We start from the raw sequence: 55,595 nt of genomic DNA, 5'->3' as shown, positions 1-55,595 counted from the left end.
ACTCGCCACGGCTAAAGCGCCGACACAACACTTTGTAATTGCGCTCAAACGTCATTAACACATCCTTTTCGAGCCCAGTCGCAAACATCCAACTGCCTGTCTCGCGCACCGCTAAGCGCACCACATCATGGCTCCACGTATGCTTGTCAGGGTGATGGTAATGGCGCGCAGCCTCCTTAAACGCCGCTTCCAACTTGGGCAGCCCTAAATCACAGGCCGTCGGTTGGCACCACAAAGCAAACTGGCGCGGTGTCGGCCAAAACTGCCTATCGCCCTGCTCGCGTCTCGCGCGATTTAGCCCCGCTTGCACTTGTTCGCGGCTCGCAATCCCTTGCGCAGCCAAAGTTTTAAGCCACTCGCCTTTGTGGGTCGCTTCGTCCTCAGGCCGTGGCGCACTCACCGGAAACAACACCCGCAACTTGCTAAACACGCTGTCCACAATCGCCATGTCCATTGCCGTCGGCTCAGGTTGTGTCACCCGCGCGCCCTGCCCAACCAGCGGCTGGCGGATTAAGGTCTGCAGTGATTTCATGCTCGTATTTTGCTTGGCAGTCATATCAAGGGGTCCTCAGGGTCATACACCGCATAGCTCCAATCCACTTGCCCAACGGCGGCGGCCATCGGTCTTGGCAACGGCGTGAGCCAATGGCGTTCGCGGATAAACTTGGTAATGCCCAACACAAACTGGCCGTTAGCGCTAAAGCCCCAACTGGCATCCAGCGCCGCAGCATCCTTCAACCAGCTCACCGCCAACACACAATCGGCGTCGGTCAGCTTTTCACCCTTCCACACTTTCCACGCAGCCGAATCCGACCCGCCTTTGCGATGGGCTGGGTACGCTTTGAAAAACGCATTGAAAACCGACTTAGCACTCGTTGCTGGACAACTATCTTTTAAAGATTCCTTGATAGGTTCAAAAGAGTGATAGATTCCGGTGCTATCTGGTGGCACAGGGGGTGTGCTATCTGGTGGCATACCTATGCTATCTGGTGGCACCCCTTCGGTGCTATCTGCTAGCACAGGGGGTGCTACCTCGTAGCAGATTGAAATCGTGTAAATATTGGTTAAATTTCCCTTAGGTCCCTTACGATTTTTAATCGTCACAAAACCCATATCAACCAAGGCCGCAATATGCTTTCTCACTGTGCTATGACCAATCTCGCACTGGTCAGCAATATGCTGATGGCTCGGCCAACACTCACCATTATCGTTCGCGTTGTCGGCCAGCTTAATCAACACCAGCTTACGCAGTGGATTACCCACCTTGGCCTTCATCGCTTTTACCATCAATTCCATACTCATAAGCCACCGCCTAACTGCGCGACAGCCAGCACAAAATTGACGAAATCATCATGTATACGTAACATGTAATCGCCTCTCTTAGGTATTAAGCCCGCGCTCAGTCGCCAAACTTTAGCGGGCTTTCTTATTTCAACTTCAACCCTTTATGTTTTGTCACGTCATCAATACTCAGCCATCCAAGTGATAAATATCCCGCGCCAAATTAGTCCGTAACTGGCTATAAATATCGCGCCGCTTGATATGCTTCGCCTGATTAACGGGGTCAATCCGCGTCACCTCAATCGAACGCTCGGCGCGCATTTCTTCCATCTGCAAGTAACCCAAAAACCAATCCACGCACACCCGCGGTAACATCAAGGTGCCTTCATCACCTAAAATCACCCGACTCACCACTTTGTTGGCGATCTCCACTAAGCTAACGTTATCTAACGCCTCTAACTCGGGTTGCGCACGCAACAGCTCAACAATGCGGCCAACCTGCGCACGGCTAAAATTATCCAACGTGCTAAAACCGTAAAAAGTCGCTAACTCACGCCATAAATCAACTTTGCACATGGGTAAGATGTTTTTACTCAAGGCTGCCGCCTGCATCATCAGCACGTTAGCCTGAGCAACCAATAACGCTACTTTTGGATCGGCCGCTTCTTCCTCTCGCCGCATAGAATCCGCAAGCTCTGGCGTAACAGGCTCATCATCACGATTCGCAACATAGCCATGCACCGAACACACGGCGGCGCCCTCTAAACAACAAATCAAACATTCAGGATCAAACATATCGCCCCCTTGCATGCCTTAAGCCGTGGTATCAAGACCGACAATTGACCCAAAGCCCATCGTTACGTAACATGCTGTTGCCTAACTTAGGTATTAAGCCCGCTGCCTCCACAGCTCTAGCGGGCTTTCTTATCTTTACTGCTAATCAACATGCCAATCACTTCTCGGCCGCGAATTGCGCCGCCTTGCCACCGTGACTAGCTAAATACGGATACGCCAGCTCTAACGCCGCCATGCTCGCTTGCGTAGTCGCCGCCGACTCTTTTAACTCGCGGTGCGCCGCCACTAACTGCTCGCGCTTGGGCTCATAGCCCAAATGGATCACCGCCACTTGCGCCTCGGCGTTCTCTTTGGTGAGCGATGCAGCCATATCGGCCACATGCAACACATGGCCATCATTCATGCGGTCGGCAATGACCGTCACCCCAGTGCAACCAAACACATCGTTGAGATACTGCACCCGCAAATGCTCAGGCAGCGCCGCCACCAGTGCTTGCTCAACATGAAACAAGCGATCCGCCTGTGGATGCTGGCCCTCGTACTGGCCGAGCCAACGGAACAGCTTTTGGGCATTAATCCGCGCATCGTTGTGCACGTCTTGACTGCTCGCAAAGCTAATGCCCTCCGCCGCTAACACCTCGCTTAGCCCAAGGCGCTCTACCGCCGCAACAAAATCAATCGCCAGCGCAAAGCGTGTCATCTTGGGTAACTCCAACACTCGATGAATCGTTTTCATCAACAAATTCAAGCGGCTATCTTTTTTACGTGAATGGGTTTTCATGTGTTCTGTCCTCCTTCAACCTACAGTGAACCTAAGCCACACTTACAGGCTTAGGATTATCTAAAACAACGACGGGATTAACTTTGAGTGCGCCATCAGTTAGGCGCTCGATTTGATACGCGCGGAGTTCGGGAACGTCATCACCCCATTGACTAATTGCAGAAGGTTTGATGTTCAAAACCTGAGCGAGCTTGGTTTGAGAACCATAAAATTTGACGGCATCATCTTTTGTCATGGGTTGATCTCCACACTGGGCAAATAAGTTTTCTTACACAATAGAAAGAAAGGAAACTTATGTCAACAAAAGATAAGATCACTTACATGAAAACACTCGGTCAGCGCATACGCGAAAAGCGTAAAGAATTAGGTATCACCCAAAAAGCACTTGGTGCTTTAGTTGGGGTTTCTGCTGTTGCAGTAACTCAGTGGGAAAAAGATGAGACAGCCCCAAAGGGCGCAAATTTATTTGCTTTAGCGAAATCATTGAAATGTGATCTCAGCTGGCTTCTAAATGGGCAAATCGCTGTGAAACCTGAATCTAATGCAGAATGGGCTGGCGGTTTTGACCTATGGGACAACGATAGTCCACTAGGCGATGATGAAGTTGAAATCCCCTTTTACGTGGATATCGAACTCTCGGCTGGTGAAGGCATTGTAGAAGGTGTTGAGTACAAAGGCCCTAAGCTACGCTTTGCCAAAAGCAGCCTTAAGCGTCAAGGCGTAAACACAGATCATGCGGCCTGTGTCAAAGTGAATGGCAACAGTATGGAACCTGTATTACCCCACGGCTCAACGGTGGGTGTTGATACCTCAGCCACTGAGATCATTGACGGTAAAATGTATGCCATTAACCACGATGGCATGATGCGCGTCAAAATGCTCTACAAACTCCCCGGTGGTGGCCTGCGTCTACGCAGCTACAACACGGATGAGTGGCCAGACGAGCACATCAATAACGAACAACTTAAAAACATTAAAGTGATCGGCAAGGTGTTTTGGTATTCAGTCTTGATATGACAGTGGTGCAAAAGCGACAGCATCACGAAAATAGCTTTTCCAACATTTTTTGAGTATAAGCCTATTCAACAATTACCCTTATTAGCCAGATTCGGATTAACTATTCTATAAGCAATACCTCTTTGGGCTACAAAATAATCAACGCTCGACATAACTAGTCACAATGGGACTTAACAGAAGCATATATGTGTATGAATCCGTTCTTTGGAGATTTGATTCATTCTAGGGTAAAAAGCCCCGTTGGAAGGAAGATACGGGGCGAAATCGGTCTGTTTTGTGGCCAGCGTGGGTCAGTCTGGTGTAGAGTGATTAAAAAATGGAAGATAAGTAAACAACAAAAAGGAAATTTATAGTTAACGCCCAGATTAACAACTGGTTTGAAGAGTAGCAAAAAAGTTCTGCTACATGCGTTTCATATCAGTTAAGTTCAGTTGTAATTCTTTTATTTTTAATTAGTATTCTAAAGTATGGGCATTTCCCATTGATAGATAAATCTTTTCCATCATCCCCTTTTCTAAATTTTATAATCTCAAACTGCTCAGGATTAAATTTATGAAGGAATGTTATTGGTACACCCATAGCCCCTTCATAATCAGCTGGTATGTCTTTTGTCTTATTTACATTAATTCCATCGTAATTGTCATATTTTGAATACTGATCTTCGTTACCATAATATTTATTTTTAAGTTGAATATCTTCATGCCTTTTAAGAGTATCCAAATTAGTAAGCCACAAACAATTATTGGGAGAGACAACTCTATTGCCTGACTCATCAATTCTAGCCTCTGTACCATAAAGTTCATAATGCTCAGGAACAATAAACCCAGAAACTCCTCTACCAAGATTTATTCCTAGCCAAGCCTTATTTTCCTTGATTAGCTTGAATATCTCTTTATATGTTATCGCATTTACATTTCCAATTATCAGGAATTTTTTATCATACTTTACAAGCTGTTCTACATACTCTCTAAAAAGAGAAAACGGCGGATTTGTAACTACAATATCTGCTTTTTTTATAAGTTCTATACTTTCAGGGCTACGGAAATCACCATCCCCCATAAAATTGATAACTCTTGGACTATTTATCTCTTTTTTATCTTCAGTTGTATTTTCGTATTCATAGAAAAAACCCTTTCCTTTGGTTTCTTCCTTAAATAATTCTCCTGTTTGCTCCTGATAGCAAGATGTTATTAACTTTTTTATTCCTAAGCTTTCAAAGTTATTGGAAAAATATTTAAAGAAATTGCTAACTTTGGGATCGTCGCAATTACAAAAAACAACTTTATCTTTGAAGTGAGCCTTATAGTGTTTTAATTCACTTTCAATATCGCAAAGCTGTGTATAAAACTCATCGCTTTTGGACTTCTTTGCATTTTGCAAAAGCTTATTTGATGCATTTCTTGCCATTGGAAACCTATCTATATATTATCGATACACAAAAGACTTTTATTTGGTTGTAATCTGTGTAAAAAGATCGCGACCCAATGCTTTTAGTGAACTCTTGGAAACTTCTAGCATTATCTCAAACATTTCATTTCTATCCCACTTTTCTCCCACGCCCTGAGTGTAGATAGAAGCAGCCTGAAGCATAATTGTTCTGTCTTTATGCTTGACAAACTTATTCACACATAAATTTTTATTTATCGGCATACCATAATTAGCAGACGTCAACCTATCAAGCCTATTTAACATACCTGAATTATATTCAAGATTCACAACCCGTCCATCAGGTCTTATTATTGAAATAGTTTTAGTTAGGAAATTTGAACCTTCTAAAAATAACACATATGGAAAGTGGATTTCAGCCAACATAAAATTTGCTATTTCTGATATGTTTTTATGAGACCTTTCTATAGCATTACCGGCAGCCATTAGATCTTGGTTTATTTTTGTTCCGACTAATATTCCTTGCCTAATGTTTTCAACATCTTTACCTTGGTGTTTAGCTTCTGTAACAAGAACAACTCTCCATTCATCGTTATCATCTTTAACTTCAATTATCCCACCATCAGGCTTAATACTTGAATTTAAAACAAATAGAGTTTTACCTAATTCAGGATCAACTTTTCTCAAGGATTCATTTATTTCATCTTTCTTTATGCTTGTTCTATATCGAAAATTTATTTTAGGATACTCTATCTTAAGCGATTCCATTACTAACTTAGATATTTCTCCGACTGTAACATCGTGCGATTTAGCATCATCCCCGAAAATTCCAACAACACCTTGAGATAACTTATGTTGGTTTGTTAATCTATTTGATTGATTTTTAATAGCCATTTTTTACTTTCCATTATAAATGTCTTGAATTAATTAAGTGCTCACTCTGTATAATTTCTTAGTATTTATGCGCTATTAAAATAGGGCTTTGTTACTTAAAATCATTTTACAAAATCTAACTAGAGAGTGCAGGTTTCAGACAAACAGCTGCTGTACCAATTTGTATATTCAAGTCTTTTGCTGTTTATGGCACATTTTTGGTGATTATATGTTTAGACAACAACGCCTTTACATAGCATAAATAGCTTGAGCATTTTCTTAGTTCGCATACGCGTTTACCTCATTTTATACCAGTAAAACTCAATTTTATAACTTATTGTATTGTAAAGAACTTATCAGATTTTGATCTAATACACCATTCAGTGAAATGCTCATGCGTATTTTACCAAACCTGTACTCCAAGCTCAAATTTACATAATAAATTGATTTTAAATGAATTTATACTCTGACTATTGAGATATTGCTCGCACAAATTAACTTATTTTAATATAAATTTATACCAATACACTCTCTGTCACTCATGATGAATAAATAAAAGCAGGGTGAATAGATGAGAATTTGCAGGCAACTAATTCGTCAGTTTTCGATTCACTAAACTAGTGCTAAGAAGCTTTTGGGCATAAAAGAGCAATCGGTCTTACTCATTAAAAATAGCCTTATCTAGGTACCACCATAAACCCTCCTTAGTTCAATCGCTTACCCTTCATTATCACTCGTTCAAAAAACCATCAAAACAAAATACTCAAAATAAGTTAACTTTTCATTTGACGACAAAGATAAGTTAACTTATCTTTTACCCTGTACCCACTACCGAGGACAAGGAAATGATTCTAGCGAAAGTTCACACCACACCTAAGCAACGCGATGAGTTTCGTCTACTGGTGGCAATACGTTTTGCCTGCTTGATGGCGCTGGCCAAGGGCCACGCAGACCCAATGGATTGCCCACGGGTGCAAGTCCGATGCGCCGAACTGGTCAAGCATTTTGCCTATCACCACCCAAGCGCTGCGTTTTACCGCCAGTTCATTCGTCACACGGGCGAACTCGGGCTCAACTTCTGCCTGCGCTTTACCGAGCCCCAACAAGGCTTGTACGGCAAGGTGATGGTGTGGCGTAACGAACAGGCGGCCACTAACGTGCATCCGCTGCAACTCACCCAAGCGGAGCAACCAACATGAACGGCATCAACACCGCGTTTTTGCTTATGGCCCAGTTCAACAAAGTGATAGTGCCACTGGATCAAATCAGCAAAGAGTATTTTGGCCTCGAACCGCGTACCGCGGCCAACTATGCCAAAGCCGGCCGCTTGCCCTTAGCCGCCTTTCGCACCAGTAACAGCAACAAAGCGCCTTGGATGGTCAATGTCACCGACCTTGCCGAATACCTCGACAAGCAACGCGACGCCGCCAAGCAAGATCAAATCAACTTAGCGTAATCAGCGGCTCAGTGGGGAGGTATCTATGTTTTTTGTTTACGGCGTGTCCATGACCTTAGCGAAAAATCAAGCGGCCAAAAAGTGCAGCACCTCAGTAGGCGCGCACCCTAACCGCCGTCAACTGAGCCCCGACGAGTACCAAGCTAAGTTGAATGATATGGCGCAGCACTTGTTTGAAACCATGAAGCCACAACGCCTGTCGCATTCGTTATCGACGCCCGCGCTGTGCCAGCAATATATCGTGTTAGCCATGACCCAAGAAGCCCACCGCGATGTGCATATTCGCTATCACAAGCTTTCGGACAAGGTGAACCCCAAAACCAAGAAACCCATCATCAATCTGGTGGTGTTTAACGGCGAAGCCGCAGCTTAGCCCTGCTGATTCAAAAGGAAGGAATAGCGTATGAACCACTTACTCCCCGGCTTTGAATCAAAGCAGCGCATTGCGTTATTGCTGTCGCTCACACGCATTAGTTCGCCCGAGGTGATTGCCGCGTTAACGCTGCATTACACCAGCGCCCTGCCCGCCGAACGTGCGGCGGCTCGCCACGGTATTGAACTGTCGAACTTTATGCGCGGGCAAAAGAAATTGGAGCAAATCGCCGCCAAGGTCGAGGCCATTAAAGCCATCGACTGGGCCAAGCTGCAATTAACTCATTTGCAATCGAACCCTTTGCAACCTAAGCAGGTGGCCTAAATGACTCAATCAGCGGCGTTTCGCCATCTGCTAAATCATTACCGCAGCCATAAGTTAAGCCTGTTACTCAAGGCCAAAACGGGCGACAGCATCAAAATCGCGCTGGCACTGGGCGCGTTAGATTGCCTGTACTGGCAAGCATTGGGCAACGGCTTAACCAACTTAGCCAAGGGCATTAGCCGCACCATAGTGTATTCGTACCGATATCACCCAATGCGACTGCCCTGCCATCCGCCAGTCAGCCAAACAAGCGGTAACCAAAACAAGGAGGCGGCATGAATACGTTTAGCACCAAAGATGGCGTGGTCACGCTATCTAAGCCCTACTCCACCTTGATGTGCGATCAGCAACAAATCGAAGTGAAGTACACCCCAAACAATTACCACGGCTGGGGCATTTGTAAGTCTTTTAACGCCATCGAGTGCAGCGACTTCGGCCAAGCCGACGCCGAAGTATTCGCACTCAACGCAGAATCAAAACTCAGGATAAAAGGAGAAGCAGCATGAACCCGATACAAGCAGCAACTGTAGAACGTGAAGAAGGTTATTGGACCCATCCCGATTTGCCCGAGTGGGATGAAGGGGTAACACGCGCAGAGTGTGAAGCATGGGCGGCCGAAAACGGTGGCGAGTTTGTGGCGATTTGGTTTGAACTCGATGCGCCTGAAGATCAGATCGAGCGCTACTTTGACGAGGGCGACACCGATATCAGTGACTGGCACCCCGTTTGCGACAAGGCCGGCTCATTCTTGCTGAGTATTCACGACACCGAAGATGGCCCCGTCGCACTGTTCTTTGCGCCGAAGGGCAAGGAGGCGGCATGAAGTTACCACAAGCGCTGTCTATGGCCGCGACTCATAAACTGACAGTGTTACTACCAATTTAAATGGGATTTTTCCTTATTGTTCGAAGCACCAAAGGGCCTTACTCAAAACCATCGATCAATGCTGAATTGATGAATAAATATCAGATTAACGGTTTTGATATGTTTGAGTGCAATGTAGTCGAGGTCAATTTAAAAGGTAGGAAAGTAATCAAGGAGGTCCAAGAGAAATGGCTTTAGTGGGCGGTCACCGAGTCGGATATCAATAACCCCCCATTAGCTAGTGATGTGAGAGAAACGCTGAACCCCAGAAATACAAAAGGCACCTAAACGGTGCCTTAATTTTAACTACTGCGATTACGCAGCTTTTGCTTTACGACGTCCATGTATCTCAGGACCTTTGAATCTGTTCGCATCATCTAAATGCTTAGGGGCGGCATTTTTTAAGCCTTTTAAAGCCAAGCCTAATCGGCCATAGACTTTATCAACTGATAATGTTGCTTTCAAAGCAGAGGCTTCGCTTTGTTTCATAGCCATACTCCTCACAACGACATTATTATAAGTATTAACGATAATTTAAATAAAACCGTGCTATCGCACACAAACTCTTAAAACTGGGTATGTTTTAAAAAGTAGCACCCTTTCGATATCATAACAAGACAGAGTGGGCGCCCATTATACGCACATAACCACTACTATCAATCATTTTCACTAAACTCTGTAATACTTGCCTTCAGTCTATCTATCGATATAGTTTGTAACATAGAATTATTAACTTTGTAAGGTGCTGAAAATCCATAACTTTGATATTTTTTCTCTAAGTCTTGATTCAGTGCATCCACAAAATCTAAACTATTGCCTTCAAAAGCTGTTAAGAACAGGTAAGCTGATACAAGAGTAAAGTAAATCATCCTGCCTTGCAGTGGGTGGTTTAGATCATCTCTGACAAATGACTCCATCATATGAATTGACAGTCTACCTTCTTCTAATTCATACAATCCCATAGCTATACCGTCAGGGATATGCCCTCCTGTAATCTTGAAGCAAAAACTAATGCAATTTTCTTCATTACCAATGCTGTTTAGCGCCCAAGGCCATTCTAAATCACCAAATCCACGGGATAGCATTTTATAATCATCATCAGTAATTTCACCAACCATTAAACCAAGCTCTTGATCATCCAAGAAAAACTGAATAGAGTTGATTACAGCCATTTTTGCTTGATCAAAATTCATCTAAAATTAGTCACGCCTAGCACATTGATAATATTTCTATTTTTATACCATTCTTTAAATCTAAATGTACTAATTATTTAATGGTTTTATGCAAAATTTCACATCTAAAGTCAGAGCACAGTCAATAGGGAGAGCTGCTAACCATTCAACACCATCAAGTGCCACAACTTCGACCATGACGATATTGAAGTATTCGCACTCAACGCAGAATCAAAACTCAGGATAAAAGAAGGAGCAGCACGGCAACGCGGTAAGTTTATGGCTTTGTGATATTCACTCTACGACTAAGTGAATAACTGACCGACTGTTTTCATTGGAATAAACATTCTTACACGACCGTTGATTTCACAAAGAACCTCGAAACCATACTTGGCGTAAAATGATTCAGCTTGGCCAGTTAAGCAATCGACAACAATGGCATAAGCTCGCATGTGAGCGTTAATTTCCCAAAGATATTCTAGCGCTTTGATTAAACTAGCTTTACCTAGCCCACTGCCATGAAACTCTTTATGGACGGCAAGTTGAGCAAGCAGAAAGACCGGAATGGGATAGCGTGGTAACTTTTTACCCATGGCTTGCGGCAAGGTATCACGGCAAATTGAACTTGGTGCGATAGTATAAAATGAACAAATTGGGTATTTTTGATTGGGTAATGGCGTAGCAGCAGGTAAAACCATTGTACGGCTAATACCTGCTTGCATGTGTTTCGCTGCTTGAGTTTGGATAAAATCGTTTAACTCTGCTTCGCCACAGTCAAATGATGCTCTATCGTGTTGTGATTTATCCAATTCTTTAAAAGTCTTGGAATAACTCACTTAAACTCACCACGTTTAGTAAATGCTGCCGCTTCAAGCAATGCCTTGTTCGGGGCCTTAGCCTCATCACAAGCCATTATGAATTGGTCGAATACATCAGCTTTAACAGTAATGCTTTCGTGCTCAGCAATCACCTGAGTTGAATCTTCGTCCATTAAGCGAACAACGTATTCAGTTAAACTTTTTAACCCGAGCAAAGCCGATGCTTTCTCAGCCTTAGCTTTGATCTCTTCATCCAAACGGATATCAAGTCTTGCAGTCGCCATAAAACCTCCTATCGTACGGAGTGAATCCGTAATGGATTGGAGTATAAAGTTTAAACAACCACAGCGCAACTTGTACGGATACAGTACGGATTAGATTGTTAGATTTGTGGTGGTAATGCCGCCAGCAAACGCCCTTTTGGAACGGAGCGCAGCGTAAAGAGGTTAGACTTGGTTAGCATTGTTAGGGCTTGCATTTTCATTTACTTAAAATGTGGTCCGATACTATAAGAAAAGCACGGCCCAATTCATTGAGTTTAAATTCCAGCCTATAAGCTGCTACTTCACCACCTTCCGTATAAGGGTAGATTGCATCTGGGTCTTTTGGATAATAAATACCATTGTCTTCATCGACTGCACGGCTCAGTGTATCACGCCAATCTTCTTCATAGTTGTCACAATTTTGCTCATAAAATTGTTCATCAACTACAGGGTGGCACCAAGGAAACAGTGCAATAGCTAACTCACGAACATTAAAACCTGTATGGATTTGAAACCATTCTTTATCTAAGATTTCTTCTCCGTCTTTGTTGTAGATATATACCTCTACCTTTGTACGTCCCAATGATTTATTGACCCACTCCTCCAACTCCAGCGAGACCTTCCCCCCGTCTGCGATATGCCTCATAAGGGGCTCGTCAATGGTTAGCTTCCTAAACCGCTGTTGTTCTGGAGTACCTTCAAATAGTACTGCCAGTTCATTAATCGAACTTTTATTAAATATATTTGACTTGGGTATCTCTACCTTCCAGCCTTTACCTGTTCTTGTAACTTTTTCTTCGGTTATAACCTGCCAAAAGGTTTGATTGATTCCCGGAAGGTAAGCAACTAATACGACCGGTAATGAATGCCCTGTCCAGTAATCAAGATGTGTAATTTTGCCGTAATACGTGAAAGAGTTTTCTTTTTCCTTAAAATGACTTTGTCCTGTTTTTATTTGCAGCGCGAGTAATTTTCCGTCAGGATTTCCTTCTTGCACTCGTTCTAGGTGAGCGTCTATTCCCATATCCATTATGGGTTGTTCGCGAAACACCCAGCCAAGTTCATTTAAAACAATGCGTTCAACCTCATTAACACCAAGTCGCTCTGTAGGTTCATAGCGCGGCATATTTTCTCTAACCCCTAACGTTTTATTAGTGCGCATGCGCGTTTACCCCATGATACCAGTAAAAACGCGCATAACTATTTTGGTTTCAATCAATGAAATATGATCAAATCGAATAATTCTGTATAAATAACAGCATCTAAGTGCATGCCATCATCATATTGATGAAAAATACGTACTACTGGTGACAACGTTATCACCACAAGATAGGAAATGATTTAGGTCAAACGAAGTCACGAGGCTGACATACGACATTAAAACGAGTCAGCACTATTTTAACTCTTCTTTAAGCTGTTCTATTTGCCGATCGATAGATGACACCAGCGTGTCGGCCTCTTGGGCTGCAGCGACTTGTTCCTGTGCTAAGCTTTGCTGCCAGGTTGCACCGGCTAGGTTGTTATTCGCATACTGCCGACTTTCACGTAAGTTACGTAAGCGCTGGTCACGCGCCGCAATCACCCGCTTGCGGTCAGCCTCAAGCCGAGTGATCTCTCGGGCAATGCGTTGTTTTTCGATATAGGTACTGATTTCTTTTTTCTTATCAGAAGTTGCGTTTGAACTAACGCTTGATTGAGAAATACTGTCACTGCTTTTAATAAAGCTACCGACGCCACTTAAATCAACTGGCTGACTGTTTTCATCGCAAGGATCGGCCTGATATTTTCCATCAGCACATTTATAGACTTCGGCAAAGGCCGAAAAAGTAGGACCGACCGTTAACACCTGCGCGAGTATTATTAAAGATTTTCTATCCATAGATCACCTCAATGTTTATTGAGCAATCATATCACCAGCGGGGAACCATGAAACAACTTTTTAAAATCGGTGATCCTATAGTGAACCACACCTTTAACCACCTTATATAAATCAAATGGTTAAATTAAAATCTTACCTATCCAGCATGGGCGCAATGGAAAAGGTGCGGTCGAGCAGTAGGCCATCATTAAGATTATTTTTCAACACGTTACTATCGACTCAAGTAATTAAAATTTGCCAGTAAGTTATCGCTTAGAAGGGTAAAGAACCTTAATTTAAGCCGCAGATTACCAATAAACCTTAAGCTTAAAAATGGAAAAACAGTAAACGAGTTAACGTTTACTGTTTTATTGCCCCTCAGAGCTAGCTGGATTATATCCTAAACAGCCCGCTTTGGGGAGATTAAGCTGGTATTGAAGCCTGTCTCTGAGCCAAAACTATAGCTCGCTCCAACGTCTGAGCAAGTTATGGTAAATCCCCGTCAGATTAAATAACTCTTGTTCTGCAGCCTGCTGAGCTGTGAGTGTTTGAATCGATTGATCTAGTTGAAATAGCAAGCGGCGCTGACCTTCATCACGAACCATACTTTGCAGCCACATAAAGGCGGCGGTACGCTCGCCCGACAGAACTGGCGTGACCTGATGCAAGCTGCTCGATGGATACAGCACTAATGAACCCGCTGATAATTTTATGCTTTGTTGGCCGTAGGTATCTTGGATAACTAATTCGCCGCCCTGATAGCTTTCTGGTTCGCTGAGAAATAAAGTCGCTGACAAATCGGTACGGATCATCCCATCAGGAGTCGAGCGGATAGCATTATCTATGTGATACCCAAAGGTTTCACCGCCTTGATATCGATTAAACAAAGGCGGATAAAACTGTAATGGTAATGCGGCAGATACAAATTGTGGGTGTGCCAACAGCCTGTCCATAATCTGCTGACCTAGCGCGACGGCTACTGGGTCGTCCTTATCTAATTGCTGATTGCGCTTACGAGTTGTCGCCATCGCGCCGGAGGTTTGATTACCGTCTATCCAGCAACGCGCATCTAACTGTTCGCGTAAGTGACTCACTTCTTGTTTTGAGAAAACATTAGGAATTTCAATCAGCATCTCTGGGTTCCATAGGGCAAAAAACACGGCATGACTTATACCGTTTATAAAACATAAAAGGCAGCCCGAGGGCTGCCGTCACATTAACTAATGACTGACATTAAAAATGCATATCGGCACTGAGCATGACCAAACGTCCGGGCGCCATGTTAGCAAAATGCGCAGTGTAGGCTTTATCGTAATAACGCTCGTCCATTAGGTTTTGCACATTCAAGCGCAGGGTCAGAAAGTCATTCATCTTGTAAGATGAAACCACATCAAAACGCCAGTATGAAGGAATCGATAAGGTATTGGCGGTATTACCATAAACCTGACCCATATAGTAGGCGCCAGTTCCGACATTTAACTGCTCAGTAATGTCATAAGTCGTAAATAAACTGATGCTATTTTTGGCCGTATTAGGGAAACGATTGCCATCGAAAGCGGCATTAAATCCATTACTTTCTAGACTAGCATCAAGATAGGTGTATCCACCAAATCCATGCCAATGCTCAGTGATATCACCTGAAAAACCAATTTCGAAGCCCTTCACTTTCTGCTCACCGACGTTTTCTTGCGGTGAATTGCGATCAGCAGAAGTCGCAACGCGAGCGTTGTTTTTCTCGATTTGGAATACTGAACCATTTAGCGATAAACGGCCACTAAAGAGATCCCACTTAGTACCTAGCTCGTAACTTTCAGTATCTTCAGGCTTTAAATCTTCATTGTTACTACCAAGACGATCTGAACCATCGCCATTAGATGTTCCTGGCGGATTCGAAGATGTGCCCCACGCCGCATAGATACTGCCGTTGACCGCAGGTTTATACAGCACTGATAGTTGGTAGTTTAAAAAATCATCGTCATTGGATAGTGACGAAGTCGAGTTCTGTGCAGCAGTGCTGTAATCATCCCAGCGCACGCCGCCGTTAATCATCCAAGACTCATTCAACTCTATGGTATTAAAGGCATAAACTGAGCGAGTGTCCGTTTCAGTCACAGTGGCATCAGTCCCTAGCGTCACGCTGCCGACCCAAGGGTCGTGAGGATTAGGCTTCGATAACAAAGTACAATTGTAATTAGCCAGTAGTGCATCATTACAACCCGCATTACGACCATTACCCGTATCGACCGTATAACTTAAGTTACTGGTGCGCTCGTTGCTAAATTCAGTGCCAATCGCAAAGCGGTTGGTGAATCCAGCCAGTTTAGCCTCACCCGCCAGTTGTAATTGGGTCGCGAGCGTTTTAGTGACTGAATGGCGTGATTTAGTGTTACGCCATACATAACCATTGGCGACATTGCCTGTCGTGTCATCGGGGTTGGTCACAATGTAATAATTGGTATTACGGCTATACACTGAGGTCGACGTAAATTGCATGTCATTGTTGAAGTCATGGCTTATCAGCACTGAAGCTGTGTCGTCATTATTATCGCGAAAATCCCGCGACAATAAGCCATAGAAGTTATTGGGATCAACATCGGCAGGCTTACCTGTCGCTTGATCATAGGGGATCCCATAGTCAGGTATGTCATGGTTTTCAAAATGATAGTATTCCAACGTCACCTTAGTGGGTGTCGTCAAGCCAAATGTCACCGAGGGTGCAATGCCCCAACGATTACCAGAGACTTCATCACGACCTGGTGTATTGGCATCGTGCGCCATTAGATTCACCCGCACGGCAGCTTCATCTGCAATCACATGGTTAACGTCAAGGCTGGCGCGTTTTAAAGCATCAGTACCAATCGCAACATCCGCATTAATAAAATCTTCGGCTTGGGCTTTTTTAGTCACGATATTGATACTACCGCCAACTGCACCACGGCCGTTATAAACAGAACTCGGCCCCTTTAGCACCTCAATTTGTTCGATGTTAAAAGTCTCACGGCTCTGGGAGCCCACATCCCGCATACCGTTAATAAACGTTGAAGATTGAGCGTCATAACCACGAATAAACGGCCTGTCACCATAGGGGTTACCACCTTCACCCGTACCAAGCGTAATACCAGGTGTTGCACGCAGAGCATCAGTAAAACTTTGTGCCCCCATGTCTTTGATCAGATCTTGATTAATCACAGTGACCGTTTTAGCGCTATTGAGCAGATCATCAGTAAATTTACCGGATTGTACTTTGCGCGTGTTGTAGCCCAAATATTCGCCGTTAACCTCAATATGTTCGACTTTCTTACCAGCGACTTGTGCCTGCTCCGCTGCTATCGCAGGGGTAGCTGATACAGCCATACCTATAGTTAATGAACCTAAAACATGGGCGCCGAGTGCGACTCGGCCATTGCGGCGTTTTGCAAATTTCATTAAAAGCATTCCTGTTGCGGACTAAACCCTGTAACAGATGTCCCCCACCTGTTAATCGCCCGCTAATATATGTAAAATCATTTATGTGATCAATAACTATTATTATTTACATTCAAGTTTAATGTAAATCACAGTTTCAGCTTTTATCATCGTTAAATGCTACAGGCATCATTTGAGCTAAATTTATGGTTAAAATTTCATAATTATTTGTAAATAAAGAAATTTAACATTAAAACTTTAAACGTCTACTGAAATGACCGTGATCCTCAATTTGCAGTATAATAACCAGCACTATCAGCCTTTAGATTGAAATCCATCTTCTAACCTGAGTGGATATCATGTAAAAATGTGCTGTTGCAGTATCGTTTTAAGCATTTTCATGGAAAGCTCTTTACGCTAAATAACAAGAAAATAGTGAAATTAACCTCACATTTCCATTTGTGTCATCTAAGCTGAAGAGTGTGATCAAGATTGCTGTCAATAAGCAACTTTTCTAATAGCCTTAAGCCATGCCATTACTCCATGGTTTAGGCTCAAAAGAGGACAAACTTAGGCATGAACGTTAATTTTATTAATCCTTTCCTCCAATCTCTGCTCAATGTCATCTCAACTATGGCGAGCATGGATTTGACGCCGGGCAAACCTCAAATCAAATCAGATAACTTAGCGAAGGGGGATGTGTCAGGCCTTATTGGACTCGTTGGCCCTCAAACAAAAGGATCACTATCGATTACCTTCGAACAAAAGCTAGTTTTGCAGATAATGCAGAATATGCTGGGCGAAAACCCGGGTAAAATTAACGAGGAAGTGACTGACCTAGTGGGTGAAATCACCAACATGGTGACTGGAGGCGCAAAAAATCTATTGGGTCAGAAAGGCTATGAGTTTGAAATGGCCACCCCTATGGTCGTGTCAGGAAAAGGCCATACCATTTCCCATAAAGCCAATGGCACTAAGATTATCATGCCTTTTACCAGCCCACATGGGACTGCTTATATCGAAATATGCTTTGAAAACTAAAAGCTTAAAATGTACCAAGCCAACATGGCTCAAATTACATTAACGCTCCTGTCGCTCTGGATCTTATGTTTCATTTGCTTATTTAAAGCTAGATAACAAAGATCAGAACGGCTGGATTACCAGCACCTGAATATACTTTTACCATTCATTTCACTGTCTCATTAGTGTCTAATGACCACTTCAATTCGCGCGGCTCTATCCGTAAACATATCGAGTCATCCAGCCTGCACATCAAATCAGTACTTAACTGAAATGCGCTTATCTAAGCCCTACTCGCTCAGCACACATACACTGCAAAAATGACTAACCTATGACGGTTTTATTCACTGCAATCAGTAGATGCAAACATAGTGCTGATGATTAACCACGAGACTTCATCTTATACTTTCTACAAATAAAAAACGGTGTTTAACACACCGTTTTTATGATTCTGCATTTCAAGCTGAAGACACTCAAGCTAACGAGGTTCATTTCACCAGGCTAGTCTCATGAGACCAAGCACGCGAGATTAAGCTCATGAGAGTAAACTCACGCGATGAAGTTAACAAAGCTAAGCTAAACAAACCGCAACCCTTGGGGTGAGCTTAGTGACTAATTCATAAGCGATAGTACCAATATGCTCAGCGACTTCTTCTACGGGTAATGCTTTACCCCACAACAAAGCGCTATCGCCAACCTTATCCTGCGCATCTTGGCCTAAGTCGACAGTCAACATGTCCATAGAGACGCGACCAACTATGGGTACGCGACGACCATTGACCCACACAGGTGTACCTTCCGGTGCATTACGGGGATAACCATCACCATAACCAATTGCGACAACACCCAAACGGGTATCTTGCTTCGCGGTCCAGAAACAACCATAACCCACTGGCTGATTGGCTTTATGATCCCGCACCGCAATCAACTGTGATACCAGTTCCATCGCAGGTACTAGTCCGTGATTCGCACCGCAATCTCCCGTGACAGGTGACACACCATAGAGTGCGATTCCCGGACGGATCCAATCGCCTTGGCTTTGCGGCCAATACAAGGCACCGGCGGAGTTGGCTAAGGTTCTAAATCCGGGTAAGCCAGCCGTTAAGGAATTAAAAGCCGCCATCTGCACTGAGGTATAAGTGTTATCTGGCTCATCTGCGCAGGCAAAATGCGTCATCAAATGAATCGGTTTTGCCACATTGGAACAGGCCATTAATCGGTCGTAAACCGTTGAGAATTGCTCGGGCGTAAAGCCTAAGCGATGCATACCTGAATCCACTTTCAGCCAAACAGTCACAGGTTTAGGCAGCACGGTTTGCTCTAACATCTCAAGCTGAGAGCTATGATGCACCACAGTGTCGATATCATGCCCGACGAGTAACGGGAGATCGGTGGCGCGGAAAAAACCTTCCAGCAATAACAAACGCGCTGTCACGCCGCCCGCTCGTAATTCTAAGGCTTCATCCAATCGTGCTAAGCCAAAGCCATCGGCACTGACTAAACAATTAGCGACATTCAATAATCCATGACCATAGCCGTTCGCTTTAACGACGGCCATTACGCGACTCGCTGGTGCCTGTTGACGCAACGCAGCGAGATTGGTTTGCAGTGCACTACTGCTAATTTCTGCACGGGGAAAAGGGTTCAAAATTTACCTTGCTCACTCAGGAAATAAAAAGTCACGGATATAAAAAATACATCAGCACAGCACGTCTTCTGCATACGCAAATTTACTATTTTCAAACATGAATTTAGTCTTCTTCAAACTGAGGTCCGGCATAATTATCGAAGCGCGAAAACTGCCCTTGGAAGGTGAGTCGCACCCGACCAATCGGGCCGTTACGTTGCTTACCAATAATGATTTCGGCCGTACCTTTATCTTGAGAATCGTTGTTATACACTTCATCGCGATAAATAAACATGATGAGATCCGCATCTTGCTCGATAGCGCCCGATTCACGCAAATCCGAGTTTACCGGGCGTTTATCGGCCCTTTGCTCGAGCGAGCGGTTAAGCTGTGACAGAGCAATAATCGGAATTTCCAACTCTTTAGCTAATGCCTTGAGCGAGCGTGAAATCTCAGAAATCTCTAAGGTACGGTTATCTTTCAAGGCGGGCACCTGCATTAACTGCAGGTAATCTATCATGATCATCGACAGGCCGCCGTATTCACGAGCGATACGACGCGCGCGGCTACGAACTTCAGTTGGCGTTAAGCCCGAACCATCATCGATATACATTTTGCCTTGCTCGAGCATAATCCCCATGGTCGATGAAACCCGCGCCCAATCCTCATCATCGAGTTGGCCAGTACGGATTTTGGTTTGATCGACGCGGCCCAAGGAGGCCAACATACGCATCATAATCTGTTCTGACGGCATCTCGAGACTGAAGATAAGCACAGGTTTGTCTTCATTCATTGCGGCTTGTTCGCACAAGTTCATCGCGAAGGTGGTTTTACCCATAGAAGGACGCGCCGCAACGATAATCAAGTCACCGGACTGGAAACCAGCGGTCATCTTATCCAGATCGTTAAAGCCGCTCGATACCCCTGTCACACCGTTGTGGGGGTTATTGTAAAGCTGCTCAATCTTATCGACGGTTTTTTCTAGAATGGTTTTAATGCCTTCGGGACCTTCATTGGCATTGGTGCGCATCTCAGCGATCTTAAAGACTTTACTCTCAGCAAGGTCGAGTAATTCACCCGAGTCGCGGCCTTCTGGGTTGTAACCCGCATCGGCAATTTCGTGCGCGACGCGGATCATGTCACGTACTACGGCACGTTCACGGACGATTTCAGCGTAGGATAAAATGTTGCCCGCACTTGGGGTATTTTTCGCAATCTCACCTAAATAGGCAAAACCACCGGCATCTTCTAATTGATTTTCAACTTCGAGCTGTTCAGAAACCGTGATCAAATCGATCGGCTGCCCCAAATCGACCAATCTGTGCATGGCAGAGAAGATCATCTTGTGTGAACGGGAGTAAAAGTCATCTTTTACGACGGCCTCAGCTACCCTGTCCCACGCTTCGGCATCTAACATCAAGCCGCCTAATACCGATTGTTCAGCCTCAATTGAATGCGGTGGCAGCTTGAGTCCATCAAGCTGCAAATCTCTTGGCTTACTTTTAGGCTTAAAAGCACCTTGTTGTGACATTAACGCTCCCGATTTCCAACAACTTAACAAAATATGATATAAAACCCGCGTCAAGCAAACAGGATGTTTACACTCGCCTGTTATCTCATTCCAACGGACACTCTAATAATCAATAAGGAAAGAACATGCGTATTGCATTGGTTGCGGCCTTAGTAATGACATCCGGCATAGCAACTGCCGACGAAGGACAATGGCAACCTTATCAAATGCCTTCTATTGCAGACAAACTCAGTGAACGCGGAATCGATATTCCTGCAGAAAAACTGGCCGATCTTACAAGTTATCCCATGAACGCCGTTGTAGGGCTGGGCTATTGTACCGCCAGTTTTGTCTCCCCCCAAGGGCTAGTTGTGACAAACCACCATTGTGCCTTCAAGGCGATACAATATAACACTAAGAAAGAACATAACTATCTCGAACAAGGCTTTTTAGCGACATCAATGGACAAGGAACCCTCTGCCGGTCCTAACGAACGTTTATACATCACAGAGGCAGTAACCGATGTCACCGCCCAAATCAATCAAGGCCTGAGCCAAGATCCGCTGAGCCGTTACGAAGATATTCAAAATCACAGCAAAGAACTGATCAAGAGTTGTGAAGCCGATGCGAATTATCGCTGTAATGTCCGCAGTTTCCATAACGGCCTAGAATATTACTTAATCAAGCAATTGATGATCCGCGATGTACGCTTAGTGTATGCACCACCAGAAAGTGTCGGCGCCTTTGGCGGCGACATCGATAACTATGAATATCCACGTCATTCAGGTGATTTTGCCTTCTTACGGGCTTATGTGGGTAAAGACGGCCAACCCGCTGCCTATAGCGACGATAACATCCCTTACAAGCCAAAGAGTTACCTTAAAATTAACGCCGATGGCGTGAAAGCCGGTGACGGCGTGTTCGTCGCAGGCTATCCAGGCTCAACCAGTCGCTATAATCTTACTAGTGAACTTAAGTTTGCCAGTGACTGGCTGTATCCCACCCAAGCTAAACGCTATCAATTACAGATTGATACTATCGAAGCTATGGGACAAAAAGATGCAGACATCGCCATTAAATACGCTGGTAATATGGCTTCAATGGCCAACCGAATGAAAAAACTCAACGGCCTGTTAGCGGGTTTTAAAGCCACGGATATCGTGGGCATTAAACAAAGTCGTGAGGATAATTTTTTAGCTTGGCTTAAACAAAATCCTAAGCTAAATCAAAACCTCATCGCTGAGTTAGAAGTGCTACTTGCCGAGCAACAACAGGCGTTCCAAAGTAATTACTACTTTACTAATGCCCAATCGAGCACCCTGTTAACCGCAGCAAACAGCTTGTATCGTCTTGCGAAAGAAAAACAAAAGCCCGATGCCGAACGTGAACAAGGCTATCAAGATCGTGATTTAGCGATGCTGAGCTCGCGCCTTAAACGTATCGATTCAAGTTTCGATGTCAAAGTCGATAAGGCATTGTGGTTACAGGATTTAAATGCTTACCTAGGCCAATCGAATCGCGTGGCAGCGCTCGATAAAATGTTAAGTGTTAATAGTAAAGACGTAGATCTCGCGGCTAAACTCGATGGTTTGTATTCACTCACTACGCTCACAGACCAAGCCCAACGTCTGGCGTGGATGAATGCCGATGTTAACGCCTTCGAAACCAGTGCCGATCCCTTTATTCGTTTAGCCGTTGCCCTTTACGACACCAATATGGCACAGGAAAAAACGGAAAAAATCTTAGACGGCAAGTTATCCACTGCTCGCCCAGACTACATGGCCGCCGTGATTGACTACTATAAAGCCAACAACTGGCCGGTCTACCCTGACGCCAACGGTACGCTACGTATCAGCTACGGTATGGTCGATGGTTATCAATCCCGTGATGCGCTCTACAAACAGCCGTTTACTCGTCTTGATGGCATAGTCGCAAAACACACAGGCGTAGAGCCCTACAATGCACCGAAAAAGCTACTCGATGCGATTGCCGAACAACGTTTTGGCAATCATTTAGTGAAGTCGGTTTATCAAGATCCCCGCGGCTGGATTTGCAGACTCTTCTCTTGCTTAGACAAACCCGAAGAATTTAACTCTGTACCGGTTAACTTCTTATCGAGCGTTGACACCACAGGCGGTAACTCTGGCTCACCCGTCTTCAACGGTAAAGGAGAACTCGTTGGCCTTAACTTCGACTCCACCTATGAAGCGATTACTAAAGACTGGTTCTTCAACCCAACCATCACCCGTGCCGTGCACGTAGATATCCGCTATATCCTGTGGATGATGGACGAAGTCGACCATGCCGATAATCTGATTAAAGAACTGGATTTAGTGAGAAATTAATACCTTGAGCTAAATCAGTTGCTCTAAACAAAAAGCCGCTCACTGTTCTGCAGTAAGCGGCTTTAATTTGGGCTCGTATTTTAGCAGCGAATGCACTTTGAGATGATGAGATTGAATGAATAGGCGTATATCACCTAGCAATTATACCAATCGCATTAAATCCATCGCAGAGTCGATATCCAAACCTAAATACACTCAAATCCTAAATTTCAGCCATAAAAAAACACCGCCTAGGCGGTGTCTTTTTATATTTAAAGCGAGTCGTAATTAAGCTTCTGCAACCACAGATACTTTAACAACAGCTTTAACTTCAGTGTGTAACTGAACTTCAACTTCGAAGTCGCCAGTAGTACGCAGAGCGCCTAATGGTAAACGAACTTCAGCTTTAGCCAGCTCAACACCAGCAGCAGTCACTGCATCAGCGATGTCACGGTTGCCAACTGAACCAAACAGTTTGCCTTCATCACCAGCTTTAGAAGCGATTACAACAGCTTCCAGTGCAGTGATTTTCTCAGCACGTAGGTTAGCAGCAGCTAATTCAGCAGCTAATTTAGCTTCTAATTCAGCGCGACGAGCTTCAAATACTTTAACGTTGCTTTCGTTAGCAACAACAGCTTTACCTTGTGGCAAAAGGAAGTTACGTGCGTAACCAGCCTTAACTGTTACTTGGTCACCCAAGTTGCCTAGGTTAGCGATTTTATCAAGCAGAATAACGTTCATTATCAAATCCTCTATATTCGATTAGGAATACTGCAATTACTGATGTAAATCAGTATATGGCAGTAGAGAAAGATAACGAGCACGCTTGATAGCGCGAGCTAGTTGGCGCTGATATTTAGCACTAGTACCAGTGATACGGCTTGGAACAATCTTGCCACTTTCAGTGATGTAGTTCTTTAAAGTAACGATATCTTTGTAATCAATTTCTGCAACACCTTCAGCGGTGAAACGGCAGAACTTGCGACGACGGAAATAACGTGCCATGTTGACAGTCTCCTAAGTTTTCAATTCGACATTTTCGGCATGGATAACTAAGCGGTTTTGACCATTGCGCCCCTGTTGAAGCGTCATAAAGCCTTGCACTTGAACTTCCACACCTGCTTTCAGATCTTCTGCGACGCTTTCAAAGCGTGGGCCACTCAATATCACTTGAATTTGTACGTAGACGTTGCGGAGCATATCTGCTTCATAACGCTGCGATTTGTGTTCCAACATTATCACACTGTGTGCAATACCTGCTGGGCTTTTAAAGCGTCTTGAACGAGTTATCGTTCCTGACAACACCAAGTTATTGGTGGTCACAGATTACCTTACTCAGCGATTTCTTCAGCGTGAGCTTCATCGTATGAGCGTTCGCCAGCTGGGCCACGACGTGAATCGCGCTCATCTCTAGCTTTAGCCATTGGAGATGCTTCAGTAACGGCAACTTTAGTACGCATTACCATGTTACGCAGAACTGCGTCGTTGAAACGGAAAGCTGTTTCTAGCTCTTCAATCGTCTCTGCTTTAGCTTCAACGTTCATCAGAACGTAGTGAGCTTTATGCAGATCAAGGATTGGGTAAGCCAGTTGACGACGGCCCCAATCTTCTAAACGGTGGATTGTGCCGTTAGCTTCGGTGATAACACCTGTGTAACGCTCAATCATACCTGGTACTTGTTCACTTTGATCTGGGTGAACCATAAATACGATTTCGTAATGACGCATTTATTGCTCCTTACGGTTATGTAGCCTCGGTATTGGCTCAGTCAAACCAAATGGAGGCAAGGAACGAAAAATAGTGACTGATTTGAGCGCGAGATAGTACAGAAAGCAAGCCAGAAACTCAAGCAATAACTTTGCCTCGCCAATCAATACAGGTATGATGGCGCTTCATCTATATTCGGACGTCTGACATCAGCTAACCAAGAATAAAACATAATGCTAAAAGTTATTGCGCCAATCTTTTTATTTTCCCTTTCATTTCCTGCGCTTGCGCTTGTTCCACCTGATTATCAGGAACCGCCCAGCGATTTTACCGCAGAAATCGAAGCGGGTTTGCAACTGAATACAGGCAATACCGAATCCAGCAGTTTTAACGGTCGAACCCAACTGATTTACGACACTAAGCAAACCAAGCAAGAAGCCACGCTCAAAGCCTACTTTGCCTCAGAAAAAAGCAAGACGACTTCCGAAAAATACGAACTCCAACTCCAGTCGAACTATAAACTCACTAAGGGTTATATCTTCGGACGCGGTGATTTCACTTGGGATCAATTCGGTAGTTACACGCAAATATCAACTATTTCGAGTGGTTACGGTTTTAATGCCATCAGTAGCTACAAGACCAAACTCAGTCTCGAAGTCGGCCCCGGTTATCGATATAACTTACCGGCCGAATCTGTCGATATTCCCAATCCTGATGCTGAGAAAGATGTCATTCTGCGTACCGCTGCAAAGTTTTCTCAAAAACTGCAGGAATACAGTAGTCTCAATGCCGATTTAACTGCGGAAATGGGCGAGAACAACAATACCCTTACCTTAGACATGAACTACAAGAATCTGGTGTTCCAAGATTGGGCTTTTAAAATCGGCATGAACATCAAATACACTGAAGTAGTTCCAGAAGGTAGCCAGCAGACAGATACCATCACCACCTTCAACCTGCTTTATACCTTTAGATAACCGCTTTTAGATAATCCGAAGCAATACAAGAACACGACGCCAATGTCATCTTCGGCTGGCGTCAATGTGAAAGTTCCTCCGCCCCTCTCAAGTCACTTCGACATAATCTAAGGATTTTTTGAGCAGAAATGCGCAATTAATCAAGATTTACCAACAATTTGCAACACAACATAAACACCAACCCCTGATATACTCACGGTTTATTATCAATCTTGTTTGTGTTTTCGGAGTTGTATATGACTAATCCGCTGCGCACTTTCGCCTCTTTATATAGCACCACCTTGTTAATGGTACTGGCCGGCGGTTTGCTCACAACTTACCTTGGGCTCAGGCTCTCGGTGATGAATGTGCCACAGATATGGATAGGCGGCATGATGTCGGCCTATTATGTTGGCCTAGTGGCGGGCTCTAAGATTGGTCATAGACTTATCGCCCAAGTGGGTCATATACGCGCCTTTGTTGCCAGTGCAGGTATAGTCGCGGCATCTGCATTGGGTCATGCACTTGTGGATGAGCTCGCGGTTTGGCTGCTCCTCAGGCTCGTTGTCGGCATGGGAATGATGTGTCAATACATGGTGCTAGAAAGTTGGCTTAACGAACAAGCCGAAAGTAACCAAAGGGGCACAGTGTTCGCGAGTTATATGATCGTATCTTACTTCGGCTTGATCTTAGGCCAAGGTGCAATCAGTATCTTCCCCGAATTAGGCCTTGAGCCATTACTGCTGATCGCGATTTGTTTCTCACTCTGTATCGTACCGATTTCACTCACGCGTCGTCTTCACCCTGCGCCTTTGGTCCCAGCTCCACTCAAAATTGCCCATTACTGGAAAAAAGCGCCGCAGGCACTCACAACCATCGCGATTGGTAGCATGATAGTGGGTTCGTTTTATGGTCTCGCGCCCGCCTATGCTAGTAACTTAGGTTTGCCGCCTGAAAAAGTCGCCACTTATATGACTGCAACGATTTTAGCGGGATTACTGGCACAATGGCCGATGGGGAAACTGTCCGACATTATGTCCCGCAGCCGCCTTATTCGTATCAACTGTATATTGCTTGGCATCTTAGCCTTAGCCATCGCCTTAACGCCCTATCATCCAGTGATTTCGCTGGTGATGACCTTCCTGTTTGGTATTTTAGGTTTCACCTTCTATCCACTTGCTACGGCACTGGCTAACTCACGAGTCGAACAGAATGAGCGGGTCGGTTTATCCGCCACCATCTTATTAACCTTCGGCTTAGGGGCTAGTATCGGTCCATTGATCGCCTCAACGTTGATGCAATGGCTTGGCAACAGCATGTTATATGGCTTTATGTCTGCCTGTACCTTGATCCTGTTTGTGCGGCTACGTTATGTACATGCACAACAAAAAGCCGAAACCAATGTCACCCAAGACTACATAATGGCAACGGGCGACTTAGTCTCTTCACCACTGGCGGCAGCGCTGGACCCACGAGTTGATGTCGAATCGATTCAAGAACATATGACGCCCAGTGCTAACCTAGATGAAGCGGAATATGATTTAGGGGCTGATGGTGTCGATGACGATATTATCGACGCAAATGACAGTGATGAGGAACAACTCGCCTTCAGTTTCGATATCGAGCAAACTGAGCCTGAAGCCGTTCAAACGGATGAAGCCGATAGCCATCAGGTTAACCTAGACAAAGCACTGATATAAAAAGGCCAATAAAAAGACCGATTAACTGCTTAAAGTTAATCGGTCTTTTTATTTCTGCAATCTATAATTAAAACAGATAGTTACTTAAAAATCTTTACTACAAGCCTGATACCGCATGTGCGAAATCAGGCAAGAGTGAGCGTATTAACTGCGGCGCTGACGCACAGCTTCAAATAAGCAAATACCGGTCGCAACCGATACGTTCAAGCTAGACACACTTCCGGCCATAGGGATAGAGATCAGTGAATCGCAAGACTCACGGCTTAAACGGCGTAAACCTTTATCTTCCGCACCCATGGCAATCGCCAGTGGCCCTTTAAGATCGGCTTGATAAAGCTCGCAATCCGCCTCGCCCGCCGTACCCACAATCCATACACCTTTATCCTGCAGGTGACGCATAGTGCGCGCAAGATTAGTCACTTGGAATAAAGGCACAGTTTCCGCCGCGCCACATGCCACTTTACTCACAGTCGCAGTTAAGCCGACTGAGTTGTCTTTAGGCACGATAATACCTTGCACGCCTGCCGCATCGGCATTACGTAGGCAAGCGCCTAAGTTATGGGGATCCGTCACGCCATCCAAAATCAGCAGAAATGGTTGCTCAGTGTTGGCAAGCAGCACATCTAGATCTTGCTCATTCAACACTTTCGCCGCTTTAACGCGCGCGACTATGCCTTGATGTTGGCTGCTTTCCGCTTTGTCATCCAAGGCTTTACGAGAAGCGACTTGAATCGTCGTGCCAAAGGCTTTGGCCTGATTGGCCAGCACAGTTAAGCGCTCATCGTCACGGCCTTGTAAGAGCCATAACTCGATAATGCGCTCAGGGCTGTGTTTTAACAGGGCTTCAACTGCGTGGATCCCAAAAATAATATCTTGTTTTTTCATTTATTTCTTTCTCGTGCTCCGCTTAGCGGCTTTTGGCTTTTTAGCCGGATCTTTTACTGCTGTCTTTTTCGCTTTAGTGCCCGCTTTAGCCTTAGGTTTGGCTTTGCCAGCTTCAGCCTTAGTGCTAGGCGTTGCGGTTTTGCCCGCTTTACCTTGCTTAGCGCCTTCACGATTAACACGCTCACGGGCTGTCATCGGCTTATCACGGCTGGCTGATGCTTTACGCTTGCCACCTTTGCCGTCATCGCCCAGCATGACTAAATCAATCTGTCTGTCATCTAAGTTAACAGCAGCGACCTTAACCGTCACAGGATCGCCCACTTGATAGACTTGGCCTGTATGCTCACCAATAAGGCGTTGACGCATAGGATCGAATTGGTAGTAATCGCTACCTAGGCTTGATATATGCACTAAGCCATCGATAAACAGCTCATTTAAGCGCACGAACAAACCAAAGCTCGTCACTGAGGCAATTACAGCTTCAAAGGTATCGCCGACGTGATCTTGCATAAACTCGCACTTGAGCCAATCGCTAACATCACGAGTCGCTTCATCGGCACGCCGTTCTGTAGTCGAACACTCTTCGCCCAATTGGTCGAGTTCATCGAGTTGATAGTGGTAGCCACCATCCTGCGTCCACTTTTCTGTGGCTTCGCCTCTTTCCTTCGCCAGTAAATAACGGATCACACGATGTAAGACTAAATCCGGATAACGGCGAATGGGCGAGGTAAAATGCGCATATTCTTCTAAGGCTAGACCGAAGTGACCTTCATTATCTGGGGTGTAAATTGCCTGACGCATAGAGCGCAGCAACATCACTTGGATAAGTTCAGCATCGGGACGGTCGGCAATTTGCAGCATCACGTTCTGGTAATCTGACGGCGTTGGCTCAAGTCCGCCAGGCATAGTCAAACCACGCTCAGCAAGGAACTCTTTAAAGTTCGCCAACTTTTGCTCAGATGGCGCTTCATGCACTCGGTACAGCACGTCGCCTTTGTGTTTCTTCACAAATTTAGCTGCAGAAACGTTGGCTAAAATCATGCATTCTTCAATGATTTTATGTGCTTGATTACGGCCACGCGGCACGATTTTATCAATCTTGCGCTGCTCATTGAAAATGAACTGCGTTTCCATGGTTTCAAACGCAATCGCACCACGCTCAGCTCTTTGCTCATCTAGCGCTAAATACAATGACTGTAAACACTGCAGATGCGGGAACAAGGCTTCATGCTCTGGCGCAATCGGCCCGCCTTCTAACATCTCCGCCACTTGGGTATAAGTGAAACGGGCATGGGAATACATCACCGCTGGATAAAACTTATAACCCGACAACTTGCCTTTGGCAGACACTGTCATTTCAGCGACCATACATAAACGGTCGACGTGAGGATTAAGCGAACATAAGCCGTTGGAGATTTTCTCCGGCAGCATAGGGATCACTTGTGATGGGAAATACACTGAGTTACCACGGGCACGCGCTTCGGTATCTAAAGCCGAATCGGTGCGAACATAATAACTAACGTCAGCAATCGCAACCCATAAACGCCAGCCGCCACCGGCTTTTTTCTCCGCATACACGGCATCGTCAAAATCGCGGGCGTCTTCGCCGTCGATAGTCACTAATGGCAGATGACGTAAATCTACACGGCCGACTTTATCGGCGTCGGTCACTTCATCGGGAATTCGGCGCAGTTTCTTCTCGATCACAGGTGACCAAGTATGGGGTAAGTCGTAGTTACGCAGGGCGATTTCGATTTCCATCCCCGGCGCCATTTGCTTACCAAGCACTTCAGTCACTTTACCCGCAGCCTTAACAAAACGACCTGGGCGACGCGTTAATTCAACCACAACCACATCGCCTTGACGGGCGCCGTTGCGATCTTCATTCGCGACTAAGATTTCTTGGGTAATACGCTTATCATCGGCAATGACAAATGCCATACCGCTATCAACATGATAACGGCCAACAATCGCGGCACTGCGCGGCTGGATCAAACGCACCAAACGCGCTTCGCGGCGACCACGACGATCTGTGCCCGCTTTTTGCGCCAGCACTTTATCACCGTGGAAATACATCAGCATATCGCGGTTCGAAATAAATAAGTCATCACCGCCTTCATCGGGTTTGAAAAAGCCGAAGCCTTCTCTGTGTCCGAGTACAGTGCCGGGGATAAGATCCATTTTCTCGGGCAAGCCATAGCTCTGCCCACGGGTGAACACAAGTTCGCCATCGCGTTCCATCGCACGTAGGCGACGGCGCAGAGCCTCAAGCTGTTCTTCCTCTTGGATGTTTAACGCCGCGGCAATACTGTCACGAGTGATAGGTGATTTCTGAGAACGTAAGTAATCGATAATATACTCACGGCTTGGGATAGGGTTTTCGTACTTATCCTGTTCACGCTCAAAATGAGGGTCTTTGATCATTCAATATCCAAATAATGTGTCTCTAGATTAAGAGACCACTTAACGGGTTCGCAACTGTTCTTGCTGGGCCCGCGCCACTGCACTGGGGGGCATTTTAGCTGCTAACACCTGCAGTAAAGACAAGGCTTTTTTCTTCGTCGCCTCGTCCGCAAATACATCGTTATATAACCAGTGATAGGCCATCTCGTAATCCCTAGGACTACCATAACCTTCACCGAATAAACGCACTAACATCATACGAGCGGGTAAATCACCACTTGCAGCCGCAGGCAGTAAATAATGCACTGCTCTGTCTTTATTGCGGATGACAAATTTCCCACTCTGATAATACTCGGCAAGCTTTAACATCGCTTCTGAGCTACCTTGTTCGGCCGAGTCACGTAACAAAGCAATGCCCTTCACAGGGTTTGCCTTTACACAGGTTCCATAATTGAGCATTTCGCCCCACAGGAATTGATATAAAGGCTGTTTTAAGACCTGGGCTCGCGCCTCAATGTCTTGGACTAACTGGCAATCATCACGCTTCACTTTTGCTAAATATTGATCGCTACGGATCAAATCAAGCAATTGATCTTGGCTATAAATATCCACCGCCTGCGTTTCAGCAAAGCACATTGAAGATACTAAGGGCAGTAGCGCAACTAGTGCTGTACGTAGCATAACGACTCTCAATGACAATAGGGTGAATACTTGCATCGGCAGTATAACCTATTTCTTGAGCTTGAGCTGAATTTCTAACCGCAGAATTAAACAGAGAAAGGCATAAAGAAGCAGAGAAAAAGGCCGTGAAACACGGCCTTAACAGGTCTTAATTGAACGGATTAACCAAAATCATGGTTTCGTTACGGTCAGGACCAGTAGAGATAATGTCGATTGGTGTTTCTAATAGCTCTTCAAGACGCTTGATATAATTGATCGCTGCCGGTGGCAGTTGCTCAATGGATGTCGCGCCAAAAGTCGACTCGCTCCAACCTGGCATAGTTTCATAAACAGGCGTAACCAGTTCATAACCTTCAGCCGCAAGCGGGGTCACTTTAGAGATAGTGCCATCAGGATTCTGATAACCAACACAAATTTTCACTTCTTTCAGACCATCAAGTACATCTAACTTAGTCAAGCAGAAGCCACTCACACTGTTGATTTGAACTGCGCGGCGCATTGCCACAGCATCCAACCAACCTGGACGACGCTTACGACCCGTTGTCGCACCAAACTCATGACCTTTAGTACCTAAATGATCACCAACTTCACATAATAGTTCAGTTGGGAATGGACCTGCACCCACGCGAGTGGTGTAAGCCTTCATGATACCTAAGACATAGTCTAAGTGACGTGGACCAAAACCTGAACCCGTCGCAACACCACCGGCAGTGGTATTTGAAGAGGTTACAAAAGGATAAGTTCCGTGGTCGATGTCGAGTAATGTACCTTGAGCGCCTTCAAACAGGATTGGCTCACCGGCTTTACGCGCAGTATCCAACAGTTCAGTCACGTCAACACACATGCTCTTCAGATAATCGGCCATAGCCAAAGCATCTGCTAGCGTTTGCTCGTAATCAACAGCTTCGACTTGATAGTACTCTGTCAGCATAAAGTTATGGTATTTCATAACTTCTTTCAGCTTTTCAGCAAACAGTTCAGCATTGAACAGGTCGCCTACTCGCAGACCGCGACGGGAGATCTTGTCTTCATACGCAGGTCCGATTCCACGGCCAGTTGTACCAATAGCTTTATTGCCACGTGCTTTTTCACGGGCGATATCTAAGGCGCAATGGAATGGTAGGATCAGCGGACACGCTTCAGAGATCAACAGACGTTCCTCAACAGGAACACCACGATCTTTCAGCATGTTGATCTCTTTCATCAGGGCGTCAGGTGCAAGCACCACACCGTTGCCAATAATGCATTTCACATTATCGCGCAGGATACCCGATGGGATCAGATGAAGAACGGTTTTATCACCATCGATAACCAAGGTATGACCAGCATTGTGGCCGCCTTGATAGCGAACTACATATTTTGCCTGTTCTGTTAGAAGGTCGACAATCTTACCTTTTCCTTCGTCACCCCATTGGGTGCCGAGAACAACTACGTTTTTGCCCATTATTTGCTGCAAGGTTGCGGTTAAAAAAGAATTTTAACAGATCTTAGTCAGTAAGGGCAAGCTGGGTATTTTTTACGCAAAAATCACCAGAATCACCACTCCAGCTGTGACTAATGCGCCACCGAGTCGCTGGATAACCTGCTGATTTTGATGGGAGAGTTCATTTAAATAACGACGCCACTTGTTCGGAAAGAGTAAGGGGCCGACTCCCTCTAAAAGTAATACAAGTGCTACTGCCAGCATAAAAACTTGAAAAGTCATGCGCACCTCAAACTCAATCACTCAATGTAATTTAGTGTATATCAGCTTACTTCAACAACAGAGTCTCTTATAAAATGAATTCGTCAGTATCGTAAATTTTAGCCAATAAAAAACCCAGCATAGGCTGGGTTTTTTGATATTCCAAAAACGAATTAACGCTTAGAGAATTGTGGCTTACGACGTGCTTTACGTAGACCCACTTTCTTACGCTCAACTTTACGAGCGTCACGGGTAACGAAACCAGCAGAACGTAGTGATGGACGCAGTGCTTCATCTAATTGCATCAGAGCACGGGTAATACCGTGACGGATTGCGCCTGCTTGGCCAGTGATACCACCGCCTTTAACAGTTACATAGATGTCCAGCTTGTCAGTCATTTCAACTAACTCTAAAGGTTGACGAACAACCATACGAGCAGTTTCACGACCAAAATACTGATCCAAAGGACGTTGATTTACAACGATGTTGCCACTACCTGCTTTAGCGAAAACGCGAGCTGTAGAGGTTTTGCGACGGCCAGTGCCGTAGTACTGAGTTGCAGCCATTTGCTTAATCCCGTTTAGATATCAAGAACTTGAGGTTGTTGTGCAGTGTGGTTATGTTCTGCGCCAGCGTAAACTTTCAGTTTACGGAACATGGCACGGCCCAGAGGACCTTTTGGTAACATACCCTTAACTGCTTTCTCGATGATCATTTCTGGCTTTTGCGCTTGCAGCTTTTCAAAGCTGATTTGCTTAATGCCACCTGGGAAGCCTGAATGCGAGTAGTACGTTTTGCCTTTCGCTTTGTTACCAGTAACAGTCACTTTTTCAGCATTAACAACGATGATGTAATCACCGGTATCAACGTGTGGAGTGTATTCTGGCTTATGCTTACCGCGTAAACGGATAGCGATTTCAGTAGCGATACGACCTAAAGTTTTGCCGTCTGCATCAACGACGAACCAGTCACGAGTTACGGTTTCTGGTGTAGCAGTAAAAGTCTTCATTATTACAAAAACCCAAAGTTAATTTTCTGTCTCACATGCTGCCTGCATTTGCAAACAACACAAAATTGCCTTTTAGTACCCCTTCGAGCACTGACTTCGGCTTACAACTTCCGCCCAATTGGCGGAGTAACGTGGGCAGGTGGCGGAGTATAGACAAAGCTGAGTTAAAAATCACCTGATATTTTGATAAAAATTATAAAATATCGACCAATCTGGCTTGTCATCCTAAGGATTAACAAGCCACTGGCGATTTAACACGGGAGTTAAAGCAAAACTCTTGCGCCGCAGGGTTAAGGCAGGTGCTCTGTTTTCAAATAATCGTGTGATTGCATCTCAATAAGACGCGAGCGACAACGTCTAAATTCGAAGTTAAGCAAGCCATCGGCGTAGATATCTTCAAGTGGCACTTGAGCCGATACGATAAGCTTTACATTGCGCTCGTAAAACTCATCGACCATAGCTAAAAATCGTCTGGCGATATCATCACCGGTCAAAAATGCGCCCATTTGCTCAATGCCGCTGACCAGTACAGTATGATAAATCCGCGCCAATTCCATGTAGTCACGCTGACTTCGCGGACCATCACAGAGCGCTCTAAAATCGGCCAACAATACGCCCTGCGCCTGCTGACGAATACTGATACTACGACCTTCGATTTCGATGTCGGCGGTAAGCACCTCTGACTCAGGCGCTAACTGGCTAAAATAACGCATAAGATTGGCATCGGCTTGTGCGTCTAACGGATGATGATAAATCTCCGCTTGCTCAAGGGTACGTAGTCGATAATCGATGCCAGAATCCACATTGAGCACTTCACAATGTTGATTAATTAAGGCTATCGCGGGTAAGAAACGTGCCCGCTGTAAGCCATTTTTATATAAGTCGTCGGGGATGATGTTAGACGTAGCGACCAGCACAACGCCTTCTTTAAATAGCGCTTGAAACAGCGTACCTAACAACATGGCATCGGTAATATCGGAGACAAAGAATTCATCGAAACAGATAACGCGATATTTCGCGGCCATCTTTTTCGCAATCACCAGCAAGGGATCGCGCACGCCTTTCAGTTCATCTAAATCTAAATGTAGCTGATGCATGAAACGATGGAAGTGAGCCCGCAGCTTTTGATCGCCAGGCAAGGCATCAAAAAAAGTATCCATCAGATAGGTTTTGCCGCGACCCACACCGCCCCAAAGATACAGGCCTTTAGGTGAAGCAGGCGCCGATTTTAAGCCGAATGCACTAAACAATTTCCCTACGATAGAACTCGGCTCTTCCGCCGCCGTTAAGTCTTCATAGACACGTTGTAATGCTTTGACCGCAATTTCTTGGGCCGGATCATGGGAGAAACCGTCACGGGTAAGATCTTTTTGATAATGCTGCCAAGGGCTTAACTGAGGCACTTTTTAATTCTCTCATGTCCTTTATTAAAACTGCGATGATATTAGCACGGCCAATGTGGCGCAGGATATATTAATGCTGAATACGACTTTTGCCTCAACGCTAAACAGCATACAAACGGCGAATAAACCTCTATGCTGTAGGTCATTTTAATCGGCAAAACTTGCTGATATCAGGGCTTGAAAAATGAGTATCTTGCCCACAGTTTTCCACTGAGCAACGAGTATGAAACAGTCGATAAAATAGGCTCAAAAAAATTAACATTTGTTAATATGATGAACTTTTTCAATTAGGTGCGTGTCCGAATGGTTACCTAGGCAAATAGCCGGTACCGATACAGATTTGATCTGGCACTCGCACAATAGCTGATGCATTACATCCAGATCGTTCAACCCTTATTTGGAGTTATGAATAGATGAAAACAAAATTATCTGTACTTTCAGCCGCAATGTTAGCCGCGACCCTGACTATGATGCCTGTCGTCTCACAGGCCGCCATTCCACAGACGGTTGAGGGACAATCCATTCCAAGTCTTGCGCCCATGCTTGAGCGTACGACACCTGCTGTTGTGTCCGTAGCCGTTACGGGTACTCATGTTTCAAAACAAAGAGTGCCTGATGTTTTTCGTTACTTCTTTGGCCCCAATGCGCCACAGGAGCAAGTGCAGGAACGTCCTTTTAGAGGCTTAGGCTCAGGCGTTATTATTGATGCCGAAAAAGGCTACATAGTCACTAACAACCACGTGATTGACGGTGCTGATGATATTCAAGTTGGTCTACATGACGGTCGTGAAGTAAAAGCCAAACTCATTGGTACTGACTCAGAATCGGATATTGCATTGCTGCAAATTGAGGCAAAAAATCTTATCGCAATCAAGTCATCAGACTCTGACGACTTGCGTGTTGGTGACTTTGCCGTTGCCATTGGTAACCCCTTCGGTTTAGGGCAAACCGTGACTTCAGGTATTGTCAGTGCTTTAGGCCGTAGCGGTTTAGGCATAGAAATGCTGGAAAACTTTATTCAAACCGATGCTGCTATCAATAGTGGTAACTCAGGTGGTGCACTCGTTAACTTAAACGGGGAATTGATTGGGATTAACACCGCAATCGTAGCGCCGGGAGGTGGTAACGTCGGTATCGGCTTTGCTATCCCTGCCAATATGGTGAAAAACCTGGTCGCGCAAATTGCCGAACACGGTGAAGTACGCCGCGGGGTACTGGGGATTTCGGGACGCGATCTTGATAGCCAACTCGCTCAAGGCTTTGGTTTAGACACCCAACACGGCGGCTTCGTGAATGAAGTAGCCAAAGACAGTGCCGCCGAGAAAGCCGGCATTAAAGCGGGTGATATCATTATCAGCGTCGATGGCCGTGGCATTAAGTCCTTCCAAGAACTGCGGGCCAAAGTCGCCACTATGGGCGCGGGTGCTAAGGTTGAGCTAGGACTCATCCGTGACGGCGATAAGAAAACCGTTAAGGTGACCTTAGGTGAAGCAAGCCAAACCAGTGAATCTGCTGCTGGCGCCGTACACCCTATGTTGCAAGGAGCATCCTTAGAAAACTCATCTAAGGGCATTGAAATTACCGATGTCGCCCAAGGTTCGCCTGCGGCTATGAGTGGCTTGCAAAAAGGAGATGTAATTGTCGGTATTAACCGTACTGCAATTAAAGATCTTAAGACTCTTAAAGCACAGCTAAAAGATCAAGAAGGTGCAGTTGCACTGAAGATTATGCGTGATAAGAGCATGTTGTATTTAGTCCTACGTTAATCGGCTAAATAGGCCATATTTTCTGCCACAGATAAGCATAGGGAGCTTAGGTTCCCTATGCTTACATAGATTAAACATGTTAATCTAACTCACCTTTTTCAAGATCCATCCTGCCATGACGATAAAAGACACACTACTATATCTCGGTAAAGCCACCCTTTTTGGTCTTATCATGGCGGCCATGTTTTTATTGGTAACCCGTTATTTCGATAACCAGTCCCTCGGTAATAGTCTGCTACAAACCCGAGCCAACAACACAGTCGAGCTCTCCTTTGCCAAGGCGGTCCGCCGCGCAGCACCTGCCGTTGTTAACATTTATAGCCTCAGCATAGATCAAAATCGCCCGCTTAACTCGGGTTCGCTACAAGGGCTAGGTTCTGGGGTGATAATGAGCAAAGAAGGCTATATTCTTACGAATTATCATGTTATTAAAAAGGCCGACGAAATTGTTGTCGCCCTGCAAGATGGACGTAAATTTACCTCAGAAGTGGTTGGCTTCGATCCAGAAACCGATTTATCGGTACTCAAGATTGAAGGCGATAACTTACCGATTGTCCCCGTTAACCTCGACAGTCCGCCTCAAGTTGGTGATGTCGTACTCGCCATTGGTAATCCCTACAATTTGGGCCAAACCATTACCCAAGGCATCATCAGTGCCACGGGTCGTAACGGCTTAAGTTCAGGTTACTTAGACTTCTTACAAACCGACGCGGCGATTAATGCCGGTAACTCGGGCGGCGCACTGATTGACACCAACGGCAGCCTTATTGGTATTAATACCGCAGCATTCCAAGTGGGTGAAGAAGGCGGCGGCCATGGGATTAACTTCGCTATCCCGATTAAATTGGCCCACAGCATTATGGGCAAGTTGATTAAGAATGGCCGCGTGATCCGTGGTGCCTTAGGGATTTCTGGCGAGCCAATTAACCCTGTGGTGGCGCAGATCCTTAATCTACCCGACCTAAAAGGTGTGCTCGTTACAGGTGTCGATCCTAATGGCCCTGCGGCGCGAGCCCTCTTAATGCCAAGGGATGTGATTATTAAATACGATGGTGAAGATGTGCCAGGCGTTGAAATGCTGATGGATCGCATCGCTGAAACCACACCGGGTAAGAAAGTGATGATGACTGTGATACGCCAAGGGAAACAACAGGAGTTGCCCGTTATTATCGATGAAAAGGTTGTGGTCGATAACTAGAGCGGCACCCATCATTGCGTACGCAGACAACAAAAAACCAGCTTTTAAGCTGGTTTTTTAATGGGTCGAGATTTTAATCTCTCAGGCCTAGCTCAATAGCTCATTACTGAGTACGCACAACCTGCGCGCCTAAACCTTGGAACTTATTCTCAATATGCTCGTAACCGCGGTCTAAGTGATAGATACGATCGACAATCGTCTTACCATCGGCCACTAAACCCGCAATCACCAGACTCGCAGACGCACGTAAATCCGTCGCCATCACCTGCGCACCACTTAAGGACTCAATCCCTTGGATAATACAGGTATTCCCCTCAAGCTCCATGGTAGCGCCCATACGGATAAGCTCAGGCACATGCATAAAGCGGTTTTCGAAGATAGTCTCGGTAATAGTAGCCGTGCCTTGCGCTAAGGCGTTGAGCACGCAGAACTGCGCCTGCATATCCGTTGGAAAACCGGGATAAGGTGCCGTCTTGATATTGACCGCCTTCGGACGTTTACCCTGCATATCAAGCTCAATCCAATCTTCACCTGTAGTGATCTTAGCACCCGCATCTTCAAGTTTTGCGATAACCGACTCTAATGACGCAGGATCGGCTTTTAAGCAACGGATGCGACCACGGGTTACCGCAGCGGCCACCAAAAATGAACCGGTTTCGATACGGTCTGGCATCACGCGGTAATGACAGCCCTGTAAACGCTCAACCCCTTGAATACGCAAGGTTGCACTGCCTACGCCGGTGATTTTTGCGCCCATGGCAATTAAGCAATTAGCGAGATCGATCACTTCAGGTTCACGGGCCGCATTTTCAATCACGGTTTCGCCATCGGCCAACGCTGCCGCCATCAGTAAGTTTTCGGTGGCGCCAACACTCACCATGTCCATGAAAATGTGTGCGCCCTTAAGACGTCCATCAACACGGGCTTTAATATAGCCTTCTTTCACTTCAATCTTGGCACCCATCATTTCGAGGCCATGTAAGTGTAAGTTAACTGGTCTTGCGCCAATGGCACAGCCGCCAGGCAATGACACATCTGCGGTACCATAACGCGCCAATAACGGCCCTAAGATCAAGATAGAAGCACGCATGGTTTTCACGAGATCGTAGGGAGCGCAAAACTCATTTAGATTCGTGGTTGAAATGCGGATCTGTCCGTCGCCAAGCTCAGTCACTTCAGCACCAAGGCAGCGTAATAATTTACAGCTCGTACTCACATCGCGAAGATTCGGCACGTTAGAAACCACAAAATCGGTTTCGGCTAATACGCCTGCCATCAGAATAGGCAGAGCCGCATTTTTCGCACCCGAAATAATCACATCACCGGCAAGCGGGGGGCTTGCCTGAATTGTTAGTTTATCCACTTTTCCTCACTAGCTAGGCATGTTGAAAACTTTTTCGCGTTTCCATTGAGTCGGCGTGAAAGTTTTGATCGTTAATGCATGTAATTCACCGCTGGCAATGTGTGCCGTCAACGGTGCATAAATGGCTTGTTGCTGTTTGACTCGGCTCATACCATCGAAACATTCGCCTACTGCGATCACTTTATAATGGCTACCATCTGAGCTAGCGTGAACTTCTTCAAGCCCTAACGCATCACGTAAAATCTGTTCGATTAAGCTGCATTCCATGAAATCTATTACCCTATTCTCAATGCGCTTCTTCGGTAAAGAAGGCATGTAAATCATATAAATCGATGAGTTTTTTAAGTTGTGGTGAGGCAGAACTCAATTCAAGTTGGCTGCCATGTTCACGCACTAACGCCAGCAAAAATGCCATACCAGCGCTATCACTGTATTCAAGCCCAGATAAAGACAATATCTGAGTAGACTCGCCCAGCAGTTGTTGCCGCTGTGGCCAAAGTGTAATGACATCGGCTTGGGTTATGCGCCCTTTGAGATGACAAACTGTGCCTTGTTGCACAAATTCAATCACGACTGCGACTTCCCTGATTTAGCCTTGATCGTCACTTTTTCTTTGGTACGATCTTCGAGCATCTTAATCACAGGATCGATACCCTGCTGGCGAATCAGATTCGAGATTTCAGACTGCTTAGAAGACAGTAAGCTCACACCTTCGGCAACTAAGTCGAATGCCTTCCATGAGTCATCTTTCAAACGGCGTGCCTTAAACAGCAGTTTGATTGGCGGACGACCGGCTTCGATGATCTGCACGTTTACATCGACCATTTTCTCTTTGCTGAAATCAACCCCAGGTGAAAATTCCACTTTTTGATTGGTGTATTCAGTAAAAGCTTGGGCATAAGTCGACACTAAATAACCTTCAAAGGCATCGACGAAACGATTACGCTGATCTTCGGTTGAATCCTTAAGATATTGGCCTAAGACTTTGTAAGATGCGTATTTATAATCGACATAAGGCATTAGTTCTTCACGAACGATCACCTTTAAATGATCTGAATCGGCATCGATTAACGCTTTATCTTTATGAAAACGATCAAAGGTTTTATTGGCAACGGCTTTCACCATGGCATACGGGTCCATAGTGTCGACCACCACATCGGCGGCAACAGCGCTCGTTGTCCCTAAAATCATCACTAACGGCAGTAAAAAACGAGATAAGTTTTTAAACATAGCGGTAACCCCTATTTATCCTTCGAACCCATACTATATAAGAACTGACCAATCAGTTCCTCCAACACTAATGCCGAGCGCGTGTCATCAATCTTATCGCCATCTTTGAGCATACTGACATCATCGTCGACAAAACCCGGTGTTAACCCTAAGAATTGCTCGCCCAATAAACCCGAAGTCAAAATTGCTAAACTACTGGTTTCTGGGAATTTATCGTAACGTTTATCCATCACTAAGGTGACCACAGCCACTAACTTAACGGGATCTAAATCAATGCCACTGACGCGGCCAACCACAACACCGCCGACCTTAACGGGCGAACGTACCTTCAAGCCACCAATATTGGTGAAATTGGCTTTTATGGTATAAGTGCTATCGCTGCTTTTAACTTCAATATTGGCGACGTTAAAGACTAAGACCAAAAAAGCGGCCAATCCCGTTAAAAGAAACACACCCACTAATAATTCAATTTTTCGTGTCAACATGTTCAGCTACCACTCTGTTAATCCATCTTACCTGTGTCGAAATCCGCAGTGTTCCGTTAGCGGCCAAACATCAGGGCTGTCAGTAAAAAATCTAATGCCAATACAGCGAGGCTCGACTGAACCACAGTCTGAGTCGTTGCACGGCTGATGCCTTCCGGATTTGGGATCACTTGATAACCGCGATATAACGCAATCCAAGTCACCACTACGGCAAACACACCACTCTTGATTAAGCAGTTAACTATGTCCTGACGCCATTCGACCGACGCCTGCAGAATCGACCAAAACGCCCCGCTGTCGATACCCTTCCATTCCACGCCCACAATGTGACCACCGTAAATACCCACAGCGGTAAACATTAACGCCAGCAATGGCATACTGATCACCCCAGCCCAAAAGCGCGGTGCAATAATCTGCCTTAATGGGTCGATAGCCATCATCTCTAAACTCGAGAGCTGCTCGGTACTTTTCATTAAACCAATTTCAGCGGTTAAGGCTGAACCCGCACGTCCCGCAAACAAAAGTGCGGTAACCACTGGCCCTAACTCACGCAGTAAACTGAGCGCCACCATAGGGCCTAAGCTTTCTTCGGTGCCAAAACCAACTAAGATGTTGTAGCCTTGCAGCGCCAACACCATGCCGATAAAAAGCCCTGAGACTAAAATAATCACCATAGATTGCACGCCGACCACATAAATCTGGCGCACTAATAGTGGAAAACCTTTACGCACCCGTGGCCAGCGAAAAATCGCCCCCCACAACATGAGCCCTGCACGGCCAAAACCGAGCACTAACTCAATCGCGCTACGGCCCAAGTCGGCAATACTGTCTATTAACTTCACTTGCCAACTCCTTTTGCCATTAATTCTTGTTGGTAATCATTCGCCGGATAATGGAAGGGTACAGGGCCATCCGGCGCGCCTTGAATAAACTGTTTTAGCTGCGGATTGTCGGCGTACTTCAATTCCTCTGGCGTGCCGTGGGCGATAACTTTTTTATCGGCCACCACATACACATAATCGGCAATACCGAGAACTTCATCCACATCGTGGGAGACCACAATGGAGGTCAGATTCAGCGCATCGGATAACTCACGAATAAGCTTCACTAACACGCCCATAGAGATAGGATCTTGGCCGGCAAAAGGTTCATCGTACATCACCATTTCAGGCTCAAGCGCGATGGCTCTGGCCAATGCCGCGCGGCGTTGCATACCACCGGATAACTCACTTGGCATCATCTGGGCGGCACCACGTAAGCCTACGGCTTCGAGCTTCATCAGCACGATAGTGCGAATAATGTCTTCTGGCAGACCTGAATGTTCGCGCAGCGCAAAGGCCACGTTATCGAACACATTAATGTCGGTAAACAGCGCGCCGCTTTGAAACAACATGCTCATCCGCTTACGCAGACTAAATAATTCATTGCGACTCACGCCATGGATATCGTGGCCATCAAATAGCACTTGTCCGTGGTCAGGCGTTAATTGGCCGCCGATCAACTTTAACAGGGTCGTTTTGCCTATGCCGCTCGGCCCCATGATCGCCGTCACCTTGCCCCTTGGAATGGACAGGCTAATATCTTCATATATCACACGCTGACCGCGGCTAAACCCCAAATTACGGATCTCAACCAACGGCGTTTGTTCTTGAGTCATGCTTGATTCCGACATTTGCAAAGAGGTGATCCTAGTCTTCCTAGACTGACCAATCGAAGAGCCGCAAATTGTACGTAATTGCGCTTTAACCTACAACCGAATCGACACTATCGCCCTGCGATACTTTCAATTTGCCTCATTTACAGCGAAAATGCGCCCTAAGTTTTCACTCTGCACAGGTAAAATGTTACTTAATGTTTTCAACCTAGTTGCAGAATTGGCGATATTGGCTAATTCGTTCGCACTTAGCTCGCTCTTCGTCCAATTTTAGGTGCAATGAGTCGATATACGAGTGTGAAATAGAGGCATCCCGTGCGGTAATACCCGCCGCGATACGGGATAAATGCATTGAAATAAACGACAAAGACGATGATATTGCTCAAGACCTTCGGCCGCTAAACAGGTTATTGTGCATGAATAGTTGCCGCAGCTGAACTTGACGAGTCGGATCAATCGCTCTAGCCTGCCGCAATTGTTTTGTTGCTTTAGGGAATAAACCACAACAAGACATAAGCTAAATCGTCTGAAAACAAACTAAAACTTGGCAGAAAGCCTATTACATATCATCTTTATCGCGTACCAAATTGTGCTATTCCAATCCCATCAATGGGGCGACAAAGACAATGCAAAAAGAGAGATAGACATGGTAGACAAATCACAACTGCGCCAATGGGGCTGTAAAGTTATCGACATTGAAAAGTCAGCCCTAGACAATCTTTATCAATATGTTGATTCGGCTGAATTTGCAGAAGCTTGCGAGTTGATCCTTAACTGCACAGGCAAAGTGATTGTCATGGGAATGGGCAAGTCGGGCCATATCGGCAATAAGATTTCTGCCACCCTCGCCAGCACAGGAACGCCCGCATTTTTTGTGCATCCGGGTGAAGCCAGCCACGGCGATCTCGGTGTATTAGCCGATAACGATGTGATTTTAGCGATTTCAAATTCCGGTGAGTCGAGCGAAATCCTCACCTTAATGCCCGTCATCCAACGTATGGGCGTGCCCGTTATCGCGGTAACAGGTAAACCCGAATCGAACATGGCGCGCTTATCTAAAGTACATTTATGTATTGAAGTCCCAGAAGAGGCTTGCCCACTGGGACTCGCCCCAACATCAAGCACTACCGCGACCTTAGTGATGGGCGATGCGATTGCTATTGCATTACTACAAGCGAAAGGCTTTACCCGTGATGACTTTGCTATGTCCCATCCTGGCGGTGCTTTAGGACGCAAGTTATTGTTAAAAGTCTGCGATGTCATGCATAGCGGTGATGACTTACCGCTCGTTAACCACGATATTTGCATCACAGAAGCCCTGTACGAAATCTCCAAAAAAGGCTTAGGCATGACGGCGATTATCGATGATCAGCGCAAGCTGGTTGGTATCTTCACCGATGGTGATTTACGCCGCGTTATCGATGCCGAAGTAAATCTACGCACTACGCCCATCGCCGATGTGATGACCCGTAACTGCGTGACCATCACCGACGGTGTGTTGGCCGCCCAAGCGCTGCAAGTGATGGACTCAAAAAACATCAACGGATTAATTGTTATCGATAAAGACCGCCATCCAATCGGCGCTCTTAACATGCTAGACATGGTTAAAGCAGGAGTCATTTAATGCCACAGCAAGGATTTTACGGCCCAATCAGTGATGATGTGTGGCAACGCGCGCAAAAGATTAAACTGTTGATCTGTGACGTCGACGGGGTGTTTTCCGACGGTCGTATTTACTTAAGCAATAGCGGCGAAGAGCTAAAAGCCTTCCACACCCGCGACGGCTATGGCGTGCGCTCGATACTCACCAGCGGTTTTAATCTTGCGGTGATCACTGGACGTCAATCCAAAATCGTTGAAAACCGTATGACGGCGCTTGGCGTAACCCATATTTACCAAGGCGTAGACAATAAGTTCGAGCCCTATGAAGCATTGCTCGCACTCTATGGTGTTACCCCAGAAGAAGTGGCGTATATCGGTGATGATATTGTCGATCTGCCAGTGATGAATGTCGTCGGTTTAGCAGTCAGCGTAGCCGATGGTCATCCCTATGTTCGTCAGCACGCCCACTTTGTGACTACGCTCAATGGCGGCCACGGTGCACTGCGTGAACTCACAGATCTGTTGCTACTCAGTCAAAATAAATTCACTTCGGCCCATGGAATGAGTATATGAGTCGTGTGACACTCGCGATTATCGCTTTTTTTGGAACTGCATTAGTGCTGTATTGGCAAGTGCAGAACAAGCACAGCGGTGATACCGATAATAGAGTTAAAGATCAGAATACCCCAGATTTCATCATTGAAGATCTGCGCAGTGTTGAGTTCAATGAACAAGGGCTAGTCAATAGCCGTGTGACGGCGAAACACATGGAACATTATGATTCAACGAATCAAACTTACTTTACTCAACCTGTTTATCTTGTTTATCCAGACCAAGGTAAAGCACAATGGCAACTCAGTGCAGATCAGGGCAAGCTAAACAAGGAAACGGGCAAGGTTGTACTCGAAAACAATGTTATTATTGATGCCATTAGCGCAGAAGAACCGATCCAGACCTTGTCCACCAGTTATCTGGAACTCGATCTCAATACTATGATAATGACCTCTGACCGTACCATTTACGTCACAGGGAAAGATTTTAATATTCAAGGCCAAGGCCTTTATGCCGACCTCAACGCGCAGGAAGTGAAATTGACCAGTCAGGTAGTAGGAACATATGAAGCAAAATAACGTATTACTTGCCAGCCTAATGCTAATAATGAGCATGAGCGCCTTTGCTAAAGTCGACGACCTAAAGCAGGAAGTTAAAATCAAAGCAGTGAGCCAAACGGCAGATATCAAGAACAACCAGATCATCTTCTTTGGTCCGGTGGAAGTTACCCAAGGCTCGATAAAAATCCAAGCAAATGAACTGCGTGCATTTTCTGCCGAAGGTGAAAATAGCAAAATTTTAGTGGCCACTGGTAACCCCGCAACTTACAGCCAAGTGTTAGACGATGGTCGTCCAGCCTCGGCGAGCGCGAAAGAAATTCGTTACGATATGGCAAGCCGTACCCTGACACTGAAAGGCCAAGCTTCGTTAGATCAAGCAGGTAGCCAAGTGACGGGTAATGTGATCCGCTATAACATCATCCAGCAAAAATTGATTGCTGAGAGCACAGGTAATGGTGACGATCGCGTGATCACTATTATTCAGCCAGAAAACTATCAAGATGATGCCAAACCAGACGCGCCAGCGGATAAACCTGTGAAAAAGCAGGACTCTAAATGACCCAAATCACCCTAAGAGCACAAAATCTGGCGAAGAGTTATAAGAGTCGCCAAGTGGTTAAAGACGTCAGTCTAACGGTAAAGACAGGTCAAGTTGTTGGACTACTCGGCCCAAACGGTGCGGGTAAAACCACCACCTTTTACATGGTCGTCGGTCTGGTTAAAAGCGATAAAGGCCACATCTTTATCGACGATGATGATTTAACCGCAGATCCTATGCACCTGCGCGCCCGCAAAGGCATAGGTTACTTACCGCAGGAAGCCAGTATCTTCCGTAAGCTGACCGTCCATGACAACATCATGGCCGTACTGCAAACGCGCAAAGAATTGAAGAAAGAGCAAAGGGAAGAACAACTCGAGCATCTGCTCGAAGAATTCCACATCACCCACATCCGTGACAGCCAAGGTATGTCATTGTCGGGTGGCGAACGTCGCCGTGTAGAAATTGCACGGGCGTTAGCGGCAAATCCTAAGTTCATTTTGCTCGATGAACCCTTTGCGGGTGTCGATCCGATTTCAGTTATCGACATTAAAAAGATTATCGAACAGCTCAAAAGTCGTGGCCTTGGCGTGTTGATCACCGACCATAATGTTCGCGAGACATTAGATGTGTGTGAACATGCCTATATTGTGAGTCACGGAAACCTGATTGCCGAAGGAACACCTGCAGAGATCTTAGACAATCAGCAAGTTAGGGCTGTGTACTTAGGTGAACAATTCAGGCTATAGTTAATCAAGCGGAGCCAATGAAGGCAATTTGTGCCAGCATTGGGCTCCACTCAAGATGATAACAAGCGACCTCATCCAACAATAATAACGTAGGGATCAGCGGTAACATGAAAGCGTCACTCCAGCTCAAACTGGGTCAACAGTTAACCATGACGCCACAATTACAACAGGCCATTCGTCTGTTGCAACTGTCGTCATTAGAACTGCAGCAAGAGATCCAGCAAGCCTTAGATTCTAATCCCCTTCTCGAGCTGGAAGAGGATCAATTCGACGCCACTAAAGACCCTGTAAACCAAACGCTTTCCGATACGGATTTCAGTGAATCGAGCACTCTGCCGCCAGAGAAAGACAGCTCCACCATAGACACGGCAGAGTCCTTAACCAAAGAATCCATGCCCGACGAACTCCCCATGGACACCACCTGGGATGAAGTGTTCACCGCCTCCCCTAATTCTGGCCCCGGCGGCAGTCGTGAAGACGATATGCCCTTCCAAGGTGAGACCAGTGAAGGCTTGTATGAACACTTAGAATGGCAAAAAAACCTCACACCGTTTTCTGAAACCGATTTAGCCATTGCCACCGCCATTATTGATGCCATCGACGATCAAGGCTATCTCACCCAAAGCACTGACGAAATCCTCGAAGCCATGGGCAATTCTGAGGTTGAGCTCGACGAAGTCGAAGCCGTACTCAAGCGCATTCAACATTTTGATCCCATTGGTGTTGCCGCCCGCGATTTAAGCGAGTGCCTGTTGATCCAACTATCGCATTTCGCCGCTGACACGCCCAACCTAGAAAACGCCCGCATGCTGATCAAAGATCATTTAGATCTGATCGCCGCCCGCGATTTTAGATTGTTGATGCGTAAGACTAAATTAAAAGAGGATGAGTTAAGAGACGGCATCGCGCTTATCCAAACCCTCAATCCTCGCCCAGGTTTATTGATTACGCCCAACGATGACGAATACGTCATCCCAGATGTGTCAGTGTCGAAGAAAAATGGCCGCTGGGTGGTTGAGCTTAATCCTGACTGCATGCCAAAAATCAATGTAAATCAACATTATGCTTCGATGGCGCGCTGCACTAAAAGCCAAGCCGATAGCCAATTTATTCGTGGTCATCTGCAAGAGGCTAAATGGTTTATCAAGAGTTTAGAGAGCCGTAATGATACCCTGTTGAAGGTGGCGAACTGTATCGTCCAATATCAGCAAGGTTTCTTTGAATACGGTGAAGAAGCCATGAAACCTATGGTGCTGAACGATATTGCCGAAGCGGTAGAAATGCATGAGTCGACCATCTCACGGGTGACAACCCAGAAATACATGCATACCCCTAAGGGACTTTTTGAACTAAAATACTTCTTCTCTAGCCACGTCGGTACTGACGATGGTGGGGAGTGCTCATCCACAGCAATCAGAGCCTTCATTAAGAAACTGGTTGCAGCGGAAAACCAGAAAAAACCATTGAGCGACAGTAAGATGGCACAACTTCTGGCAGAACAAGGGATCAACGTAGCCCGCAGAACCATTGCGAAGTACCGAGAGGCTATGCTCATTCCGCCTTCTAATCAGCGTAAAAGTTTATAACCTACAGTGGATATCGGAGGACGTTTCTATGCAAATAAACCTGAGTGGACACCATGTCGAAATTACCGAATCGTTACGCGCATATGTAGAAGAAAAGTTTTCAAAACTTGAACGCCATTTCGAACAGATCAATAATGTGCACGTTGTGCTCAATGTCGAGAAAATGCAACAGATTGCCGAAGCGAGAATAAATCTTATCGGTGGTGAAGTTTTTGCTACTTCAGAGCATGCTGACATGTATGCCGCTATAGACGCCCTGATTGACAAGCTTGATCGTCAGGTTATTAAACACAAAGAGAAGTTAACAAAACACTAATAATGGAACTTTGTACCATACTGCGGCCGGAGTGCACTACCTGCGCCACTCCGGGCAGCAAGAAAAAGGTACTGGAACTCATCAGCGACTTAGTCGCTGCCCAGTACCCGACCCTCTCATCTCAAGAGATATTCGAAAGCCTAGTGGCGCGCGAAAAGATGGGGAGCACAGGTATAGGTAACGGCATCGCCATTCCACATGGTCGACTAGCCGATATAGATCAGCCCATTGCCATACTCATTAAGTGTGAAGAGCCGATAGCATTCGATGCTATCGATAAGCAACCTGTTGATATTTTATTTGCACTACTGGTGCCTGCAGACCAATGTCAGCAGCACTTAAGTACCTTGTCTTGCATGGCCGAAAAGCTGAGCGACAAGCAAATATTAAAGCAATTACGCAAGACGCATGATGAAACGGAACTCTATCAGGTAATCACTGGATGAAACTGGTCATAGTGTCGGGCCGCTCAGGCTCAGGCAAATCTGTCGCCCTAAGGGTACTCGAAGATCTCGGCTATTATTGTGTCGATAACCTTCCCTTGCCCTTAATCGGCACTTTGCTTGAGCAACTCAAAGGCAGTAACGATCTCGTCGCCATCAGTGTCGACGTGCGTAACATGCCTGAGCAGGACAAGGTCTTAGTGAAGCAACTCGCGAGCCTACCTCCTGATACTGAGTTAACCAGCTTCTTCCTCAATTCCAGCGATAAAATTCTGCTCAAGCGTTACAGCGAGACCCGCCGTTTGCACCCTTTGTCAAAGAGCCAAGTCTCTTTGCAAGAAGCAATAAAACTGGAAGGGAAACTGCTCGAGCCTATGTCAAAACTGGTCGATCACTACATAGATACGTCGAATTTGAATATCTATGATTTAAGCGATCAAGTGAGACAAATTCTGCTCGGCAGCGTCGATAAAGAGTTAGTGATTAACTTCGAGTCCTTTGGCTTTAAGCACGGTATGCCAACCGAAGCCGACTTTATGTTTGATGTACGCTTTCTGCCTAACCCACACTGGGAACTGGCGCTGCGTCCATTGACAGGCTTAGATGAGCCCGTGGCTGAGTTCTTAAATCGTCAACCACTCGTGAATAAGTTCATCTGGCAAATCGAGAATTTACTGGAAACTTGGCTGCCGCATCTCGAGCGCAACAATCGCAGTTATTTAACTGTGGCCATTGGCTGCACAGGTGGACAGCACAGATCGGTTTACGTCGCAGAGCAATTGGCCAAACGCTTTAGTAACGGTAAACATAAAGTTTATGCCCGTCATCGAGAGCTCAATAATGCCAAAGCTTGAACGTCAGATCACCATCTGTAACAAACTGGGATTACATGCCCGTGCCGCCACTAAGTTGGTGGTACTGGCATCCGAGTTTGATGCGACTATCACCTTGATACAAGGCGATAAACAGGCATCGGCCGCCAGCGTGCTTGGCTTATTGATGCTTGAGACTGGCATGGGTAAAACCATTAAACTTATCGCCGAAGGCCCAGATGCTGAGCCCGCTCTGGATGCCATTTGTGCCTTAATCGACGCTAAGTTTGACGAAGCCTGTTAGTTTGATTTCATACTCAGCGTTCCACACAGGCACTCAGATTAGTACATATCACACTTAGCACTGCGTATTTGTGCAGTTCACATCTCGTTTCAAAAGCTTGGCGACACATTTGTCGCTCGACGACACGAACCATAGGCGATTACACTAGCGAGCATTACCGCTGACTCACCTTAGTCTTAGCCGCCTTAATCTATGCGTAAAACGCATGACCTATGCCAGAGTGCTCTATCTGTGACTGAAGCATAGCTATCGCGAAGTCACCGCTAAGTCTCAGCCCTGCGCCAAGCAGCGCACTCTCGAACCAATTTGCCGCACAGTGGCGGACAACTATGGAGGACAAATGCCCGTAGATAATTCAGAAAACGATCACACCGGACATAGTCTCGACCAGTTAAACCAAGCGCTTAGCAGTGGCATGTTTGTGCACGTGCGTAACATGCTGCAAAAAATGGCCGCCTCTGATATCGCGCTGATCTTAGAATCCTCACCACCCAGCGCCAGACAAGTGCTGTGGCAGCTTATCGATCAGGAACAAATAGGCGACATACTCGACGAGTTAAGCGAAGAACTTAAAGATCCGCTGATCCGCAGCATGAGTCCTGAGCGGGTTGCGAAGGCAACGGCGAGCATGGACACCGACGATCTGGCCTATATCCTGCGTAGTCTTCCCGATGCCGTTTACAAGCAAGTGTTGCAGTCGATGACAGAACAAAACCGCCAGCGGGTTGAACAAGCCTTATCCTATCCCGATGAGACCGCTGGCAGCTTGATGAACACAGATACAGTCACCTTAAGACCCGATGTGAATATCGATGTGGTGCTGCGCTATCTTCGCCAAAGGGGCAACCTGCCAGACACCACAGATACCTTATATGTGGTCGATAAACAGGACAAAGTGCTCGGCGGTGTCAGGCTGGCAGATCTACTGACTTGCGCGCCAAGCACCACAATTCGCAACATCATGGACCCCGATATCCAAAGTATTCCGGTGAGCATGTCCGACAGTGAAGTAGCGCAGAAATTCGAACGCAATGACTGGGTATCAGCTCCCGTTGTTGATAGCGATGGCAAGCTGCTAGGACGAATAACAATCGATGACGTGGTCGATGTTATCCGCGAAGATGCCGAACATTCCATGATGGGGATGGCGGGGATGGACGATGACGAGGATACTTTTGGCCCAGTGCTAAAAAGTACCCTACGTCGCTCACTCTGGCTCACGATTAACTTGTTCGCTGCACTGCTCGCCTCCTCTGTCAGCAATATGTTTGAAGGCACTATCGAGCAATTTGCCACTATCGCCATCCTGATGACAATTGTCCCTAGCATGGGCGGTGTGGCCGGTAATCAAACCTTAGCGCTCGTGATCCGCGGTATTGCCTTAGGCCATATAGGCCAAAGCAACGCCCGTTGGCTTATCGGTAAAGAATTATCGATTGGCTTTCTCAATGGCTTAATGTGGTCGATTTTAGTCTTTGTTGCCGTGTTGCTGTGGAAGGATGATATGGCACTGGCGGGCTTAATTGGTAGCGCCATGCTGATCAACATGACAGTAGCAGGGCTTGCAGGTGCGAGTATTCCATTGATTTTAAAACGCCTTAAAATCGATCCTGCCCTCGCGGGCGGCATGGTGCTAACCACAGTCACTGACGTGGTTGGTCTGTTCGCCTTCCTCGGATTAGCCACGCTCTACCTGATGCACTAACGCACTAATTCTTTAACGCTTTTACAGTTTAAGTTGATAACAAAAACGGCACCAAAAAGGATGCCGTTTTTTATCTCGCTGGAAAACTAAACAAGGCTATTTTGCCGGAGGTTGAAAACCATAACGACTCAGAATCGCTTGGCCTTTTGCCGATAAAATAAACTCAGCTAACGGCATTGCGGCAGCATTGGCGTCCTGCAAAACCAATAAACCATAGTCGGCACCCACGGCGAGCTCCTGCGGTAAGTCGATGATTTGTAAACTAGGCACTTCTTTTTTAGCCAGCACAGCATTAGTGCAATAGGTTAAAAAGATATCCGCTTGCTTGTTTTCCATCACCCAGCCATAAGGATTGCGATCTTTAGGCGGTTTAGCACTCTCAGGGCCTCCCGTCAGTTGCAATGCCTTGGTCTCTAACGCGGCTTTCGCATTGGGTTTTACCGCTTCTGCCTTAGCAAAAACGGCCCAGGCATAATCCCCCGCCGGATCGGCTTTCGGGGTTGAAGTGCCAACTTTGACCTTAGGATCTAACAAGGTATCGAGTAGCGTTGCGCTCGTCACTTGGACATTATCTTGGGCAACCGCGCAAAGTTGATTACGGGCAAACATTTGCACTGCTTTACCCTGACCCGCATCCACTAACGCCTGCGGATGTTTCATGTTGGCCGAAGCAAAAATATCGACTTTCTCGCCCTCTTGAATGCGTTTTAACAATAAACCTGAAGGTGCATATTGCGCAGCAACACTCGTGTGCGACTGTGCTTGATAAGCGGCAATAATATCCTTCATTGCAGCCTTTAAGCTGCCTGCGGCGCGCAATTCTATCTGCGCAGCGCCCGTGGTCACTTCGGCTTTCATCGGCATTCCTTGTACAGCAGCCACCATGATGACAGGGCTTAAACTCAAGGCGACTAACAGGTGTTTGCTTATCATAATCATATTCTCCTCTGGGCGCTAAAAGTCATTCTGGTGACTTATCCCCATACAGAACGTGAAATCGATAAAGGGATCAAGCTGAACTCATCCCAAGGCAAACCGCTGTGATGTGATTGTGGTGTAGATCACCCATAACACAGGTTAGCAAGGACAAATTGTCTAGCTAAAATCCGCGAGGCACTCATGGCTAAATATCCCAAACACGGACACAAAAAAGTCGCCCTCAGGCGACTTTTGTAAAACGGATAATGCTGAACTACTGACCCGTCGGCGTTAATACAATCTCAACACGGCGGTTTTGGGCGCGGCCATTGGCATTGGCATTCGATGCAATTGGACTCGCTTCACCCATGCCTTTTGATTTTACACGGGCAGAGGCGACGCCTTTGCTCATCAAGTAATTACCCACTTCGCCCGCACGCACTTGTGACAGACGTAAATTGTACGAGTCTGAGCCACTGCTGTCGGTATAACCTAATACGTTAAGCTGCGTTTTGCTGTATTCCTTGGCCACAAGCGCCACTGAGTTCAACACGCGTTTAGCGCCGTCACTTAACTCGGTTTGATCTACGCCGAAGGTGACTTCATTAGGCATGTTCAAAATGATGTTATCACCGCTACGGGTCACACTCACACCAGTTGAAGCGAGTTGTTGGCGTAATTTGGTCTCTTGCACATCCATGTAATAACCAATACCACCGCCGACTGCAGCGCCTGATGCAGCACCAATTAAGGCACCTTTACCGCGGTCGCTTTTGCTCGAAGAGACTACGCCAATGGCAGCCCCTGCGACGGCACCAATCAATGCACCACTGGTCGCTTTAGCGGTTTGTTGTTCGTTTGAATAGGGATTGATTGTTGTACAACCCGATGCAACTAGCGCGGTCGTCAATACCACTATGGCTAACAGGGATGGTTTAGATTGCACTGCCTGAAAACACTTCATCATTTATAACCTCTTTATATGATTGATGATTGTGAATACTGCTCAAAGGGCACGAAATATCACTTCACACTAGGTAATACGAATGACCTAGGGATTGCCACAAGGCAGGGAGTATATAAGCAATTACGCTCGAGACAATCCTTTATCCATATTCAATTCTGCTAATCCAGATTTTAGTCAGCAAAGATACAGATTTAGGGCTTCAATCTTGGCTTAGACCGCCCTGCTCCATATCAAGCCGAAGGCACCGAAATAGTGCGTCTTGCACCTTTTTTGTCAGCACTAAAAAATCACGCCGTTTTAATCGAATAAGCAAACCAATGATTTTAAAAATTAAAATAAAAATTAGAATATTGGCACGAATTTTACATACTACTAAGTGAGTAGACAGTCAGACGCGGTAGAAATCGCTAAAAACTCCAGTCGACTTCAACAGGATTAATCCAAATTAAATGGACCTATCGAGACAGAAAATGCACTCGAGTATTTAGGGTCATGAAGGAGGAAGTATGAAAACAGTCATGAGCTTTATCGCACTATGTCGCCACGAATGGATCTGTCTGCGCCACCTAGGCCTGAGTCAGTGGGATTTAGAACAGCGTCAATATCCTCAATAACAGGCAACACAAACGGTCATATTTTAGTTAGAAAGCAGTAAAAGAGGGAACGCTCATGGGAATCTCAGAAAATAGTCTCAAGCTACATGTTATCACCGAGGTTAAAGTGCAAGGTCGCTTACTGTCGGATGTTGCACGTCAATACGGTCTATCTGCCAAGGCAGTCTACCAATGGGTTCGGGAAAGCGATCTACAACCCCGGCAAAGAGAATGCGCATTAATGAGCGAAATTGCCCAACTGCAGAAAAGAATTAAACAGCTCAATAACGAGCTACGCACCATAGGTTAAGCGCTGCATGGCAATTAATGCCTGTACAACAAACTAAATGTGCCCGAATAGACAAGGCCGGACGAGATTGCATATCGCCCTGCTGATAACGCTAACGATGTAAAAGATGTGCTAACAACAATAATAACAGCGCCCTTTTTAGTCCGGCCTTGTCGCCCAAATTGATAGACCCAACGAAGATTGGGAAAGAGTATTAACAGCAACAAACGAATAGGGACAATGCAAAAGTTTCGGCAAGACTGGGGAGGGAGTTATCTCCCCCAAGATCAAATATGTGAATTGTGCTCCCCCAAGTCATGAACATATTTCTCTCTCTGGTCTTGTCATTTTATTCACAGTTCTATGATTGCTAGCTTGTTTGTAGCAACA

The 55,595-nt window shown here is 45.8% G+C and carries 65 protein-coding genes (1 of these 65 running past the window's edge); 27 read left to right on the top strand and 38 right to left on the bottom strand.

Annotated elements, in window-relative coordinates; genetic code table 11:
• From Q4Q57_RS14940 to Q4Q57_RS14920, 5 genes are all read right to left on the bottom strand, one after another.
• Positions 1-556 carry the 5' portion of a replication protein P gene (locus Q4Q57_RS14940; RefSeq protein WP_311891252.1) on the bottom strand. 131 nt of this gene lie to the left of the window's left edge, so the window shows 556 of its 687 coding nt (coding positions 1-556); the start codon lies at positions 554-556; the stop codon falls past the left edge of the window.
• A complete protein-coding gene (locus tag Q4Q57_RS14935; RefSeq protein WP_311891251.1) occupies positions 553-1,302 on the bottom strand; it encodes a helix-turn-helix domain-containing protein in 750 nt (249 codons plus the stop codon). Before Q4Q57_RS14935 ends, Q4Q57_RS14940 begins: the two co-directional genes overlap by 4 nt.
• Before the next feature lie 168 nt (positions 1,303-1,470).
• The gene (locus Q4Q57_RS14930) at positions 1,471-2,076 is read right to left on the bottom strand and encodes a hypothetical protein (RefSeq protein ID WP_311891250.1); all 606 of its coding nucleotides are present in this window, start codon (positions 2,074-2,076) and stop codon (positions 1,471-1,473) included.
• Positions 2,077-2,233: 157 nt separating this feature from the next.
• A complete protein-coding gene (locus tag Q4Q57_RS14925; protein WP_311891249.1) occupies positions 2,234-2,857 on the bottom strand; it encodes a hypothetical protein in 624 nt (207 codons plus the stop codon).
• A 31-nt stretch (positions 2,858-2,888) separates the two neighbouring features.
• Entirely contained in the window at positions 2,889-3,092 is a 204-nt protein-coding gene (locus Q4Q57_RS14920; RefSeq protein ID WP_311891248.1) for a Cro/CI family transcriptional regulator, read from the bottom strand.
• An 86-nt stretch (positions 3,093-3,178) separates the two neighbouring features.
• On the opposite strand from Q4Q57_RS14920, the gene Q4Q57_RS14915 reads away from it, so the two are divergent.
• Positions 3,179-3,874, top strand: a complete 696-nt coding sequence (locus Q4Q57_RS14915) for a helix-turn-helix transcriptional regulator (RefSeq protein ID WP_311891265.1) — start codon at positions 3,179-3,181, stop codon at positions 3,872-3,874.
• 417 nt (positions 3,875-4,291) lie between these two features.
• On the opposite strand, the gene Q4Q57_RS14910 is transcribed toward Q4Q57_RS14915, so the two are convergent.
• Both Q4Q57_RS14910 and Q4Q57_RS14905 read right to left on the bottom strand, forming a co-directional pair.
• Positions 4,292-5,281: an adenine-specific methyltransferase EcoRI family protein gene (locus Q4Q57_RS14910; RefSeq protein ID WP_311891247.1), complete on the bottom strand. Its 990-nt coding sequence runs from the start codon at positions 5,279-5,281 to the stop codon at positions 4,292-4,294.
• A 39-nt stretch (positions 5,282-5,320) separates the two neighbouring features.
• Positions 5,321-6,154, bottom strand: a complete 834-nt coding sequence (locus tag Q4Q57_RS14905; protein WP_311891246.1) for an EcoRI family type II restriction endonuclease — start codon at positions 6,152-6,154, stop codon at positions 5,321-5,323.
• Positions 6,155-6,978: 824 nt separating this feature from the next.
• Here Q4Q57_RS14905 and Q4Q57_RS14900 point away from each other — a divergent pair.
• Genes Q4Q57_RS14900 through Q4Q57_RS14870 form a run of 7 tightly spaced genes read left to right on the top strand, consistent with a single transcriptional unit; the run spans position 6,979 to position 9,109 of the window.
• Positions 6,979-7,332 carry a hypothetical protein gene (locus tag Q4Q57_RS14900; RefSeq protein WP_311891245.1) on the top strand — a complete coding sequence of 118 codons (354 nt, stop codon included), beginning with the start codon at positions 6,979-6,981 and terminating at the stop codon, positions 7,330-7,332.
• Positions 7,329-7,589: a pyocin activator PrtN family protein gene (locus Q4Q57_RS14895; RefSeq protein WP_011847794.1), complete on the top strand. Its 261-nt coding sequence runs from the start codon at positions 7,329-7,331 to the stop codon at positions 7,587-7,589. The genes Q4Q57_RS14900 and Q4Q57_RS14895 overlap by 4 nt, the downstream gene beginning before the upstream one ends.
• 25 nt (positions 7,590-7,614) lie before the next feature.
• Positions 7,615-7,962 carry a hypothetical protein gene (locus Q4Q57_RS14890; RefSeq protein ID WP_011847795.1) on the top strand — a complete coding sequence of 116 codons (348 nt, stop codon included), beginning with the start codon at positions 7,615-7,617 and terminating at the stop codon, positions 7,960-7,962.
• 30 nt (positions 7,963-7,992) lie between these two features.
• On the top strand, positions 7,993-8,286 hold the full coding sequence (locus tag Q4Q57_RS14885; protein ID WP_311891244.1) for a hypothetical protein: 294 nt from the start codon (positions 7,993-7,995) through the stop codon (positions 8,284-8,286).
• Positions 8,287-8,565, top strand: coding sequence for a hypothetical protein (locus Q4Q57_RS14880; protein WP_311891243.1), 279 nt, complete (start codon positions 8,287-8,289; stop codon positions 8,563-8,565).
• Positions 8,562-8,792 (top strand): hypothetical protein, encoded by a 231-nt coding sequence (locus Q4Q57_RS14875; protein ID WP_012586784.1) that lies wholly within the window; start codon positions 8,562-8,564, stop codon positions 8,790-8,792. The genes Q4Q57_RS14880 and Q4Q57_RS14875 overlap by 4 nt, the downstream gene beginning before the upstream one ends.
• Positions 8,789-9,109, top strand: coding sequence for a hypothetical protein (locus Q4Q57_RS14870; protein ID WP_311891242.1), 321 nt, complete (start codon positions 8,789-8,791; stop codon positions 9,107-9,109). Before Q4Q57_RS14875 ends, Q4Q57_RS14870 begins: the two co-directional genes overlap by 4 nt.
• Positions 9,110-9,465: 356 nt before the next feature.
• Here Q4Q57_RS14870 and Q4Q57_RS14865 read toward each other — a convergent pair whose 3' ends face one another.
• The 8 genes from Q4Q57_RS14865 to Q4Q57_RS14830 all read right to left on the bottom strand — a co-directional run bounded on the left by Q4Q57_RS14865 (position 9,466) and on the right by Q4Q57_RS14830 (position 16,687).
• Complete coding sequence (locus tag Q4Q57_RS14865; protein ID WP_012196655.1) at positions 9,466-9,639, bottom strand: hypothetical protein; 174 nt, start codon at positions 9,637-9,639, stop codon at positions 9,466-9,468.
• Positions 9,640-9,806: 167 nt separating this feature from the next.
• Positions 9,807-10,343: a hypothetical protein gene (locus tag Q4Q57_RS14860; protein WP_311891241.1), complete on the bottom strand. Its 537-nt coding sequence runs from the start codon at positions 10,341-10,343 to the stop codon at positions 9,807-9,809.
• Between the two features lie 284 nt (positions 10,344-10,627).
• Positions 10,628-11,158 carry a GNAT family N-acetyltransferase gene (locus Q4Q57_RS14855; RefSeq protein ID WP_259528262.1) on the bottom strand — a complete coding sequence of 177 codons (531 nt, stop codon included), beginning with the start codon at positions 11,156-11,158 and terminating at the stop codon, positions 10,628-10,630.
• Positions 11,155-11,424 (bottom strand): DUF1778 domain-containing protein, encoded by a 270-nt coding sequence (locus tag Q4Q57_RS14850; protein ID WP_311891240.1) that lies wholly within the window; start codon positions 11,422-11,424, stop codon positions 11,155-11,157. Before Q4Q57_RS14850 ends, Q4Q57_RS14855 begins: the two co-directional genes overlap by 4 nt.
• A gap of 196 nt (positions 11,425-11,620) precedes the next feature.
• Complete coding sequence (locus tag Q4Q57_RS14845) at positions 11,621-12,565, bottom strand: DUF4365 domain-containing protein (protein ID WP_311891239.1); 945 nt, start codon at positions 12,563-12,565, stop codon at positions 11,621-11,623.
• Positions 12,566-12,796: 231 nt separating this feature from the next.
• On the bottom strand, positions 12,797-13,282 hold the full coding sequence (locus Q4Q57_RS14840; RefSeq protein ID WP_311891238.1) for a hypothetical protein: 486 nt from the start codon (positions 13,280-13,282) through the stop codon (positions 12,797-12,799).
• 437 nt (positions 13,283-13,719) lie between these two features.
• Positions 13,720-14,394 carry a Fe2+-dependent dioxygenase gene (locus Q4Q57_RS14835; protein ID WP_259484108.1) on the bottom strand — a complete coding sequence of 225 codons (675 nt, stop codon included), beginning with the start codon at positions 14,392-14,394 and terminating at the stop codon, positions 13,720-13,722.
• A gap of 100 nt (positions 14,395-14,494) precedes the next feature.
• Entirely contained in the window at positions 14,495-16,687 is a 2,193-nt protein-coding gene (locus tag Q4Q57_RS14830; RefSeq protein WP_311891237.1) for a TonB-dependent siderophore receptor, read from the bottom strand.
• A gap of 555 nt (positions 16,688-17,242) precedes the next feature.
• Between Q4Q57_RS14830 and Q4Q57_RS14825 the strand changes: the two genes are divergently transcribed.
• Positions 17,243-17,707, top strand: coding sequence for a chemotaxis protein CheX (locus Q4Q57_RS14825; RefSeq protein WP_006083037.1), 465 nt, complete (start codon positions 17,243-17,245; stop codon positions 17,705-17,707).
• Between the two features lie 550 nt (positions 17,708-18,257).
• Here the strand turns inward: Q4Q57_RS14825 and alr are convergent.
• Both alr and dnaB read right to left on the bottom strand, forming a co-directional pair.
• Complete coding sequence (gene alr / locus Q4Q57_RS14820; protein WP_311891236.1) at positions 18,258-19,334, bottom strand: alanine racemase; 1,077 nt, start codon at positions 19,332-19,334, stop codon at positions 18,258-18,260.
• 103 nt (positions 19,335-19,437) lie between these two features.
• Entirely contained in the window at positions 19,438-20,844 is a 1,407-nt protein-coding gene (gene dnaB / locus Q4Q57_RS14815; RefSeq protein WP_106649436.1) for a replicative DNA helicase, read from the bottom strand.
• 125 nt (positions 20,845-20,969) lie between these two features.
• Here dnaB and Q4Q57_RS14810 point away from each other — a divergent pair, with 125 nt between their 5' ends.
• The gene (locus Q4Q57_RS14810) at positions 20,970-23,168 is read left to right on the top strand and encodes a S46 family peptidase (protein WP_311891235.1); all 2,199 of its coding nucleotides are present in this window, start codon (positions 20,970-20,972) and stop codon (positions 23,166-23,168) included.
• A 267-nt stretch (positions 23,169-23,435) separates the two neighbouring features.
• Here Q4Q57_RS14810 and rplI read toward each other — a convergent pair whose 3' ends face one another.
• From rplI to rpsF, 4 genes are read right to left on the bottom strand one after another with little or no spacing between them, the layout of a single operon-like run.
• Complete coding sequence (rplI, locus tag Q4Q57_RS14805; protein ID WP_311891234.1) at positions 23,436-23,888, bottom strand: 50S ribosomal protein L9; 453 nt, start codon at positions 23,886-23,888, stop codon at positions 23,436-23,438.
• Between the two features lie 36 nt (positions 23,889-23,924).
• Positions 23,925-24,152: a 30S ribosomal protein S18 gene (rpsR, locus tag Q4Q57_RS14800; RefSeq protein ID WP_006083042.1), complete on the bottom strand. Its 228-nt coding sequence runs from the start codon at positions 24,150-24,152 to the stop codon at positions 23,925-23,927.
• Between the two features lie 12 nt (positions 24,153-24,164).
• On the bottom strand, positions 24,165-24,470 hold the full coding sequence (gene priB / locus Q4Q57_RS14795; protein ID WP_006083043.1) for a primosomal replication protein N: 306 nt from the start codon (positions 24,468-24,470) through the stop codon (positions 24,165-24,167).
• A gap of 8 nt (positions 24,471-24,478) precedes the next feature.
• Positions 24,479-24,874 (bottom strand): 30S ribosomal protein S6, encoded by a 396-nt coding sequence (rpsF, locus tag Q4Q57_RS14790; RefSeq protein ID WP_006083044.1) that lies wholly within the window; start codon positions 24,872-24,874, stop codon positions 24,479-24,481.
• Between the two features lie 213 nt (positions 24,875-25,087).
• Between rpsF and Q4Q57_RS14785 the strand changes: the two genes are divergently transcribed.
• Positions 25,088-25,831 carry a YdiY family protein gene (locus tag Q4Q57_RS14785; RefSeq protein WP_006083045.1) on the top strand — a complete coding sequence of 248 codons (744 nt, stop codon included), beginning with the start codon at positions 25,088-25,090 and terminating at the stop codon, positions 25,829-25,831.
• Between the two features lie 236 nt (positions 25,832-26,067).
• Positions 26,068-27,510, top strand: coding sequence for an MFS transporter (locus Q4Q57_RS14780; RefSeq protein ID WP_311891233.1), 1,443 nt, complete (start codon positions 26,068-26,070; stop codon positions 27,508-27,510).
• A gap of 144 nt (positions 27,511-27,654) precedes the next feature.
• Here the strand turns inward: Q4Q57_RS14780 and rlmB are convergent, their stop codons facing one another.
• The 8 genes from rlmB to zapE form a co-directional block, all read right to left on the bottom strand.
• Complete coding sequence (rlmB, locus tag Q4Q57_RS14775) at positions 27,655-28,395, bottom strand: 23S rRNA (guanosine(2251)-2'-O)-methyltransferase RlmB (protein WP_006083047.1); 741 nt, start codon at positions 28,393-28,395, stop codon at positions 27,655-27,657.
• Positions 28,396-30,819, bottom strand: a complete 2,424-nt coding sequence (rnr, locus tag Q4Q57_RS14770; RefSeq protein ID WP_006083048.1) for a ribonuclease R — start codon at positions 30,817-30,819, stop codon at positions 28,396-28,398.
• 39 nt (positions 30,820-30,858) lie between these two features.
• Entirely contained in the window at positions 30,859-31,515 is a 657-nt protein-coding gene (gene motX / locus Q4Q57_RS14765; RefSeq protein WP_011847814.1) for a flagellar protein MotX, read from the bottom strand.
• A gap of 112 nt (positions 31,516-31,627) precedes the next feature.
• Positions 31,628-32,923: an adenylosuccinate synthase gene (locus Q4Q57_RS14760; RefSeq protein WP_006083050.1), complete on the bottom strand. Its 1,296-nt coding sequence runs from the start codon at positions 32,921-32,923 to the stop codon at positions 31,628-31,630.
• Positions 32,924-32,995: 72 nt separating this feature from the next.
• Positions 32,996-33,184: a DUF2065 domain-containing protein gene (locus tag Q4Q57_RS14755; protein WP_006083051.1), complete on the bottom strand. Its 189-nt coding sequence runs from the start codon at positions 33,182-33,184 to the stop codon at positions 32,996-32,998.
• A 152-nt stretch (positions 33,185-33,336) separates the two neighbouring features.
• Complete coding sequence (rpsI, locus tag Q4Q57_RS14750) at positions 33,337-33,729, bottom strand: 30S ribosomal protein S9 (RefSeq protein ID WP_006083052.1); 393 nt, start codon at positions 33,727-33,729, stop codon at positions 33,337-33,339.
• A 14-nt stretch (positions 33,730-33,743) separates the two neighbouring features.
• On the bottom strand, positions 33,744-34,172 hold the full coding sequence (rplM, locus tag Q4Q57_RS14745; protein ID WP_012088240.1) for a 50S ribosomal protein L13: 429 nt from the start codon (positions 34,170-34,172) through the stop codon (positions 33,744-33,746).
• Between the two features lie 290 nt (positions 34,173-34,462).
• Positions 34,463-35,575, bottom strand: coding sequence for a cell division protein ZapE (zapE, locus tag Q4Q57_RS14740; RefSeq protein WP_006086064.1), 1,113 nt, complete (start codon positions 35,573-35,575; stop codon positions 34,463-34,465).
• 413 nt (positions 35,576-35,988) lie between these two features.
• Between zapE and degQ the strand changes: the two genes are divergently transcribed.
• Together degQ and degS are read left to right on the top strand one after the other, a co-directional pair.
• Positions 35,989-37,341 carry a Do family serine endopeptidase DegQ gene (degQ, locus tag Q4Q57_RS14735; RefSeq protein WP_311891232.1) on the top strand — a complete coding sequence of 451 codons (1,353 nt, stop codon included), beginning with the start codon at positions 35,989-35,991 and terminating at the stop codon, positions 37,339-37,341.
• Positions 37,342-37,456: 115 nt separating this feature from the next.
• The gene (gene degS, locus Q4Q57_RS14730; RefSeq protein ID WP_006083056.1) at positions 37,457-38,539 is read left to right on the top strand and encodes an outer membrane-stress sensor serine endopeptidase DegS; all 1,083 of its coding nucleotides are present in this window, start codon (positions 37,457-37,459) and stop codon (positions 38,537-38,539) included.
• A 103-nt stretch (positions 38,540-38,642) separates the two neighbouring features.
• Here degS and murA read toward each other — a convergent pair whose 3' ends face one another.
• The 7 genes from murA to mlaF are packed head-to-tail and all read right to left on the bottom strand — an operon-like array spanning position 38,643 to position 43,274.
• Entirely contained in the window at positions 38,643-39,902 is a 1,260-nt protein-coding gene (gene murA, locus Q4Q57_RS14725) for a UDP-N-acetylglucosamine 1-carboxyvinyltransferase (RefSeq protein WP_106649424.1), read from the bottom strand.
• 9 nt (positions 39,903-39,911) lie between these two features.
• Positions 39,912-40,169: a BolA family protein gene (locus tag Q4Q57_RS14720; protein WP_006086065.1), complete on the bottom strand. Its 258-nt coding sequence runs from the start codon at positions 40,167-40,169 to the stop codon at positions 39,912-39,914.
• A gap of 19 nt (positions 40,170-40,188) precedes the next feature.
• Positions 40,189-40,473 (bottom strand): lipid asymmetry maintenance protein MlaB, encoded by a 285-nt coding sequence (locus Q4Q57_RS14715; protein ID WP_006086066.1) that lies wholly within the window; start codon positions 40,471-40,473, stop codon positions 40,189-40,191.
• Positions 40,470-41,132 (bottom strand): ABC transporter substrate-binding protein, encoded by a 663-nt coding sequence (locus Q4Q57_RS14710; RefSeq protein WP_311891231.1) that lies wholly within the window; start codon positions 41,130-41,132, stop codon positions 40,470-40,472. The genes Q4Q57_RS14715 and Q4Q57_RS14710 overlap by 4 nt, the downstream gene beginning before the upstream one ends.
• Positions 41,133-41,143: 11 nt before the next feature.
• Positions 41,144-41,617 carry an outer membrane lipid asymmetry maintenance protein MlaD gene (gene mlaD, locus Q4Q57_RS14705; protein WP_006083061.1) on the bottom strand — a complete coding sequence of 158 codons (474 nt, stop codon included), beginning with the start codon at positions 41,615-41,617 and terminating at the stop codon, positions 41,144-41,146.
• Positions 41,618-41,673: 56 nt separating this feature from the next.
• Entirely contained in the window at positions 41,674-42,459 is a 786-nt protein-coding gene (mlaE, locus tag Q4Q57_RS14700; protein ID WP_006083062.1) for a lipid asymmetry maintenance ABC transporter permease subunit MlaE, read from the bottom strand.
• The gene (gene mlaF, locus Q4Q57_RS14695; protein ID WP_063882287.1) at positions 42,456-43,274 is read right to left on the bottom strand and encodes a phospholipid ABC transporter ATP-binding protein MlaF; all 819 of its coding nucleotides are present in this window, start codon (positions 43,272-43,274) and stop codon (positions 42,456-42,458) included. Before mlaF ends, mlaE begins: the two co-directional genes overlap by 4 nt.
• A gap of 643 nt (positions 43,275-43,917) precedes the next feature.
• On the opposite strand from mlaF, the gene Q4Q57_RS14690 reads away from it, so the two are divergent.
• From Q4Q57_RS14690 to mgtE, 11 genes are all read left to right on the top strand, one after another.
• A complete protein-coding gene (locus Q4Q57_RS14690) occupies positions 43,918-44,895 on the top strand; it encodes a KpsF/GutQ family sugar-phosphate isomerase (RefSeq protein WP_006086070.1) in 978 nt (325 codons plus the stop codon).
• Complete coding sequence (kdsC, locus tag Q4Q57_RS14685) at positions 44,895-45,446, top strand: 3-deoxy-manno-octulosonate-8-phosphatase KdsC (protein ID WP_006083065.1); 552 nt, start codon at positions 44,895-44,897, stop codon at positions 45,444-45,446. Before Q4Q57_RS14690 ends, kdsC begins: the two co-directional genes overlap by 1 nt.
• The gene (gene lptC / locus Q4Q57_RS14680) at positions 45,443-46,003 is read left to right on the top strand and encodes an LPS export ABC transporter periplasmic protein LptC (RefSeq protein WP_220591973.1); all 561 of its coding nucleotides are present in this window, start codon (positions 45,443-45,445) and stop codon (positions 46,001-46,003) included. The genes kdsC and lptC overlap by 4 nt, the downstream gene beginning before the upstream one ends.
• On the top strand, positions 45,990-46,544 hold the full coding sequence (gene lptA, locus Q4Q57_RS14675; protein ID WP_311891230.1) for a lipopolysaccharide transport periplasmic protein LptA: 555 nt from the start codon (positions 45,990-45,992) through the stop codon (positions 46,542-46,544). The genes lptC and lptA overlap by 14 nt, the downstream gene beginning before the upstream one ends.
• On the top strand, positions 46,541-47,272 hold the full coding sequence (lptB, locus tag Q4Q57_RS14670; protein WP_106649416.1) for an LPS export ABC transporter ATP-binding protein: 732 nt from the start codon (positions 46,541-46,543) through the stop codon (positions 47,270-47,272). Before lptA ends, lptB begins: the two co-directional genes overlap by 4 nt.
• A gap of 107 nt (positions 47,273-47,379) precedes the next feature.
• Entirely contained in the window at positions 47,380-48,858 is a 1,479-nt protein-coding gene (locus Q4Q57_RS14665; protein WP_311891229.1) for an RNA polymerase factor sigma-54, read from the top strand.
• Positions 48,859-48,886: 28 nt separating this feature from the next.
• Positions 48,887-49,174 (top strand): ribosome hibernation promoting factor, encoded by a 288-nt coding sequence (gene hpf, locus Q4Q57_RS14660; RefSeq protein ID WP_006083070.1) that lies wholly within the window; start codon positions 48,887-48,889, stop codon positions 49,172-49,174.
• Between the two features lie 2 nt (positions 49,175-49,176).
• Positions 49,177-49,620, top strand: coding sequence for a PTS IIA-like nitrogen regulatory protein PtsN (gene ptsN, locus Q4Q57_RS14655; protein ID WP_006083071.1), 444 nt, complete (start codon positions 49,177-49,179; stop codon positions 49,618-49,620).
• Positions 49,617-50,471, top strand: a complete 855-nt coding sequence (gene rapZ / locus Q4Q57_RS14650; protein WP_006083072.1) for an RNase adapter RapZ — start codon at positions 49,617-49,619, stop codon at positions 50,469-50,471. Before ptsN ends, rapZ begins: the two co-directional genes overlap by 4 nt.
• Positions 50,458-50,733 carry an HPr family phosphocarrier protein gene (locus Q4Q57_RS14645; RefSeq protein ID WP_006083073.1) on the top strand — a complete coding sequence of 92 codons (276 nt, stop codon included), beginning with the start codon at positions 50,458-50,460 and terminating at the stop codon, positions 50,731-50,733. The genes rapZ and Q4Q57_RS14645 overlap by 14 nt, the downstream gene beginning before the upstream one ends.
• A gap of 340 nt (positions 50,734-51,073) precedes the next feature.
• Positions 51,074-52,438, top strand: coding sequence for a magnesium transporter (gene mgtE, locus Q4Q57_RS14640; protein ID WP_115335537.1), 1,365 nt, complete (start codon positions 51,074-51,076; stop codon positions 52,436-52,438).
• A 96-nt stretch (positions 52,439-52,534) separates the two neighbouring features.
• Here the strand turns inward: mgtE and Q4Q57_RS14635 are convergent, their stop codons facing one another.
• A complete protein-coding gene (locus Q4Q57_RS14635; protein ID WP_311891228.1) occupies positions 52,535-53,371 on the bottom strand; it encodes a molybdate ABC transporter substrate-binding protein in 837 nt (278 codons plus the stop codon).
• On the opposite strand from Q4Q57_RS14635, the gene Q4Q57_RS14630 reads away from it, so the two are divergent.
• Entirely contained in the window at positions 53,357-53,482 is a 126-nt protein-coding gene (locus tag Q4Q57_RS14630) for a hypothetical protein (RefSeq protein ID WP_259399979.1), read from the top strand. The two genes, Q4Q57_RS14635 and Q4Q57_RS14630, sit on opposite strands and share 15 nt — an antisense overlap.
• A 148-nt stretch (positions 53,483-53,630) precedes the next feature.
• On the opposite strand, the gene Q4Q57_RS14625 is transcribed toward Q4Q57_RS14630, so the two are convergent.
• Positions 53,631-54,320, bottom strand: coding sequence for an OmpA family protein (locus tag Q4Q57_RS14625; protein WP_259511273.1), 690 nt, complete (start codon positions 54,318-54,320; stop codon positions 53,631-53,633).
• Between the two features lie 672 nt (positions 54,321-54,992).
• On the opposite strand from Q4Q57_RS14625, the gene Q4Q57_RS14620 reads away from it, so the two are divergent.
• Positions 54,993-55,226: a transposase gene (locus Q4Q57_RS14620; RefSeq protein WP_311891227.1), complete on the top strand. Its 234-nt coding sequence runs from the start codon at positions 54,993-54,995 to the stop codon at positions 55,224-55,226.
• Positions 55,227-55,595 lie beyond the last annotated feature (369 nt).

It is taken from the genome of Shewanella sp. SP2S2-6 (assembly GCF_031931965.1).
Classification (GTDB): Bacteria; Pseudomonadota; Gammaproteobacteria; order Enterobacterales; family Shewanellaceae; genus Shewanella; species Shewanella baltica.
This window is presented reverse-complemented; position numbering and strand designations above follow the sequence as displayed.

What these genes read in the sequence shown, in the direction of transcription:
- Q4Q57_RS14755 (WP_006083051.1), bottom strand. Translation starts at nt 33,184, where the DNA reads ATGACTTTTCAAGTTTTTATGCTGGCAGTAGCACTTGTATTACTTTTA.
- Q4Q57_RS14720 (WP_006086065.1), bottom strand. Translation starts at nt 40,169, where the DNA reads ATGGAATGCAGCTTAATCGAACAGATTTTACGTGATGCGTTAGGGCTT.
- Q4Q57_RS14895 (WP_011847794.1), top strand. Translation starts at nt 7,329, where the DNA reads ATGAACGGCATCAACACCGCGTTTTTGCTTATGGCCCAGTTCAACAAA.
- rplI (WP_311891234.1), bottom strand. Translation starts at nt 23,888, where the DNA reads ATGAACGTTATTCTGCTTGATAAAATCGCTAACCTAGGCAACTTGGGT.
- Q4Q57_RS14840 (WP_311891238.1), bottom strand. Translation starts at nt 13,282, where the DNA reads ATGGATAGAAAATCTTTAATAATACTCGCGCAGGTGTTAACGGTCGGT.
- degQ (WP_311891232.1), top strand. Translation starts at nt 35,989, where the DNA reads ATGAAAACAAAATTATCTGTACTTTCAGCCGCAATGTTAGCCGCGACC.
- degS (WP_006083056.1), top strand. Translation starts at nt 37,457, where the DNA reads ATGACGATAAAAGACACACTACTATATCTCGGTAAAGCCACCCTTTTT.
- Q4Q57_RS14620 (WP_311891227.1), top strand. Translation starts at nt 54,993, where the DNA reads ATGGGAATCTCAGAAAATAGTCTCAAGCTACATGTTATCACCGAGGTT.
- rplM (WP_012088240.1), bottom strand. Translation starts at nt 34,172, where the DNA reads ATGAAGACTTTTACTGCTACACCAGAAACCGTAACTCGTGACTGGTTC.
- Q4Q57_RS14710 (WP_311891231.1), bottom strand. Translation starts at nt 41,132, where the DNA reads ATGTTTAAAAACTTATCTCGTTTTTTACTGCCGTTAGTGATGATTTTA.
- lptA (WP_311891230.1), top strand. Translation starts at nt 45,990, where the DNA reads ATGAAGCAAAATAACGTATTACTTGCCAGCCTAATGCTAATAATGAGC.
- Q4Q57_RS14875 (WP_012586784.1), top strand. Translation starts at nt 8,562, where the DNA reads ATGAATACGTTTAGCACCAAAGATGGCGTGGTCACGCTATCTAAGCCC.
- mlaD (WP_006083061.1), bottom strand. Translation starts at nt 41,617, where the DNA reads ATGTTGACACGAAAAATTGAATTATTAGTGGGTGTGTTTCTTTTAACG.
- mgtE (WP_115335537.1), top strand. Translation starts at nt 51,074, where the DNA reads ATGCCCGTAGATAATTCAGAAAACGATCACACCGGACATAGTCTCGAC.
- Q4Q57_RS14645 (WP_006083073.1), top strand. Translation starts at nt 50,458, where the DNA reads ATGCCAAAGCTTGAACGTCAGATCACCATCTGTAACAAACTGGGATTA.
- Q4Q57_RS14760 (WP_006083050.1), bottom strand. Translation starts at nt 32,923, where the DNA reads ATGGGCAAAAACGTAGTTGTTCTCGGCACCCAATGGGGTGACGAAGGA.
- Q4Q57_RS14635 (WP_311891228.1), bottom strand. Translation starts at nt 53,371, where the DNA reads ATGATAAGCAAACACCTGTTAGTCGCCTTGAGTTTAAGCCCTGTCATC.
- Q4Q57_RS14930 (WP_311891250.1), bottom strand. Translation starts at nt 2,076, where the DNA reads ATGTTTGATCCTGAATGTTTGATTTGTTGTTTAGAGGGCGCCGCCGTG.
- Q4Q57_RS14825 (WP_006083037.1), top strand. Translation starts at nt 17,243, where the DNA reads ATGAACGTTAATTTTATTAATCCTTTCCTCCAATCTCTGCTCAATGTC.
- Q4Q57_RS14850 (WP_311891240.1), bottom strand. Translation starts at nt 11,424, where the DNA reads ATGGCGACTGCAAGACTTGATATCCGTTTGGATGAAGAGATCAAAGCT.
- Q4Q57_RS14625 (WP_259511273.1), bottom strand. Translation starts at nt 54,320, where the DNA reads ATGAAGTGTTTTCAGGCAGTGCAATCTAAACCATCCCTGTTAGCCATA.
- Q4Q57_RS14925 (WP_311891249.1), bottom strand. Translation starts at nt 2,857, where the DNA reads ATGAAAACCCATTCACGTAAAAAAGATAGCCGCTTGAATTTGTTGATG.
- Q4Q57_RS14900 (WP_311891245.1), top strand. Translation starts at nt 6,979, where the DNA reads ATGATTCTAGCGAAAGTTCACACCACACCTAAGCAACGCGATGAGTTT.
- Q4Q57_RS14830 (WP_311891237.1), bottom strand. Translation starts at nt 16,687, where the DNA reads ATGAAATTTGCAAAACGCCGCAATGGCCGAGTCGCACTCGGCGCCCAT.
- Q4Q57_RS14920 (WP_311891248.1), bottom strand. Translation starts at nt 3,092, where the DNA reads ATGACAAAAGATGATGCCGTCAAATTTTATGGTTCTCAAACCAAGCTC.
- Q4Q57_RS14785 (WP_006083045.1), top strand. Translation starts at nt 25,088, where the DNA reads ATGCTAAAAGTTATTGCGCCAATCTTTTTATTTTCCCTTTCATTTCCT.
- Q4Q57_RS14810 (WP_311891235.1), top strand. Translation starts at nt 20,970, where the DNA reads ATGCGTATTGCATTGGTTGCGGCCTTAGTAATGACATCCGGCATAGCA.
- lptB (WP_106649416.1), top strand. Translation starts at nt 46,541, where the DNA reads ATGACCCAAATCACCCTAAGAGCACAAAATCTGGCGAAGAGTTATAAG.
- motX (WP_011847814.1), bottom strand. Translation starts at nt 31,515, where the DNA reads ATGCAAGTATTCACCCTATTGTCATTGAGAGTCGTTATGCTACGTACA.
- Q4Q57_RS14885 (WP_311891244.1), top strand. Translation starts at nt 7,993, where the DNA reads ATGAACCACTTACTCCCCGGCTTTGAATCAAAGCAGCGCATTGCGTTA.
- rapZ (WP_006083072.1), top strand. Translation starts at nt 49,617, where the DNA reads ATGAAACTGGTCATAGTGTCGGGCCGCTCAGGCTCAGGCAAATCTGTC.
- Q4Q57_RS14910 (WP_311891247.1), bottom strand. Translation starts at nt 5,281, where the DNA reads ATGGCAAGAAATGCATCAAATAAGCTTTTGCAAAATGCAAAGAAGTCC.
- Q4Q57_RS14690 (WP_006086070.1), top strand. Translation starts at nt 43,918, where the DNA reads ATGGTAGACAAATCACAACTGCGCCAATGGGGCTGTAAAGTTATCGAC.
- rpsR (WP_006083042.1), bottom strand. Translation starts at nt 24,152, where the DNA reads ATGGCACGTTATTTCCGTCGTCGCAAGTTCTGCCGTTTCACCGCTGAA.
- rlmB (WP_006083047.1), bottom strand. Translation starts at nt 28,395, where the DNA reads ATGAAAAAACAAGATATTATTTTTGGGATCCACGCAGTTGAAGCCCTG.
- dnaB (WP_106649436.1), bottom strand. Translation starts at nt 20,844, where the DNA reads ATGTCACAACAAGGTGCTTTTAAGCCTAAAAGTAAGCCAAGAGATTTG.
- Q4Q57_RS14835 (WP_259484108.1), bottom strand. Translation starts at nt 14,394, where the DNA reads ATGCTGATTGAAATTCCTAATGTTTTCTCAAAACAAGAAGTGAGTCAC.
- Q4Q57_RS14870 (WP_311891242.1), top strand. Translation starts at nt 8,789, where the DNA reads ATGAACCCGATACAAGCAGCAACTGTAGAACGTGAAGAAGGTTATTGG.
- Q4Q57_RS14865 (WP_012196655.1), bottom strand. Translation starts at nt 9,639, where the DNA reads ATGAAACAAAGCGAAGCCTCTGCTTTGAAAGCAACATTATCAGTTGAT.
- lptC (WP_220591973.1), top strand. Translation starts at nt 45,443, where the DNA reads ATGAGTCGTGTGACACTCGCGATTATCGCTTTTTTTGGAACTGCATTA.
- hpf (WP_006083070.1), top strand. Translation starts at nt 48,887, where the DNA reads ATGCAAATAAACCTGAGTGGACACCATGTCGAAATTACCGAATCGTTA.
- Q4Q57_RS14780 (WP_311891233.1), top strand. Translation starts at nt 26,068, where the DNA reads ATGACTAATCCGCTGCGCACTTTCGCCTCTTTATATAGCACCACCTTG.
- ptsN (WP_006083071.1), top strand. Translation starts at nt 49,177, where the DNA reads ATGGAACTTTGTACCATACTGCGGCCGGAGTGCACTACCTGCGCCACT.
- Q4Q57_RS14935 (WP_311891251.1), bottom strand. Translation starts at nt 1,302, where the DNA reads ATGAGTATGGAATTGATGGTAAAAGCGATGAAGGCCAAGGTGGGTAAT.
- rpsF (WP_006083044.1), bottom strand. Translation starts at nt 24,874, where the DNA reads ATGCGTCATTACGAAATCGTATTTATGGTTCACCCAGATCAAAGTGAA.
- Q4Q57_RS14860 (WP_311891241.1), bottom strand. Translation starts at nt 10,343, where the DNA reads ATGAATTTTGATCAAGCAAAAATGGCTGTAATCAACTCTATTCAGTTT.
- Q4Q57_RS14915 (WP_311891265.1), top strand. Translation starts at nt 3,179, where the DNA reads ATGAAAACACTCGGTCAGCGCATACGCGAAAAGCGTAAAGAATTAGGT.
- Q4Q57_RS14880 (WP_311891243.1), top strand. Translation starts at nt 8,287, where the DNA reads ATGACTCAATCAGCGGCGTTTCGCCATCTGCTAAATCATTACCGCAGC.
- Q4Q57_RS14845 (WP_311891239.1), bottom strand. Translation starts at nt 12,565, where the DNA reads ATGCGCACTAATAAAACGTTAGGGGTTAGAGAAAATATGCCGCGCTAT.
- rpsI (WP_006083052.1), bottom strand. Translation starts at nt 33,729, where the DNA reads ATGGCTGCAACTCAGTACTACGGCACTGGCCGTCGCAAAACCTCTACA.
- mlaF (WP_063882287.1), bottom strand. Translation starts at nt 43,274, where the DNA reads ATGACTCAAGAACAAACGCCGTTGGTTGAGATCCGTAATTTGGGGTTT.
- Q4Q57_RS14890 (WP_011847795.1), top strand. Translation starts at nt 7,615, where the DNA reads ATGTTTTTTGTTTACGGCGTGTCCATGACCTTAGCGAAAAATCAAGCG.
- kdsC (WP_006083065.1), top strand. Translation starts at nt 44,895, where the DNA reads ATGCCACAGCAAGGATTTTACGGCCCAATCAGTGATGATGTGTGGCAA.
- rnr (WP_006083048.1), bottom strand. Translation starts at nt 30,819, where the DNA reads ATGATCAAAGACCCTCATTTTGAGCGTGAACAGGATAAGTACGAAAAC.
- Q4Q57_RS14905 (WP_311891246.1), bottom strand. Translation starts at nt 6,154, where the DNA reads ATGGCTATTAAAAATCAATCAAATAGATTAACAAACCAACATAAGTTA.
- Q4Q57_RS14665 (WP_311891229.1), top strand. Translation starts at nt 47,380, where the DNA reads ATGAAAGCGTCACTCCAGCTCAAACTGGGTCAACAGTTAACCATGACG.